The organism is Streptomyces sp. NPDC091272 (genome assembly GCF_044757485.1).
Classification (GTDB): domain Bacteria; phylum Actinomycetota; class Actinomycetes; order Streptomycetales; family Streptomycetaceae; genus Streptomyces.
The window spans coordinates 115343-172862 of record NZ_JBIVVC010000001.1 but is presented as its reverse complement, the minus strand read 5'-3'; the positions used below and the strand labels follow the sequence as shown (position 1 = coordinate 172862).

Genomic DNA, 57520 nt, shown 5'->3' with positions numbered 1-57520 from the left:
CCTGAGACTCAGGCAGACACAGAAGCCGACGGCGGCCGGTGGGACCGTCATCGCTCTGAACCTCTATGACTCGCGTGGGCTCACCACTTCCTCGCAGGGCGGCATCTGGGCCGACAAGACCGCCCCCTCGGGCACCCTCCTGGCCACGGAGGGCGGCACGCCGACCCAGACCGACACCAGCTACGACGGCGCCGGACGGGCGACCAAGACCGTCACCTCCCACTACGGGAAGGTCCGTTCCACCACCGAAACCCGCTACGCAGGCGACACGGTGACCACCACTGCTCCCGCAGGCGGTCAGGCCGGCGTGGTGGTCACCGACGCACTCGGAAGGACAACGGAACGGCGCGAGTACGCCAACCCCCAGCCGACCGGCACGGATTTCACCACCACCCGCTTCTCGTACACCCCGGCCGGACAGCAGTCCAGCATGACCGGCGTGGACGGGACCAAGTGGACCTACGAATACGATCTGTTCGGACGCAAGGTCAGTTCCACCGACCCTGACAAGGGGAAGAACAGCACTACGTACGACGAACTCGACCAAGCCGTCACCACCACCGATGTGCGTGGCAAGACCCTGAGTACGGAGTATGACCAGCTGGGCCGCAAGACCGGACTGTGGGACGGGCCCGCCAAGACGGATGCGGCCAAGCTCGCGGCCTGGAACTTCGACAAGGTGGCCAAGGGGCAGCAGGACAGCAGCATCCGGTACGTCGGCGGCCTCACGGGTAGGGCCTACACCCAGGAAGTCACCTCCTACAGCCCCACCTACAAGGTGATGGGCACCAAGTTGACCTTGCCTGCGACGGAACCTCTGGTCGCCGCCGGCCACGTCCCGGCCACACTGGCCTCGAACACGGTCTACAACGTGGACGAGACGGTCCGTCAGGCCACCTCCCCGGCAGTCGGTGGGCTCCCCTCGGAGACTGTGTCCTACCGGTACGACGACCTGGGACAACAGGTGGGGTCCACCGGAACAACCGGCTACTTGCAAAATGCCTCGTACAGTCCGCTGGGAGACACCACCCAGCTGCGGCTCGGCACCGACTCGGCGACTTCGGCCAAGCAGCTCGCCGTCACCTACAGTTACGAAGCAGGCACTCGTCGGCTGACGAACTCGCTGGTGAGCGACAACGTCCACAACTACCCGCTGCAGGATCTCGGCTTCACCCAGGACGAAGCGGGAAACCTCACTTCGATCTTCGACAAGAGCAACCTCGGCGGCACCGGCAAGACCGACAACCAGTGCTTCACCTACGACGGTCACCGCCGAACCGCGGAGGCTTGGACACCGAAGACGGCCGACTGCGCCGTCTCGGGCCGCACAGCCGCCAACCTCGGCGGTGCGGCGCCGTATTGGTCCAGCTACACCTACACCGGCTCCGGGCAACGCGAAACCGAGACGGTCCACACTGCCACCGGCAACGTCACGACGAAGTACACCTACGCCGCCACTGACGGGCAGCCACATCCGCTGGACAAGACGGAGTCTGGCACGAAGACCAACACATACGGCTACGACAAAGCCGGCAACACCACCAGTCGCCCCGGCACGCAGGCGCAGCAGACTCTCACCTGGGACGCAGAGGGCGAACTCGTCTCCGCCAGCGAACCCGCGGTCGGCACGAAGCCCGCGCTGGGCACCGGCTACCTGTACGACGCCTCGGGAGAGCTCCTCATCCGCCGCACCACCACAGGTGACGGAGACACCATTCTCTACCTCGGCATCTCCGAAGTCCGGCTCAGCACCAAGGGAGCGACGAAAACAGTCACGGGGAGTCGCTACTACTCTGCAGCCGGGCAGACGATCGCCGTACGCACCGCCACGAGTGGCGTCGCAGGAACCAAGCTGAACTTCCTCGCCGGTGACCATCACGGCACTTCCAGCCTCGCCGTCGACAGCGCCACCCTCGCCATCACGAGTAAGCGCTACACGGCGCTCTTCGGCGCCCCACGCGGCGAGGCGTCGAAGACCTGGCCGGACGACAAGGCCTTTCTCGGCAAGCCTGCCGACACGAATACCGGGCTTACCCATATCGGGGCACGGGAGTACGATCCGGCAATCGGCCAGTTCCTCAGTATCGACCCGCTCATTGAGCCGCTCAAACATCAGTCCCTCAACGGGTACAGCTACTCGGAAAACCACCCTGCAACGGCAGCCGACCCCACTGGCTTGCGTTCGTTCTCCTGCAGCGGAGACTGCGGTGGTCGAGGAGAAATGCTCAATTTCATGGACAGTCACGCAGCGCCCAATCTACTGAAGGGCCAAACGTGGGACTCCGTGTACCCCAACATGCCGAAGCCCAGGAAACAGCCCAGCATTGGGGGGAATTCCGGCCCCAAGACCAAGCCCCTTCCCCTTCGCCTTATGGGTCCGCCGGACCTCTATGGGTTCGCCGGCAACTACGGGGGGTCCATCCAGGATTATATTGCCTCTCTCCCCGGAGCTGCTCCTTCGCCGTACGGTCTCGTGGACGACGGTAAGAGAAATGAGTGGGAATCCTCGCGAGGCATGTTCTTCGGATGGTTCATCGGAGGAGGCTGGCCCATGGAGGAGGAAGAAAACTTCGGAGGCGGCGACGCCCTTACGAAGATCCTCGCCGATGACCAGACAATGAGCGAGGCGAGAGGCAAACTTCTCCGTGAGGCCCTGTCACAAGGGATGAACGCGCCGCACGCGAAGAAGCAGTACGACTTTTCGTACAAGGACAAAGGTCCGTACCCTGGCAAGTTTGCGAACTCCCTCCTGGGGGCAGCAATGGACATTTCTGGGACCCTGTCGAACGGTGCGATCGGGACCAGCAATTCCGCCGATGCCTTCCTGGGCACCTACCAGGCATCTGCGCGGATCGTGTCTGTGGACAAAAAAGCGAACACCGTGCGGATGAAATTTACCGCGCGGAACAAATCCGACTGGCGCTCTGCCACGCATTTGATCCCCCGAGACTGGAATCCATACTTCGCGGACACCTGGGGAGCTGCGACCGATCAGCACTTCGAGTGGGAGGAAGTCCGGCTGATGAACACAAGCTGCATGTGCGAATTCGGGCCGAAGAGGGGGTAGAATAACGGCGTTGGGCGCGAGTCACTCTCGTGCCCAACGCCGTCTTCTGCGAAAGGGTTCCAAGGTGTTCATCCGGAAAGCAACTCAATGGGTTTCCGTCATTTCTGTATGCTTTCTTTTTTCGGCGTGCGCCAGTTCTGAAGCCGGCCCCGCCCTGTCGGCCGAGGAAATTTCCGGCACATGGAGCGGGACCTCGGGGGAAACCCTGTCTCTTTCACAAAAGCATTCCTTCAGATCCTCAGGATGGAAGAAGTGGGGAGAGTCCAAGAATTCCTGCCCCGCGGGAGAATCCAGCGGCACTTGGGGTTTCTACGTGGACTCCGAGGACGGGAACTCCTCCTACGTCTCAGAAGACGCAGAGTCCGGCAAGATGATTGGCCTGTCGTTCCCGAGCGCGCCACAAGGAGAGTGCGGAATATGGCTTCAAGTGATTTCGAACGGGAAAAAGCTGTGCGTTTCGGATGACCCTGACTTTGAGTGCGCGTCGGGCACCGAGCTTGTCAAGAAAAGTTGACTTTCCTGCAAGGCCAGGGCTGTGGCAGTCCGTGAGTCAGTGCGCACGAGAACCTACCGGCACACGATCAGGGGCGTCCAAGTAACAGCCGGGCCGTGCCCGAGGGCGGGCGGCCGCTCCGGATCGTGCGGGAAACGGCCCGGTCTGATCGCCGAGCACTGCACTCACGCGGTGCGCTTCGCGGACATTGTCGGGGCCTGACGCCACCAGTACTGCCGCCATCCGCTACCGCTTCCCCGGGCAGGACGACCTCTTCGAAGCAACCGTCCAGTGGTGCATGGACGAGGAGACCGCGGCGCCGGGCCGCCCTGACGGCGGAGTCGGCCGACGCCGCCTGGGAGCTACGCCGGTCATCGAGATCCAGACCCCCTACAGCGAACAGCAGCGCCGTCAGTGTCGGGTGTGGCTCAATCTGAGCGACCACGTCCCTGCCGACCCAGAGCGTCATTCGTGCGTCAGAAACCGCTCGTGGCGCACCTCAAGCACACTCAACGAACCAGCAGGTCAGTCGTCCTTCTTCGCCGGCTCAGGGGTCGCGACGCACTCCACATGATGCGTCATCGAAACAACATCACAGCCCACGCACCCAGCGAATTGCCTGCTCAGAGATCCAACCAAGACCGAGGTAGCCCGGTTTCACGCCTGCGAGCGTCAAACGAGCGTCGCGGACGATACCTCAGGCCCACCGCGATCTCGGCAGGCCTCATCGCAACACACGCCTCTACCTCGCTGACAGCAGCACACGACCGTCATGTCAGCGAGCAACGTAGAGGAACCGCACATAGGATCCGAGCGACAATCCGCGCAGCCGGAGTCTGACGGTCTCGACCGCGTCGCTCAATGCCGTGAAGCGCGCTGTTCTGCTGGAGCGCGGTCGCGCGCCGACCGAACTCCTGAAGCTGCTGCCGGGCCCGCGCACCTGCAGGGGAACTCTCGAGGTTGGTTGAGTCGTTCCAACCCTGCCTCCCTCTGCTTCCGCGTCACGCGCAGAACATCTATCTCCGACTCAGACCCGTGCGCCGATCAACGAGCTAGCCCCTACGGCAGGCCTCGGCCGAACCACCACGAACGCGGGGCGCGCAGAAGCGCTGACGGCGCTTTCCCTCCGCGCATTCCTCCCCATATTCCAAGTGCCCTCTCCTGCTGCCGCCGCAACGACTTACCCCCTGTCGTAGGCCACGGCTAGGACTCAACGGGGCCGTGACGTGACGGAAGCGACGCGTAGAGCCACGATCGGGCCATGGCTGGTGACAGAAGACCAAGCGGCGGGGACAGCGCATGCGGCAAGGCTGGCGGACCTCGAACACCGTAGCCTGGAAGCCGTCCGGGAGGAGCTGCCGGACGCCGACCCCTGGCGGTCTGGCCGAACTTCACCTCCACCGCTCCACCGCTCCACTGCGCACACCGGCCACGTCCGTGAGGTCGACCTCCTCGTGTACATGCTCGAGCTCAAGGACTGGCACCGGTCCATAACCGGTGAGAACGGCACTTGGGTGCAGACCGGATGCCGATGCGGTCGAGGGCAGCCTTTATCTCGCGGGAGTCGATGGCCGTGGTGCGGCGTCGCTCGTCGCGCGGCGGTTGCTTCAGCATGGTGACCGGCTCATCGACGAACGCCCAGAGCAGACAGCCGAGGTGACGGGTAATCGATCGCGACACCGGCTCGGTCACGACCGGACCGACGAGCCCCCCCCCATTAATCCCCTCCCCCTTGATCAACACCCTCCCCTAGGATGAATACAACCATCTCATCAGCGGCCCGACGGGCTTCCTGATCCGCCTCGCGTGAGCGCGCGGCGGACGTCGGAGGACATGCCCCCACCCGCACGAGTCTTCTTCGTGCTGCCTGGGGGCATTCCCTTGCTGTTCCGTGAGTCCGCTTCGTCCGTGGCCGCCCGCATCCTGGAAGGGTCGCTGGCGCTGCATCTCAGCGAGAACTTCCGCCATCTGCACGGCCGAAGCGCCGGGCAGTCGGAAGAGCGATCCTGGGCACGCAGTCTTCCCGCTCTGGTCAACGCGCTCACGGAAGCCGGGCTCGGGGACGTCGAGGTGCTGATCGAGTACAGCCTGCCCCTCACCAGCAAGCGCGCGGACGCCGTACTCGCCGGCGTGCACCCAGTCACGGGCGAGCCGTCGTACGTGATCGTGGAGTTGAAGCAGTGGAGCGAGGCGTACCCGGTGGAGGACGAGCCGCTGCTGTGCCGGATCGACGCATACCGGGACGCCGTCCTCAACCCCATCGAGCAGGTTCGGGGTTACTGCGAGTACCTGATGGCGTTCAACGGCGCGCTGGAGCGCATGCCCGAGGCTCTCGCCGGGGTGGCTTTCCTGCACAACGCGACCGAGAACCGCATCGCGGGTCTGCGCGACGTCAAGGAGGATCAGCAGGGCCGCATGTACACCGGTGAGCAGCGCGGTGCGTTCCTGGACTTCCTGCGCTCGCGCCTCGCGGCCAAGCCCGGTGCCCATGCCGCGGATGCCCTGATCGCCGGGAGGATCCGCCCGTCGAAGCAGCTCATGGCCCTCGCGGCGGCCGAGATCCGTGACCGCGAGCAGTTCGTCCTGATCGCCGAGCAGCGGGTCGCCTACGAGCAGGTCATGTCCGCCGTCCGCAAGGCGAAGCGCTCCAACCACAAGCAGGTCGTCGTGGTTACCGGCGGCCCCGGCTCCGGCAAGAGCGTCGTCGCGCTGTCGCTGCTGGGTGAGCTGTACCGGCAGGGCGTGACAGCGCTGCACGCCACCGGTTCGGCATCGTTCACCAAGACCATGCGCAAGATTGCCGGGGCGCGGAAGCCCGTCGTGCAGAAGCTGTTCATGTACTTCAACAGCTTCACGGCAGCCGAGCCGAACGACATCGACGTACTTCTCTGCGACGAGGCCCACCGGCTGCGCAAGACGTCCGCGAACCGGTACACCAGGGCGGAGAACCGCACCGGCCGACCGCAGGTGGCCGAACTGATCGACGCCGCCCGGGTGCCGGTGTTCCTGCTCGACCAGCACCAGGTCGTACGGCCGGGTGAGATGGGCACGAAGGAGGAAATCCAGCGGGCCGCGACCGAGCAGGGTCTTGAGTGCACTGTCGTAGAGCTGGACGGGCAGTTCCGCTGCGGGGGAAGCGACGCGTACGAGAAGTGGGTCGTGGACCTGCTCGGGCTCGACGGCGGCACACCGCACGCGTGGGAGCCGGACGGCAAGCTGCAACTGCGGACCGCCGAGAACCCGCAGGAGATGGAGGACTTCCTCGTCGCGCGGCGGGCGGAAGGGTACGGCGCACGTATCTCGGCCGGGTACTGCTGGAAGTGGACCCGCGAGATCCCCTCAGGCGCCACGGAGTTGCCCACCGACGTCGTCATCGGACAGTGGGCGAAGCCCTGGAACGTGTACGGCGACCGGGCCGTCCTCGGTGCGCCGCCCTCACCTCTGTGGGCCAACGACCCCGCCGGATTCGGGCAGGTCGGCTGCGTCTACACGGCGCAGGGCTTCGAGTACGACTGGTCCGGCGTGATCATCGGCCCCGACCTGGTGTGGCGGACCGACCGTTGGGTCGTCGACCGGACGGCGTCCAAGGACCCGATCTTCACGAAGGCGACCACGGACGACGAGATCCACCGGCTGATCCGCAACACCTACAAGGTGCTGCTGACCCGCGGCATGGTCGGCACGGTCATCTACTCGACGGACCAGGAGACGCGCGACAAGCTGCGTTCGCTCGTACACCCGGAGTCCGGAGTGAAGGTGCCCGCGCTCGTGTAGTCACGCGTGTGCGAAAGTGGTCACCGATTGTCAGCGGTACATCACACGATCGGATCAGTCCGCACAGCCGCACGTCGGAGAGTGTTCATTCGTGGCACAGCAGCCACCCCTGCTCCGCGATGTCAACGGCATCAAGGAGCCCTTTCCAACGTGACGGTGCGGGCTGGCGGTTGGCGGTTGGCGGTTGGCGGTTGGCGGTTGGCGGTTGGCGGTTGGCGGTTGGCGGACCGAACGAACTGACGAAGCTCCTGGTAGACGGGTTCACGACCAAGATCACCCGTGCCGACCAGGAGCTACGTGTACTTGTCCACCCATCGGCAGTCGATCTGTCCAGCAGGCACCCTCTTGAGCTCGCTCAGCACCTGGCTGCTCGACATCGCAAGATCGGCATCCGATGGCGGCGCATCCCACCGGGCCGTCGGGCCCTGTTGGTCCTCGCCCACGTGTGCCGCGGCGACACCTACGCCCGACTCGCCGCCGGATCCGGCGTCGGAATCGCGACTGTCTACCGCTCCATCCGCGAGGCGACAGGGCTCCTGGCCATGTTCGCGCCGAGCCTGGCCGGGGCCCTGCGGATCGTGAGCCGACTGGCCTTCGTGATCCTCGACGGGACGCTCCTGCCGATCGACCGGAGTGCCGCCGACGCCCCGTACTACTCCGGCAACACAAACGACATGGCATGAACGTCCAGGTCCTGACCGACCCGTTCGGACGGCTGCTGTGGGCCTCGCTCGCTCCCCCGGGCTCTACGCACAACCTGACCGCCGCCCGCACGCACGGCACTATCGACGCACTCACCGATGCGGGGGCTCAAGTGCTGGGCGGGCAACGCCTACCAAGGGGCCGGCAGGCTCATCCGGGTCCCGTTCCGGGGCCGCCAGCTGAAGCCGTTGAAGCGCCGCCACAACAGCAGCCACACCAAGATCCACCGCCTCGGCGAACAGGTCGTGGCCACCCGCAAGGGAACGTCGCCACCGCGTGCAGCCTCGGCGCGAAACTTCGATCGGCGTGGCGCCGCCTTCCGGACGATGGCTGATCCACGCCCTGGCTGCGAGCACCAACGGCTGCTGCACTGGGAGACACGAGTCAGTGGTAGGTCGATTCGGGGGAGGCAGCAGGATGGGTACGTCCACGCGTTGGAAAGGGCCACGCTGGCCTGGGGTAACCACAAAGCTCTCCCGCTGGGATCCCGACCGATCTGACCCGGCGATCATCGCTGCGTCCGCGATCGGTGCTCTGCAGAACGCCTGCCGTGCGGATAAGGACGCGTTCGGGCTGCGGGAGGCAGCCACCGCCGCCGGGCTGCGTCTCGCCGACACTCTGCGAGTGCTTGCGGAGGACGGACCCGTGAGCCTGCACCGGCATCCGCCGGAAGCGCCGGTCGGCAAACTGGTTGAGGACCGAGGCGAGGTTTCCTACGAAGACGGAATCCCAGGCGCGAGTGAGGCCCCGGCGGACCCCTGGAGGGGCCCCGAGGGTGCTCAATGGCCCGATCCGGCCGATGCCTTCGTAGCGGAGTTCACCGACCGGGTCGCGGGCGACGGCACCACCGTGGTGGATGCGGCCCTGCGTCGCGCGGTCGTGGCCTCGGCCCGTCGGATCCTCGAACAGCCCGGGATGCGCGAGGCGCTGGGTGCCCCCTCCGGTTCCTCCTCGACTGCGCCGGGTGGCATCGGGCTGACGGGCGATCTGCTCTGCCTCCTTTACCGATGGTTCTTCGCCGACCTGGTCTCGGAATTCCTGCGGGCGGTGATCGCCGAACAGATCGACCTGATGGTTCCGGGCCTGTCATCTGTCGCGCCGGAGGCAGGGATATCGGACAAGGTCACCGACCTTGTCCTCTCTCTCGTCCCGGATCCCTGTGAGGAAGCCACCGAGACTGCGGAAGAAGGAATGCCGGCCGGCCTGGTGCCGAGCGACGAACTGCCGCCCGGAGGGACCGCCGGGGCCGCCAGCGGGCCTCCTGTCATTGCTCCACCCCTGCTCGAAGTGGCCCGGCTCCTCGTTCCCGGCACCGTAGGCAAGGTGCTCGGTTTGACCTCCGCCACCTCCAGCACCGAGGGGGCTGCCGCCGCTACCCCGATCGATGAGGATCCTTCGGTATGACGCCAGCACGGCCCCTGAACTCCTTCTGGTGGCTCGGCCACAGCTCCGAGCTGCCACCTGCCCCCATCTGGCTCCCGATCGGCACAGCCGGTTTCCAGGAGATCGAAGGAAGGATCAGCGGCCATCACTCCCTGCGCGGGTCGGCCCCTGCCTGGGCCGACGACCTGCTGCGACTGTCCCGAGCCGTCTTCCTGGCGGACAAGCTGGCATCCCGCGAGGCGACGGAGGACCGCTGGACTCGCCGGTTACGCCTCTCGGTGCCCGTCTCGGACCCGGATCGCTGGGCTGCGGCGGCGGACGTCCCGTTGCCGTCCCTGCTGCGCACCCTGACCGGTGACCTGTGGGAGATCTCTCTGCGCCCTCTGCGCTCCGCACCGCGGCAGGAGCCCTTCCCCGCGGACGCAGAGTGGTGCGCCCGAGAGGTCGCCCTCTTCTCCGGCGGTCTGGACTCCCTCAGCTGGGCCGCCCGGCGCGCGGCGGAAACCGGTGCCGACGACGGCGTCCTACTGCTTGTGTCGTTCTCGGAGAAGAAGGTCGAGCACGTACTGAGAAACGTGTCCGCAGGCGTCGAAGCTCTCGCCCGTCGGTCGGGGCGTGAACTGCGCCGACTCACCCTCGCCCAGACCAACAGCAGCGTCTACGGGAAGGTGGCCGAGCACTCCTCTCGCCCCCGAGGCCTGCTCTACGCGGCCACCGCCATCCGGGCGGCAGCCGCAAACCATGTGGACACGGTCCAGGTTCCGGAGAACGGCCAGCTCGCCCTCAACCCACCCCTGAGCGCCGCCCGTTCCGCCGCTCTCTCCACCAGGTCGGTGCACCCGCGCACCCTGTCCCTGCTCAACGAAGTCATCCGTACGGTCGGCGGCTCCGTCACCGTCGAGAATCCCCTCGCGCACCTCACCAAGGGCGAAGTGTGCCGCGCGGCTGTCCGCGCGGGGCTCCCCCTGACCGTCATGGCACAGAGCATGAGCTGCGGAGCTCCACCCCGTCAGCGCCGAGCGGTGCCGTACGTCAACTGCGGCGTTTGCTTCCCCTGTCTGGTCCGCCGCTCAGGGCTGCTGGCAGGCACCGGCACCGACCCCACCCCGTACGAAACAACCCCCCGACACCCTGGGCTCAGCTCCGAACGCTCCGAGCACTGGCACGCCCTTCGTAACTGGTTGGACCGCGACTACACCGTCTTCGACCTGATCGGCGACGTGCCGCTGCCGCCGGGCACCTCGGCAGGCACCTGGCTCCAGGTCATCGAAAGCGGCCGGGAGGAGCTGCGGGCGATGGTCCGGTGGGTGGAGTCCGAGGTGCCGGGGGCGGCATGAGCGGCACTTCCGCCCATACGGTCTTGCCGACCGTCCCCGCCTCCGGTTCGCTCACTCCCCATTCCTTCGCGAGTTCTTGTACGAGAACGAGCCCATACCCCGTCGTCGCCGTCCCCGGCGGTGGCGGGGCCATTCCCGGAACCGGCGGCCGGCGTTCCCCGCGCGGGTCGGTGACCCCGACGCGGACGGTGTACGGGTTGAGCCGCAGGCCGAGCCGGAAATCGCGGCCCGATACACGGCCGTGCGTCACGGCGTTCGCCGCGAGCTCTGCCACCACGAGCGCGACGGCGTCGGACACCTCACAGCCGAACGGCACGCCCCACATGTCGAGTTGCTGCACCGCGAGCCGCCTGGCGAGCCGGGCGCCGCGCGGGGTGGCGGAGAGCTGCTGCGTGAACTCTCGTTCGTGCGGAGGTACTTCACCCTTGCCGATTTCATCGTTCATGTGACAGAGCGTGTCCGTCCGGCTCTACCCTGAACAGGGCTGATACCGGTACACGCCGGTTTCTGTCCGGCTAGCCCGAGGCCGTGTACGGGGAGCAGGGCGTGACGGGCGAGTGCGGGGGGCGTTGGCGGGGACTGCGGCGGACCGGAGGTGGCGTCGGACATGACGGACGAGGTCGGAGCGGGGCGTTCGGGGAGCGGGACCGAGAGGCAGGACTGGGACGACGGCGATGAGGAGGCGTCGGCCCTCCTCAAGACCGTCGGCAGGCAGCTCAAGCTGTGGCGCGAGCAGGCGGGGATGACACAGGCGGAACTGGGCGCGGCGATCGGTTACAGCGAGGAACAGGTGTCCTCGGTGGAGCGGGGCAGGCGGGCGCCGAAGGCAGAGTTCCTGCGGGTGGCCGACGAGGCGTTGGGGGCGGGCGGGATGTTGGTGGCGTTCGCGGAGGACGTGGCGCGCGCCAAGTACCCGAAGAAGGTCCGGGATCTGGCCAAGTTGGAGGACGAGGCAGTCGAGATCGGTGCGTACAGCAGCCACAACATTCAGGGTCTGCTCCAGACCGAGGAGTACGCTCGGTCTCTGTTCCACATGCGTCGGCCGATGTTCGACAGCGAGCACATCGAGAACCAGGTCGCCGCACGGATGGCCCGCCAGGAAATCTTCCGTCGATGGCCGTCGCCGATCCTGAGCTTCGTCCAGGAGGAAGTGACCCTACGGCGTCCGCTCGGCGGCCGAACAGTGCACCGCAAACAACTCGAACGGATCCTGGAAGTCGGCCAGTTGCGCAACGTCGAGATCCAAGTGATGCCGACGAACTGCGAGGACCATGCCGGCATGGGTGGGCAACTGCGCCTCCTCTCCGCACGCAACGGAACTAAGGCTGGTCACCTGGAGGTTCAGCAGTTGAGCCGTGTGATCACAGACCCGAGGGACATCCAGATGCTGGAATCCCGGTATGGAATCATTCGGGCCCAGGCTCTGACTCCGCAGGAGTCGCTGGCATTCATTGAAAAGGTCCTGGGAGAGACATGACGATCAAGCCCTCCGCTGATGCGACCGCCCCGTTGACGTGGATCAAGAGCAGCTACAGCAGCAACGAGGGCCCGGATTGCGTCGAGGTCGCAGCCACCCCGGGCACCGTCCACGTCCGCGACTCCAAGGACCCGCAGGGTCCCCTGCTCGCCTTCGGTCACTCCGAGTGGTCGGCGTTCCTGTCGATCACCTCGGACCGCGCCTGACGCAAGAGCCGGGCAGTTCCGGCGCGCGCCGCCGGGACCGCCCTTCCCTCCAGTCCCTCCAGCCGCCTGACCTGGCCCTATGTGGCCCCTGTTACTTCCGGCCAGATAGTTGGCAGTGTCACCGTTTAAGATTTCGTCCGGGGGAATCAACCGGGTTTCTTGCGCCGTACGAGCAGGATTGCGCCCGGCATACACGCACACGAACCGAAACGGGGCAGGAGCCGCATGGAGGATGGCCGGCGGACGACGGTCACCGAGTCCGGGTACGAGCACGAGCGCCGCGGTCTTGAGGCGATCCGCAAGCGTCTGCCGGACGAGGAACCGTGGCGCGCCTGGTCGAACTTCACCTTCACAGCGAGCAGTGGGCACGTCCGTGAGGTCGACCTCATGGTCACCGCACCCGCCGGGGTCTTCCTGATCGAGCTGAAGGACTGGCACGGCTCGGTGAGCGGCGGAGGCAACAGCTGGATGCAGACGACGCCCGGCGGCACCCAGCGTCGACACGGCAACCCGCTGCACCTGACGAACCAGAAGGCCAAGGAACTGGCGAGCCTGATCGGCGACACCGTGGGCCGCGGTCATGGGCGGCCCCGGATCTGGGTGAGTGAGGCGGTCTGCTTCACCGACGACAAGCTCGGGGTAAATCTGGCAAGCGCCGACATGAACGGCGTATACACGATCAAGCAGCTGGTGGAGATGCTCTCCACCCCTCCGACAGATGCCCGCAGGCAAATCACCGCCACCGTCTCGCGCCAGGTCGATGCGGCCCTGAAGCAGCTCCGCATCGCACCCGTCCGCCGCCAGCACGAGGTATTCGTACCGCCTGGAGGCGAAGTCGTTCGACTCCGGCCCCACCTGGGCCGACTATCTGGGCCGTCGCACCAAGCTGCACGAACTGGCGCGGGTACGGGTCTTCCTCAGCGAGCGCGGCGCTTCGGACGCCGAGCGGGCCTCGGTGGAGAAGGCTGCCGCCCGTGAGGCCACCGTACTGAGCCGGTTCCGGCACCCGGGCGTGGTGCAGCTGAAGAGCTATCTGCCCTCGGGGCGCCCGGCGGGACCGACGATCCTCTCCGACTTCCACCCGGAAACCCTCCGTCTCGACGAATACCTGGTGCAGTACGGTCGGCTCCTGGACCTTCCGGGCCGTCTCGCGCTGGTGCGCCAGCTCGCCGAGACGGTCCGCTCGGCGCACTCCAACCGGCTCCATCACCGCACCCTGTCGGCGCACTCGGTGCACGTCGTCCCGCGCAATCGCGGTCCGCGCGGCGAACTGGGTGAGGAACAGCGCTGGTTGAGCCCTCACCTGCAAATCGCGGACTGGCAGATCGCCTCCGGCCACAGCGCCAGCCAGGGAAAGCCACTGACAATGGCCCCCTCCCAATTGTCCAGCCTGCACGTCGCGCAGCAGGCCGACCCGTATCTGGCGCCCGAACTGCGGATCCCCAAGGCGGATCCGGTCCGGCTCGATGTCTACGGTCTCGGCGTCCTCACGTATCTGCTGATCACCGGGCAGGCACCGGGTGCGAACCAGAATGACGTCCTGTCCCGCCTGGAAGCGGGCGAGACCCTGGCGCCAAGCGCTCTGGTGGACGGCCTCAACCCCGACATCGACGACCTCGTGGAGGCGTCCACCGCCTACGAGCCGAACCGCCGGCTGTCCACGGCGGACGACTTCCTGGAGATGCTCGAATACGTCGAGGAGGCATTCGCCGAGAAGGCCAGGGCACAGCGGCGGCGGGCGGTGATGGCTCGCCCCCTAACAACGACGGACCCCGGCAGGCCGCCACTGCGCCTCGGCTCACCGGCCAGGTCACGGAACAGGAACGCCCGCGCCGTAGAGCCGGTACCGAGTCGGCGCACGATCTCCCAGCGCCCGGCAAGTATCTCGGCCCCGGCGCAGCGGTTTGCCCGCCAGCAGCGCCTGGCACCTGGTCGACCGGCACCTGCTGGAGCAGTGGGCCCGGGGTCGCCGGCCTTTGTGGGAGCTGCTGCCCGCACCGCGCAAACCGTCCCGGCGCGGGCCGGCGACTCGGCTCTGAATCCCGGCCCTTGTCCCACCCGCCCCACGCATGAGAAGGCCGACGCCATGGAACACGGCGTCGGCCTTCGTGGGTGTAGGTCACTTTGGATGTCAGGCGCCGGCGCTATGGCCTGGACGTTCCCCTCCAGTCTCACGACGTGTCGGCAGGCGGCTGCCTCAGATCGATGTCGTTTCCTCAGATTGCCCAGCCGGCTGCGCCGGACCTAATGAGCCTGCATCGGCGGCCGTCCGTTCCATCCACTTACGCACCTTCACTGCTTGCTCGATGCGGTTGACGATGTTCTTCTTGGACGCCGTGTCCAAGGTCTCCGAAATCTTGTCGAAGGTGTCGGGAAGCATCGAGGAGACCCCAGATCTACTCGCCGGTGCTGACGGTCAGCAGCTGCTGGCACCTCCACTGCAGCGGCACCTCGGGACGGTGCGTGAGCAGCTGCACGAGTGTCGGGAACAGGTAGTGCGTCGCTTCTGCGGCGAGGTGCTCTCGTAGCCAGTCGGCCGGGAGCCGCGCTGGCTGAAGCCATGCATGGCGGCCTCCTGGGCCAGGTCCAGGAGCTGAGCGGTGTCGACGGCTCGGACGGCGCGGGGAAGGGTCGGGGTCATGTCGCGATGACGCCAAGAAGCCAGTGCGGCGCCGAGAGGTCAGCTGGGCCGAAATGCGATCTGCTGACGGGCAAGGCCCCAGACGTCCTCGAACTCCTCGAAGGTGAGTTGTTCGGGGTCGTGGCCTTCCCATTCCGAGACGGGCAGCTCGGCGGTGATCCCGAATCTGCTGTCGTAATCACCGAGGCGGCCTGCATCGCGGGCCCGCTGCCACTCGGCGAGGGAAGCAGCTGCGATTGGGATCAGCTCTGACCCTTCGAGTTCGACCTGCCGGATCACCCAGCCTTCGGCGTCGACCTCGAAGTAGAACCAGATGTCTTCCTCGTCCCAGTAGCAGCGCATCCATGTGGTCACCAGGCCATGATGCCGGGCCAGAGGCGCCGTCCTACTCCGCTCTGCCTCATGACTGGGCGATGAATCCTGCGGATCGGTCGAGCTGGAAAGGAGAACCGACCGGGTTGGATCCCAGCCTTGATCCCGTGCCTCTCGAATGCTGGCAACAACGTGAGCCGGATGAATGGGCTCCGCCTCGACGCCCACCCAGTTGCTGGGATGGGCCTGACCGCTGGTGACGATCAAGGTCGTGCCCGGCTGGCTGCCGCTGGCCGCTTCAACCGCATAGGTCAGCGGTGTCCAGCAGAGGACCTGCATGTAGGAGGGCTTCCTGCGGATCCGCCAGCGGTACTCGATCCCGTCAACAGTTATGCGCCGGGAACCCTTCTTGTTCAGCGCCATCTTCGCCTCCTCCGCTGTGGGACTCTGCTGTGTTGCCGCGGTCGCGAAAAGCAGGTTGCACGCGAACGTACCGAACGTTGTCGCCGACAAGCGTATTCGGGACTACGGATGGGTGATCAGCCCATAATTGGAGTCAGTGCCGAGCGACCCGGCGCATCGCACCCGCCCCGGGTGCACTCACCGCGATCGGAGAGCATCGTGAAGAACAGCCCGTTGTGGCGAGTGGTTGACAACGAGAGTGGTAGCCAGTCCATCGTCAGCACACCCTCCGAGGCGGTCGCGTTCGTCAACAGCCGGTTCGACACCGATGACGACGACGAGCCGTTCAGCATCACCGAGGTCGGTCCCCTCCTTCCGAAGCCGCTCGGGGTCATCACCGCATGGGCCGCCGAGAAGGACGGCGAGCGAACCGACGGGCGTACTGCCCCGATCACCATCAGGCCGGTTGTGACGGACAACGCCGGCGAGTGCGATGACGTAGTGCTCTGGCGCGACGTGTGCGTCTCCTGGGACCACGACATGTACACCGTCGAGGAGCCGGACAGCTCCGAGTACAGCGAGGCTTACAGCGCTGCCGAGTTGAGCGCGATCCTCGACGAGTACGCCGACGACTATGAGTACGCGCCTGAAGGGCCCGACAGCCACAGGTGGCCGAAACCGGAAGAGTTGATCCCCTACGGCGCCCAGGAGTGCGCCAAGCGGTTCGGGTACCTCGACGACGACGCCCTGCTGTGGCTCGCTGCCACCCGCATCACGCTCGCGGTGTGGCGCAACACACCCGTCGAGAACTGGCATGCCGGGAAGAGTCCGCTCCACGACGGCACAATGATGCGGATCAACACTGCAACCACCCGACTCGTGCGCTCGATGCTGTCGTTCGACCATGTCGACTGGATCGGTCTCGGTCTCGCGATCGTCAACCCGTCCCGGGTTCTCCCTACCGGGCAGTCTGTTCTCGAGCTCGGGCTGACCTGCCACAATCCTGACGACCCGGCGCACGAGGCTGATCCGCGCGAAGAACTCGCAGAGATGGCACAGGACGCGATCGCTTGGGGGCGGGCGTACTGCCTTCGCGAGAAGACGTTCGGCCTGCGAACCCTGATCGAATTCTTCTGCGCGTCCGACAACGGCTGGTTCGGAACACCGAGTTGGGGGCGCATCGTCGATCGGTTCACCGCGGCTGTCGACGACCGGGAGAATGCGCGCTGGAACGTGCACGGAGACAAGCCTTGGTTCGACGAATGGTTCACCAACCGCCCGGCCGCCATCGCGGACACCACGGAACTTCGTCGGCTGCTCCATGCCGGGCCCGACCTGCTGTCCGAGGAGGCCGCCGAATGGTGCGTGGATGGTGGCATCGGCTACGTCTGCGGGGACGACCACGCGAACGGCTGCTGGCGGTGCGGCATACCGCTGGCAACGGAGTCCCCCAACGAGTGAACGTGGGCACCAGCGTAGAAAAGCAGCAACCCACTGACCGCGCTCTCTCTTGCCTACTGCGACCTGCGAACCTCAGCATGGTGTCGGATCCGACTTCCATCCGACACCGACCGTGAGATTCCGACACGGAATTTGAGATTCCACAGTGGGGTCTGCGTGGCAACGCAGAGACTGTAACCCTGGTGTTCGTTGGGGAAGACCAGGGCACTCCCGGTGCTGGATACCAGCATGATCGCCGTGCCAATCGGGGGCCGCTAAAAGGCAACGAGTTCTCCAGGTGTGCGAAGCTGCGCGCTGAGGACCGCCGAGGGTCCGTGACAGGCCCGCCCGCCCCGCCCATTCCACGGGCGAGCGGCTCCGGCCGCCGACACCGTACCCAACGCTCGCCGAACTCACGGACTTTCGCCCGTAGATGTCATCTGAACGAAGTACTCCCACCAGCCCGCCTGAATTCCCGCAACAAGAACGGGCATTGTGAACGGGCAACACAGTCGCACAGTCACGGGAGGGCCGCGTGCACGGGGACCTGAACGAGCGGCAGCACGCCGTACTCTCCTGGCAGGCCAAGGATGCCCTCCGGGGTTTTGGCCGGACGTGCATACAAGGTGAGCGCTCAGGCCCTGCAAAGCCGAGGACTGATCAAAGTCACCAAACGCCGCGGACAGTGGAACGCCAAGCTCACCGACAAGGGACAGATCTATCTCACTGCCAGCGTTACCGGCCCCAGGGGACCGACGGTGAAATGCCCGGGGCCGCCGGCGCAGCAGTGCTGTCACCTCAAATCCGGACCGTGCCGAGGTCCCGCACCACGAACTACACCGACCAGCTCCTCGAAGAGCTGGCCGCCAACAACAACCACCTCGTCAAGGCGATCGAATCCGGACCGCACGCAGTGAACTGGGCATCGCGGATCAGCGCCGCACGTAAGTCCGGCAAGGTCCCGCGCACACAGGAACTCCGCGGCAAGCACACCTACCACGGCTACGAAATCAATCTCGTCGATATCCCCGCCTGGCGGCTCGCCGAACTCACCCCCATCACTGTGCGCGCCAGACTCACCAGACCCCACCCAGTGGTCGCGGCACGCCAAGAGCATCCCCAGCGCATGGGACTGACCGCGTCCGTCTACAACAGAGCTCTACGCCTCATCCAAGCCTTTGTCGCCGCCGTCGAATCGAAGGGCTACACGACTGCACTCGGCCCCACTCCACCGCCCCGCCATCGTCGACAGGCGGCACCACACTTCACCATTACCGCCATGACGAATCCATCGACGTCCTCGTCCTACAGGAACAGGACCACAACAAACACGTCCCTACCGACAAGGAACGCGCCGACGCCGAGAAGCACACTTGGATGCGCATTCCTCGCTTCGACTACACCCCTGCCGACAGATTGCGTTTCATCCTCCGGGACGGCACCCCGCACCGCGGCAGCGAATGGGCCGACCTCGACACCCGCCCTCCTTACGCCTAGCCCATGCCGCACACGCCCACGCCCATCGTGTGCAGCACCTCGGAAAACAGACAGGCGCATGGCACGAAGCCAAGCGCCTGGCCGAATTCGTCACAGCAGTACGCGACGCCGCCGCATCCCTGCCGCCCGGACAGGAAAAGACCGAGATCGGGGAGTGGCTCGCGTTCGCAGACGCCCACCTTCAGCAACTCACCAAAGCTGCCTTGGCGCCGAAGTTACCCACGCTTCCGCACCCCAGCCGCGCAGATCTTGAGCCGTACCTCGCCACGGTGAGGCCGTCCGCGAACCGAGCTCAACCTCGGCCCCGAAGTCAGCAGGACCAGAGACCCTCAGACCGCACCTGACGGACCGCCACCTGCACACCGGGACGCCTGATGCCCCATCAGTTCATGCGTCAAACGTGCGTCACATGCGTCGAACATGCGTCAAGATATCGCCCGTAACGGACACAATGCACATAACGCGCACTCGCAAACCCGCAGGTCAGTCGTCCTTCTTCTCCGGCTCCAGAATCGCCACACACTCCACATGATGCGTCATCGGAAACAGATCGAAGGCCCGCAGCGTCCGCACCTTGTAGCCGCCCTCCTTGAAGTACGCGATGTCGCGTGCGAGTGCGGCCGGGTCGCAGGCCACGTAGGCGATGCGGCGGGCGCCCAGGGTGGCGAGGTGCTTGACCGTCTGCTTGCCGGCGCCCGCGCGGGGCGGGTCCAGGACGATCAGGTCGGTCTCGGTGATGCCGGTGCGCGGGAGGACCTGGTCGACCTTGCCCTGTTCGATGCGGACGTTGGGCATCGATTCGAGGTTGTGGCGGGCGTCCTCGACGGCGCGCTTGCCGGACTCGATTCCCAGGACCGCGCCGCGTTCGCCCACGCGCTCCGCGACGGAGCCCGCGAAGAGGCCGACGCCGCAGTAGAGGTCGAGGGCGGTCTCGCCCTTGCGGGGCATCAGGCCCTGCATGACCGCGCGCATCAAGGTGTCGGCGGCCTGGGGGTGGACCTGCCAGAAGCCGCCCATGCCGACGCGGTACGTGCGGCCGTCGGCCCGCTCGCGGACGAAGGCGCGGCCGTGCACCTTGTGGACGCCGCCGTCCTTCTCGTGCACGCGCAGCACCGAGACCGGCTTGTCGAGTTCGACGAGCGGGAGGCGGCCGCCGGGGGCCGGGGTGAGGATGACCTGGCGGTCGTTCGAGCCGGTGGCGGCGATCGCCTCGACCGACGCCATCTGGGGCCATTCACGCTTCTCGATGCCGAGTTCGGAGACGCCCTGCGCCGCGATCATGCAGTGGTCGATCGGCTGGACCTCGTGCGAGCGGTGCTTGCGGAGGCCGACGACGCCCTCGGCGTCGACCGCGTACTGCACCCGGGTGCGCCACTGCGGGACCTGGCCGGCCGGGAGCTTGTCGCCCTCGGCGGGCATCACCGTGCCGTCCCAGCCCGCCTCCTCGGGGGTGAGGCCCGCCAGGCGCAGGAGCTGTTCGGCGATCACATCGCCCTTGAGCCGTCGCTGGGCGCCCGGCTTGGCGTGCTGCCAGTCGCAGCCGCCGCACTTGCCGGGGCCGGAGAACGGGCAGGGGGCCTCGACCCGGTCCTTGGAGGGTTCGAGGACCGTCACCGCGTCGGCGCGCAGGAAACGGGCGCCCTCTTCGCCGTCCGTGACCCGGGCGACGACCTTCTCGCCGGGGAGGGTGTGCCGGACGAAGAGGACCTGGCCCTCCGACGTACGGGCGATGCAGTGGCCGCCGTGCGCGACGGGCCCGACCTCGACCTCGTACTCCGTACCGACGAGGGAGGCCTTCGGGGCCGCAGGCGCGTCGGGGGACGCGGACGCGCCGGGGGTCGCGGACGGGTCGGGGGCCGCAGACGGCTCGGGGGATGCGGACGCGCCGGGGGTCGCGGGCCGGTCGGATGCCTCGGGTGCCTCGGCGCCCTTCGATGCCTGGGATTCGGACTGCATGGTGGGGTGACTCCAGGGGATCAAAGGGGGCGGAAGGCGTACGGCCGGACAACAGCCCACCAGTCTACGTGGGTGTCGCCCGGCCGCTCGACCAAGGCAAACCTCAGTCAGTCCGCGAAGATGCGCGCGGGCCCGCGCGGACCGGCGCTGAATCCCGGTCGGCGCTTCGCCAGCGCCTCGCCGGCGCCCCGTCAGTGCTTCGACGTCTCCTTGGGGCGCCGGTCCACGGGGCCCCTGCGGACCGCCCCCGGCGCGCTCCAGTTCTGCCGCCGCTTCGCGCGCTTCTTCGCCGCCTCGGAGGATTCCAGCTGGTACGGGACGGAGGTCACCATCACACCCGGCGTGAAGAGGAGCCGGCCCTTGAGGCGCAGGGCGGACTGGTTGTGCAGCAGGTGTTCGTACCAGTGGCCGACCACGTACTCCGGGATGTACACGGAGACCACGTCGCGCGGGCTCTCGCGGCGCAGTCCCTTCACGTACTCGATGATCGGGCGGGTGATCTCCCGGTACGGGGAGTCGAGGATTTTCAGGGGGACGTTGATGCCCCGGCGCTCCCACTCGTCGCGCAGTGCCTTCGTCTCCGCCGGGTCGACGCTGATGGAGAGGGCCTCCATCCGGTCCGAGCGCATCAGCTTGGCGTACGCGAGCGCGCGCAGCGTGGGCTTGTGCACCTTGGAGACCAGGACGATGGAGTGGACGCGCGAGGGGCGCAGGCTGTCGTCGGAGGGGCCTTCGGCCGCCGCGATCTCCTCGGCCACCCGGTCGTAGTGCTTACGGATGGCGGTCATCGTGCCGTAGAAGATCACCATGCCGAGCAGGGCGACCCACGCGCCGTGGGTGAACTTGGTGGCCAGGACGACCACCAGGACCAGCCCCGTGAAGAAGGCCCCGAACGCGTTGATCGCGCGCGAGCGGATCATGTGGCGGCGCGCGGCCTGGTCCTTGGTGGTCCTGAGGTTCCGGTTCCAGTGCCGGACCATGCCGATCTGGCTGAGGGTGAAGGAGACGAAGACCCCGACGATGTACAGCTGGATGAGCTTGGTGGAGTCGGCGCCGTAGAGGACGACCAGGAGCACGGCGGCGCCCGCGAGCAGCACGATGCCGTTGGAGAAGGCGAGCCGGTCGCCGCGGGTGTGCAGCTGGCGGGGCAGGTAGCGGTCCTGGGCGAGGATCGAGCCGAGCAGCGGGAACCCGTTGTACGCCGTGTTGGCCGCCAGGAAGAGGACCAGCGCGGTGGCGGCGGCGAGCAGCACGAAGAAGAAGGTGCCTTCGCCGAAGACCGCGGCGGCGACCTGCGAGATCACCGGGTTCTGCACGTACCCGTCCCCGACCGGCACGCCGTCGCGGATCAGGTCCACGGCCGGCTTCTCGGCCATCTTGACGCCGGTGTTCATGGCCAGCGCGATGATGCCGCAGAACATGATGACGGCCAGGGTGCCCATCAGCGTGAGGGTCGTCGCCGCGTTCTTCGACTTCGGCTTGCGGAAGGCGGGGACGCCGTTGGAGATGGCCTCCACGCCGGTGAGGGCGGCGCAGCCGGAGGAGAAGGCGCGCAGCAGGAGGAAGACGAGTGCGAAGCCGGCCAGGCCCGGATGTTCGGGCTTGATCTGCAGGTTCGCGGTGGGGGCGCTCATGTCGTCGCCGGTCAGCGCCCGGAAGGCGCCCCAGGCGAGCATGATGAAGACGCCGCAGACGAAGACGTACGTGGGGATCGCGAAGAGCTTTCCCGACTCCTTCATGCCGCGCAGGTTGAGCAGCGTCAGGAGGACGATGACGGCGACCGCGCACAGCACCTTGTGCTCGACGACGAACGGAACGGCCGAGCCCAGGTTCTCGATGCCCGAGGAGATCGACACGGCGACGGTCAGGACGTAGTCGACCAGCAGTGCGCTGGCGACGGTCAGTCCGGCCTTCGGGCCGAGGTTGGTGTTGGCGACCTCGTAGTCGCCGCCGCCGCTCGGGTACGCGTGCACGTTCTGCCGGTAGGAGGCGACCACCGTGAACATCAGGACGACGACAGCGACCGCGATCCACGGACTGAAGTGGTACGCCGAGACACCCGCGATGGAGAGCACGAGCAGGACTTCCCCGGGCGCGTACGCCACGGAGGAGAGCGGGTCGGAGGCGAAGACGGGAAGTGCGATGCGCTTGGGGAGGAGCGTTTCTCCCAGCTTGTCGCTGCGCAGGGCCCGGCCGATCAGGATCCGTTTGGGCACGTCGGTCAGTTTGGACACGTCGAGGATCGTAAGGGGTCGAACGGGCGTGGCCCGCACACCACCCCCGGTCGCCGGAATGTTCCGTCCGCGGCGGGCCCGGCGCGGCGCCGACCATGGAGGAAGGCGCTGACCGGGGGTCCCCGGGGTCACCGCGCGTGTGTAGCTTTGTCGGCGGTCTGCGACTCTAGTGAGTCCGACAAAAAGTCAACGAAAACTCTTGATGGACTCTTAACGGGCGGAAGGACGGACGTGCACGTCGTCATCATGGGCTGCGGGCGAGTGGGAGCCGCTCTCGCGCAGACTCTGGAGCAGCAGGGGCACACGGTCGCGGTGATCGACCAGGACCCCACGGCCTTCCGCCGTCTGGGTTCCGGGTTCGGTGGCCGCAGGGTCTCCGGGGTCGGGTTCGACCAGGACACCCTCCGCGAGGCGGGGATCGAGGACGCCGGTGCGTTCGCCGCCGTCAGCAGCGGCGACAACTCGAACATCATCGCGGCCCGGGTGGCCCGCGAGATGTTCGGCATCGAGAACGTCGCGGCACGCATCTACGACCCGCGCCGGGCGGAGGTCTACCAGCGTCTCGGCATCCCGACGGTCGCCACGGTCCGCTGGACCGCCGACCAGATGCTGCGCCGGCTGCTGCCTTCGGGCGCGGAGCCGCTGTGGCGGGACCCGAGCGGTGGTGTGCAGCTCGCGGAGGTGCACATCTCGCCGTCCTGGATCGGGCACAAGATCAGTAGGTTGCAGGAGGAGACGGGCGTGCGCGTCGCATTCCTCACCCGGCTGGGCGAAGCGATACTGCCGACCTCCCAGACGGTGCTGCAGGAGGGCGACCTCGTCCACGTGATGATGCACACGCACGAGATCGCGAAGGTCGAGGCGGCCTGTTCGCTGGGCCCCGAGGAAGGTCACTGATGAGGGTCGCGATTGCCGGAGCGGGCGCGGTGGGGCGTTCCATCGCCGGTGAGCTCCTGGAGAACGGGCACGAGGTGCTGCTCGTCGACAAGGCGCCCACCGCCATCTCGGTGGAGCGGGTGCCGATGGCGGAGTGGCTGCTGGCGGACGCGTGCGAGATCACCTCGCTGGACGAGGCGGCGTTGCAGCGCTGCAACGTCGTGATCGCGGCGACCGGTGACGACAAGGTCAACCTGGTGGTCTCGCTGCTCGCCAAGACCGAGTACGGGGTGCCGCGGGTGGTGGCCCGGGTGAACAACCCCAAGAACGAGTGGCTGTTCAACGAGTCCTGGGGCGTCGACGTCGCCGTTTCCACGCCGCGGCTGATGTCGGCGCTGGTCGAGGAGGCGGTGAGCGTCGGCGATCTCGTACGGCTGATGCGCTTCAGCCACGGCGACGCCAACCTGGTGGAGCTGACGCTGCCGCCCGAGTCGGCGCTGTCGGGCACGCAGATCAGCGAGGTGGAATGGCCGGTGGACACCTCGCTGGTGACGATCATCCGCGGTACGCGGGTCCTGACGCCGACTCCGGAGGAGACCCTGGAGCCGGGCGACGAGCTGCTGTTCGTGGCCGCGCAGGCACGCGAGGAGCAACTGGAGGACCTGCTCTCGGTCCGGCGCGAGGACTCGGCCGAGGACTGAGCGGCGGTTCCGGCAGGCACGCTGTGACGAGCGCTGCTACGGGGAGGGGCCCGCACCGTGCGAGACGGTGCGGGCCCTTCCCCGTACGGCAGGCGACCACGGATGCCGGGTGGGGCGGGCGACCTCAGGTGCCCGGTATGACGGGCGACCACAGGTGCCCGGTACGGCAAGCAACCTCAGGTGCCCGGGACGGCACGTGACCGCAGGTGCCGCGTGCCGCGGGCGTCAGGTGCGAATGCGCCGGATCAGAGCTCGCGGTGCTGTGTGGCAGCCGCCTTGCGCTCCTTCTCGGCCTTCTCCTCGGCCTCCATCTCCGCGAACACGTCGATGGGGGCGGGCGCCTTCGCCAGGAAGACCCAGGTCAGCCAGACGGCCAGCAGGAACGGCGGGATCTTCAGCGCGACGACCACCCAGCCGAACTTGGTGGTGTCGGCCCACCAGTACAGCGGGAAGAGGATCGCGCACTTGGTGAGCAGGATCAGGCCCCAGGCGTAACTCGCCTTGGTGTACGCCTTCTTGCGCCCGGGGTTACGGGTCCGCCAGGAGAGGTTCTCCTTGAAGACCGGGCCCAGGATCAGACCGATCAGCGGCACTCCCGCGACCGCGGTCACCAGGTAGGCGAGCGAGAGACCCAGCGTGTACAGCATGCCGGGCAGCATGAAGTCCTTGGCGTTGCCCGTCATCATCGCGAAGACCACACCGAAGGCGACGCCGAAGACGCCGCTGAAGGCGTGCTTCATGGAGTCCTTGCGGAGCAGCCGGGCCACGACCATCAGGAGCGAGACGCCGAGGGCCGCGATGGCCGAGATGTGCAGGTCCTTGTTGATCGTGAAGATGGTCACGAACAGCAGGCCGGGCAGCACCGTCTCGACCATGCCGCGCACGCCGCCGAACGCCTCGAAGAGCGCGGCCTCGGTGGCGGCCTTCGCGGCGGGGTCCTGCGGGGGCGCGTTCTGCGGGACGACGTACGGTCGCGCGGGGTCGGGCGCCCCGGGGACGCCGGACTCGGTCCCGGCCTCCGCGCCGCCGCGGTGTGCGGGGTCGTCGTCCTGGTGGGGGGCGGTGGTCGGCTTGTCGAATGACGTCACCGGCTACTCCTGTCCGAGCGGTCGGAGTTCGTATTTGGGGTTGAAGAGCACCCGGCGGCCGTGGCTCATGGAGATCCGGCCGGAGGCGATGAGCTTGCGGCCCGGTTCTATGCCGGCGATGGAGCGGCGGCCCAGCCAGACGACGTCCAGGGGGGCCGTGCCGTCGAACAGCTCTGCCTCCAGGGCCGGCACTCCCGCGCGCGGGCGCAGGGTGACCGTGCGCAACGTACCAGTCACCTTGACGATCTGTCGGTCGTCGCAGGCGGATATGGGGGTGCAGCCGGCGGAGTGGGTGTCCGCCTGGAGTTCCGTGCAGTGCAGGTCCTCCTGCGAGGTGGACAGGCGGTCGAGCATTCGGCGGAACCGCCCGGTCGGCTTCTCGGGACGAGGTACGGCACTCATACCGGAAGCGTACCGGGGTACGGACGTCCGGGGTCACCCGCCGTAGTCACGATCATCACTCGAAGCGGTGACGGACGCCGCCGTCCCGGCCTTGATCCCGGCCGTGAGCCCGGTCCCAGTCCTGGTCCGGCCGCGAGCCCGGCCGGGATCCGGGCCCCGGCCCCGCCGCGCCCCGGTCGCTCAGCGTTCGAACCGGTAGCCCATTCCCGGCTCGGTGATGAAGTGCCGCGGGTGGGCCGGGTCGGCCTCCAGTTTGCGGCGGAGCTGGGCCATGTAGACCCGGAGGTAGTTGGTCTCGGTGCCGTAGGAGGGGCCCCAGACCTCCTGGAGCAGCTGTTTCTGGCTGACCAGGCGGCCGGTGTTGCGTACGAGCACCTCCAGGAGGTGCCATTCGGTGGGGGTGAGGCGCACGTCGCGGCCCTCCCTGCGCACCTTCTTCGCGGCGAGGTCGACGTCGAAGCCGGCCGTCTCTATGAGTACGTCGCCCTCCTCGGCCGTGCCGACCGGCTCGGCCCTGCGGACGGCGGCGCGCAGCCGGGCGAGGAGTTCGTCCATGCCGAAGGGCTTGGTGACGTAGTCGTCGGCGCCGGCGTCGAGCGCCTCGACCTTCTCGTCGGACGTGTGCCGGGCGGAGAGCACCAGGATCGGTACCCGGGTCCAGCCGCGCAGCCCCTTGATGACGTCCACGCCGTCCATGTCGGGCAGGCCCAGGTCGAGGACCACCACGTCGGGGTGCCGGGCCGCGGCGAGCTGGAGGGCGGTGGCGCCGTCGGGGGCCGCGTCCACCTCGTACTTGCGCGCCTTCAGGTTGATCACGAGGGCACGCACGATCTGCGGTTCGTCGTCGACCACGAGCACCCGGGTCATGGGGGCCTTCCTCACTGCTGTCGTATGGGTCGGGGCGGTACGGGCCGGGGTCATGAGACGGCCTGGGCCTGGGAGAAGTCGGGGGCGACGACCGTCTGGCCGGGCGCCACCTTGAGGGTGAGGACCATCGTCATCCCGCCGCCGGGGGTGTCCTCGGCGCTGAGCGTGCCGCCCATCGCCTCGACGAAGCCCCTGGCCACCGCGAGGCCGAGGCCGACCCCGGCGCCGCGCGGGGCGTCCCCGTACCGCTGGAAGGGCTCGAAGATGCGTTCCTTGTTGTCGTCGGGGACGCCGGGGCCGCGGTCGGTGACGCGTACCTCCACCCGGTCGCCGAGCGCACTCGCGGCGACCGCGACGGGAACGCCCGGCGGGCTGTACTTGACGGCGTTCTCGACGAGGTTGGCGGCGGCCCGCTCCAGCAGCCCCCGGTCGACGGCGACCATCGGCAGGGTCTCCGGAATGTCCAGTTCCACGCTGTCGTCCGGCACGCCGACCAGTGCCATCGGGATGACCTCGTCGAGATCGGTCTCGCGGATGAGCGGGGTGACGGTGCCGGTCTGCAGGCGGGACATGTCCAGGAGGTTGCCCACCAGGTGGTCGAGGCGGTCGGCGCCCTCCTCGATACCGGCGAGCAGTTCCGCCTCGTCCGCCTCGGACCAGGAGACGTCGTCACTCCGCAATGAGGTGACCGCGGCCTTGATGGAGGCCAGAGGGGTACGGAGGTCATGGCTGACGGCGGCGAGCAGCGCGGTGCGTATCCGGTTGCCCTCGGCCAGCCGGCGCGCCTCCTCCGCCTCGCCGACCAGGCGCTGGCGGTCGAGCACGACGGCCGCCTGGGCGGCGAACGCGGCGAGCACCCTGCGGTCCTCGGCGGGCAGCACCCGGCCGGACAGGGCGAGTGCCATGTGGTCGCCGACGGGCATGTCCACGTCCGCGTCCTCCGGGCGCTCGGTCGGCCTGGGGCCGACGCTGCCGGCGCAGGTCCACGGGTCGACGTCGCTCCGGCGCTCCAGCAGGGCCACGGACTCCATGGCGAAGGTCTCCCTGACCCGTTCCAGGAGCGCGTCGAGCGTGGTCTCGCCGCGCAGCACGCTGCCCGCGAGGAAGGACAGGATCTCGGACTCGGCGCGCAGCCTGGCCGCCTGGTGGGTGCGGCGGGCCGCCAGGTCCACGACGGAGGCGACGGAGACGCCGACCGCGAAGAAGATCGCGATGGCGACGATGTTCTTGGGGTCGTCAACGGTGAGGGTGCGGGTGGGCGGGGTGAAGAAGTAGTTGAGGAGCAAGGAGCCCGCTGCCGCCGCGGCGAGGGCGGGCAGCAGGCCGCCGAGGAGGGCGGCGACGACGGTCAGGAAGAGGTAGAGCAGGACGTCGTTGGCGAGGCCGGGGGCATTGCTGATGCTGTTGAGCAGCAGGGTCATCAGGACCGGCCCCACGACACCGACCAGCCAGCCGGCCGTGATGCGGGAGGTGCCGAGCCTGGCCCCTCTGGCCACGGGAAGGCCGCGGCCCTTGGCGACCTCGTCGTGGGTGACGATGTGGACGTCCAGGTCGGGCCCTGAGTCACGGGCCACGGTCTGTCCGACACCGGGCCCGAAGACGTACTGCCAGGTCTTGCGCCGGCTGGAGCCGAGCACGATCTGGGTGGCGTTGACCCCGCGCGCGAACTCCAGCAGGGAGCTGGGCACGTCGTCACCGATGACGTGGTGGAAGGTGCCGCCGAGGTCCTCGACGAGGGTGCGCTGGACGGCCAGTTCCTTGGGCGAGGCCGCGGTGAGGCCGTCGCTGCGGGCGACGTACACGGCGAGGATCTCGCTGCCGGAGCCCTTGGCCGCCATCCGGGAGGCCCGGCGGATGAGGGTGCGTCCCTCGGGGCCGCCGGTGAGGCCGACGGCTATGCGCTCGCGCGCCTGCCAGGTGGAGCGGATGTTGTGCTCGCCCCGGTACTGCTGGAGGTACTCGTCGACCCGGTCGGCCACCCACAGGAGCGCCAGCTCGCGCAGGGCGGTGAGGTTGCCGGGGCGGAAGTAGTTCGAGAGCGAGGCGTCGATCTTGTCGTGCCGGTAGATGTTGCCGTGCGCCATGCGCCGGCGCAGCGCCTGTGGCGACATGTCGACCAGTTCGAGCTGGTCCGCGCGGCGGACCACCTCGTCGGGGACCGTCTCGCGCTGACGTACCCCGGTTATCGACTCGACGACGTCGCCGAGCGACTCCAGGTGCTGGATGTTGACCGTCGATATGACGTCGATGCCGGCCTGGAGCAGCGCCTCGACGTCCTGCCAGCGCTTGGCGTGCCGGGAGCCGGGGACGTTGGTGTGCGGGAGCTCGTCGACGAGGGCGACGGCCGGATCGCGCTCCAGGACCGCTTCGACGTCCATCTCGGTGAAGGTGGTACCGCGGTACTCGATCTCGCGCCGGGGCACCTCTTCGAGGCCGTGCAGCATCACCTCGGTACGCGGCCGGCCGTGGTGCTCGACGAAGGCCACCACGCAGTCGGTGCCGCGCTCCACCCGGCGGTGGGCCTCGGAGAGCATCGCGTAGGTCTTGCCGACGCCCGGTGCCGCACCGAGATAGATCCTGAGCTTTCCGCGTGCCCCTCGTCCCATGGCCCCATTGTCTTTCGAAAGCAGCTGGCTGCGCTGCTGTCGACCATAAGGCCAGCGAAGCGGACCTTTGGGACAGTGCGCAGGCGGGAGGGGCGCCTTGACGGGATTCTGATGCGGCGGAAGGGGCCGGGTGGCCCAGGGATCCAGGCCGCCGGCCCAAGGGTCCGGGCGGCCGAGGGACCCGGGCGGCTCACGGGTCCGGGTGACCGAAGGATCTGGGCGGCCCACGGGCCCGGGCGGCCGAAGGACCCGGGCGACCCACGGGCCCGGGCGGCCGAAGGACCCGGGCAGTCTGCCCAGGGGTCCGGGCGGCTCGACCCCGGAGCGCCCTCGTGCCACTCGTGCCGCTCGTGCCGCTCGTGCCGCTCGTGCCGGGCCACCCTCCCCTCCCCCGGAGCCCCTCCCGCGGAGCCGGAAAAGGCCGGTGGCCCGCACCCCGTGGGGGGATGCGGGCCACCGGCCCGAGCCTGCGTACTGCTCGGCGCACCTCGTCAGCGCACCTCGGTGATCTCCGGCCCGCGCTGCAGCTGCCCCATGCCGCCGGAGAAGCGGGACTCGGCCTGCTCCTCCTGCTGGACGCCCTCGGCGACCATCTGCGCGTCGTCCGGCAGCTTCAGGACGATCGGGTCGCGCGGCGCCATCGGCCCGTCGCCCCGTACCACCACGGTGTCCAGGAAGATCTGCTCCAGGACGCCCGCGGCCTCCGGCTGCACCGCGCCCTGTCCGGAGATCACTCCGCGCAGGAACCAGCGGGGCCCGTCGATGCCGACGAAGCGCACCAGCTGGACGCCGCTGTTGCCGTCCGGCAGCTGTACGGGGACCTGGGCGCGCAGCTCCCAGCCCAGCGGGCCCTCGACCTCGTCGATGACGCCACCCTGCTGGGTGATGCCGGAGGCGATCTCCTCGCGGACCTCGCCCCAGATGCCTTCCTTCTTCGGCGCGGCGAAGGCCTGCAACTGCACGGCGCTGTCCCGCAGCACCACCGTCGCGGCCACGATCGCGTCTCCCGCGACCTCCACCCGCAGCTCCATGCCTTCGACGCCGGGCACGAAGATGCCGCCCAGGTCCACCCGGCCCTCGCCGGGCTCGGAGACCTCGGAGATGTCCCAGGGGCCGTCCGGACGGGGCGCCGGCGGCAGGTTGGACCTGCGCGCCTCGCCGTCCGTGCCGGCTGTGTCCTCGGTGGACTCGACCCCGTCGGCGACCTGCTCGGTCACGCCCGCCTCGTCCTCGGCGGATTCGCTCTTCTTGCGACGTCCGAACACGTCACTGTCCTTCCCGGTCGATAACGACCGAAGCGTATGAGTTCCCACCCGATGAGTCGTCCGTGGCGCCGTCCACCGTGCCGCCCACCGGTCCGCCGGCAGCGGGCCCACCCACCGCGGCGTGGCCGCCGGTCGACCCGAAGCCCCCCGCGGCCCGTGCGGAGCCCGGAAGTTCCGCGACCTCGTGGAAGCGCACCTTCTCGACCTGCTGGACGACCAGTTGGGCGATCCGGTCGAAACGCTCGAACCGAACGCTCTCGCGCGGGTCCAGATTGACCACGATCACCTTGATCTCCCCACGGTACCCGGCATCCACCGTCCCCGGGGCATTCACGAGGGCCAGACCGCAGCGGGCCGCGAGGCCCGAACGCGGGTGCACGAACGCCGCGTACCCGTCGGGCAGCGCGATCGAGACACCGGTCGGCAGCACCGTCCGCTCGCCCGGTGCGAGTACGCACGCCTGCGTGGTGACGAGGTCGGCCCCGGCGTCACCGGGGTGCCCGTACGACGGCAGCGGTACGTCGGGGTCGACCCGGCGGATGAGTACGTCCACGGGGTTACGGCTCATGGGTTCACCTCGAAGGCGCGGGCGCGCCTGGCCTGGTCGGGGTCGGCCATGGCTGCCTGGATCTCCTCCGGACGGCCGTTGTCGATGAAGTGGTCGACCTTGACTTCGATGAAGAGGGCGTCCGCCCGGACCGCGACGGGCCCCTCAGGGCCGCCGATCCTGCCGGTCGCCGTGGAGTAGATCTTGCGCCCGTGCACGGCGGTGACCTCGGCGTCCAGGTGCAGCGCGGTGCCGACGGGCACGGGGCGTACGAAGTCGGTCTCCAGCCGTCCCGTCACCGCGATCACCCGCAGCAGCCACTGCAGCGAGCCCAGCGTCTCGTCCAGCGCGGTCGCCAGCACACCGCCGTGGGCGAGGCCGGGGGCGCCCTGGTGGGCGGGTTTGACGGTGAACTCGGCCGAGACCCGCACGCCGGGCCCCTCCCCTGCCCGCGCCTGGAGGTGCAGCCCGTGCGGCTGGGCGTCACCGCACCCGAAACAGTGCTCGTAGTGCGCGCCGAGGAGCTCTCCCGGGGCCGGGGCGTCGGGGTGCCGGACCGGGGCTATGGCGTCGGCCGGGGGCATCAGGGCCGCGGAGCCGGCCGGACGTCCGCCGGTCGCCTCCCGGGGGTTCTCAGTACTCACAGCCGCAGACCTTACTTCGGTTTGCCGCACGCGAGTCATCCGGACCGCCCCTGCGCCCGCCCGTCCGGCCGGGGGTTCGGAGATCGTCCGCCGGGAAGGCACCGCCCCGCGTAGGGGCGCGCGCCTCGCGCCGTGCCAAGCTAAGCGTCATGCAGTCCTACGAAGAACGCCTGACCGCGCCCCGCTCCTGGTGGTTCATCACCGTGCTGGTGGGCATCGCGTGCGGGCTGATGCTGCTGCCGCTCGGCCCTCTGCCGATGCTCGGCGGAGTGATCGGCGGGATCGTCCTCACGGGCGCGCTGGTCAGCAGTTACGGCTCGGTGCGGATCAGGGTGGTGGCCGGTTCGCTGGTCGCGGGCGACGCGAGGATCCCGGTCTCCGCCCTGGGTGCGGCCGAGGTGCTGGACGCCGAGGAGACGCGCGCCTGGCGCACCCACAAGGCCGATCTGCGCGCCTTCATGCTGTTGCGCAGCTACATCCCCACGGCGGTACGAATCCCGGTGACCGACCCGGCGGACCCCACCCCGTACGCCTACCTCTCCACCCGCCACCCCCAGGCCCTGGCGGACGTGCTGGCCTCGGCGCGAGCGGAAAGCACCCGGTAGGGGCCCTCCTCGCCGAACCCGCCCGCGGGGGCGCGTACTTCCGGCCGCTCGCAGAACCCGCCCGCGGAGGCGCGTACATCCGGCCGCGGCGGAGCTACCCCTCCAGCTCCTTGAGCTCCCGCGCGTGGTCCAGCGGCGGCAGCTTGAGCGCGTCCCACGGGACCTGCTTCTTGCGCAGGTCGCCGCGGATACGGTCGGCCAGCTTCCGCGTGTCCCGCCGGTTCATCACCGCGCCGACCGCGGCCCCGACCATGAACGGCATCAGGTTCGGCAGGTTGCGCACCATGCGCTTCATGATCTGCTGGCGCAGCTCGCGCTTCATCTGCCCGCCGAGCGCGGCGTTGAGCGTGGTGGGTTTGGTGACGTCGATGCCGCGTTCCTCGGCCCAGGAGCCGAGGTAGGCGAAGGTCCGCTGCTTGAGGTTGCCCGGCGGTCGCTGCCCGTAGACCTCGTGCAGTTCGGCGATGAGCTTGAGTTCGATCGCGGCGACGCCGGTGATCTCGGTGGCCAGCTCGGCAGGCATGGCCATCGGCACGGGCAGCATCGCGGCGGCCCCGATGCCGGCGCCCACGGTGGACGTGCCGTTGGAGGCGCCCGCCACGAGCTTGTCGGCGATCTCCTCGGGGCCGAGCCCGGGGAAGTGCTTGCGCAGGGTCGCGAGGTCCCGCACGGGTACCCGTGGGGCGCTCTCGACGATCCGGTCGGTGAGGTGGCCGAGAGCCGCTTTCGCGCCCTCTCCGCCCTTGCGTGCGCCCTGCTTCATGGCGGGCACACTCTGCTTGATGGCGGGTATGCCCTGCCTGAGGGCCGCCAGACGCCGGGCCCCGGTCACGGGCCCCTTCGTGTCGTCGAGCGGGACCGGCAGGCCCTGCTCGCCGTCATGTGCGCCGGCGGCGTCACTCAACTCGCCGTCCTCCCGCTGGGAGGTCTCCCCGTCGCGCGGGGTTTCCCGGTGGGAGGACTGCACGAGGGCGGTGGACTCGGCGGACGTCTTGTCGACGTCCGTCGGGCCGGTGCCGCCCGGTTGTGCCTCCGACGCCTTCTTGCGCCGGAAAGGCCGCTTCCTGAACGGTGTCGCGCCAGTCACGGCCGACCCCGTCCTAGTCGCAGTCGCGGCAGATCGGCTGGCCGTTCTTCTCACGGGCCAGCTGACTGCGGTGGTGGACCAGGAAGCAGCTCATGCAGGTGAACTCGTCGGCCTGCCGGGGCAGCACACGGACGGACAGTTCCTCGTTGGAAAGGTCCGCGCCGGGCAGCTCCAGGCCTTCAGCCTGCTCGAACTCGTCGACGTCGACGGTCGTGTTCGACTTGTCGTTCCGCCGCGCCTTGAGTTCTTCGATGCTGTCCTCGTTGAGGTCGTCATCGGTCTTACGTGGGGTGTCGTAATCCGTTGCCATGTCGCTCTCCCCCTCTGGGTGGTTGCGGTGTCTCCAGCGCAGTAACGCGTGAGAGGCCGGACTTGTGCCCGACCTGAGGCGGAGATTTTGCCTCACATCAAGGTCTGTTACTCAATCGACACCTGAGACGCACTCCTCGGAGTGACCGTCCTGGATGGCGATCGGGACCGTACACGGTCCGGATGCCGCACTCCCTGTGCGCCACCCCGTGTACTTCCCGTGATCGCACCCCCTGGAAACCCGGACTTTTCCCGGGTTTGCGGCGGGTTGGTGATCACGGAGAGTAGGTGGCAGGAAAGTGCGACCTGTGATCGATCACACACGGAACGCCCGGGTTTCCGTCCCGAAAATTCCGCTTAAAGCGAACACTTTGGCGGCTTCGCCAAGCGCGTCGGCCGGGTGTCACACCGGCAGCGTGACGCGCATGACCAGCCCGCCGCCCTCGCGGGGCTCCGCGATGATACGGCCTCCGTGGGCCCTCGCGACGCTGCGCGCGATGGACAGCCCCAGGCCTACGCCCTTGTCACTGCCCGTGCGCTCCGTGCGCAGCCTCCTGAACGGCTCGAAGAGGTTGTCGATCTCGTACGCGGGAACCACTGGACCCGTGTTCGACACCACCAGCACCGCGTGGCCGTCCTCGACCCCCGTGGTCACCTCGACCCATCCAGTGTCGGTCACGTTGTACCGCACCGCGTTCTGAACCAGGTTGAGCGCGATCCGCTCCAGCAGTACCCCGTTGCCCTGGACGACGGCCGGCTCCTGCTCCCCGCGCAGCTCCACCCCCTTGTCCTGGGCCTCGCCGCGGGTCTGGTCGAGGGCGCGGGTGGCGACCTCGGCCATGTCCACGGGCTTGCGCTCGACGATCTGGTTGTCGCTGCGGGCGAGCAGCAGCAGCCCCTCCACGAGCTGCTCGCTGCGCTCGTTGGTGGCCAGGAGCGTCTTGCCCAGTTGCTGGAGCTCGACCGGCGCCCCCGGGTCCGAGAGGTGGACCTCCAGCAGGGTCCGGTTGATGGCGAGCGGTGTGCGCAGCTCGTGCGAGGCGTTGGCGACGAAGCGCTGCTGGGCGGTGAAGGCCCGCTCCAGCCGGTCCAGCATGTCGTCGAAGGTGTCGGCGAGCTCCTTGAGCTCGTCGTCCGGGCCGTCCATCTCGATCCGCCGGGACAGATCGGTTCCGGCCACCCTGCGCACGGTCCTGGTGATCCGGCCGAGCGGCGACAGGACCCGCCCCGCCATCGCGTAACCGAAGGCGAAGGCGATGACGCTGAGGCCGACCAGGGCCAGCAGGGAGCGGTTGAGGAGATCGTTGAGCGCCTGCTGGCGGGTGTTGCCGAGGCAGGAGCGGAGCACCGCGTTCAGCTCGGCGTTGTCCCGGGCGTCGGCCAGGCCGGGGCAGGCCTCGCTGGAGAGGTGGACCTGCTGGCCCGACACCTGGAAGTCCAGCTGTCCGGTGGCGTCCCGCAGGGCCTGCGCGGTGAGCAGATAGATGATCGACAGCAGCAGGATGCCCGCGATCAGGAACATGCCGCCGTAGAGCAGCGTGAGCCGTATCCGGATCGTGGAGCGGATCCAGGGGAAGGGCTGCTCGGGCTGCCTGGGGTCCCAGGACGGCTTGGGCGGAGCGGCCGGTGGTACCGGTGCGGTCTTCACCGGCGCCTCAGATCCGGTAGCCGGAGCCGGGCACCGTGACGATGACCGGCGGCTCGCCGAGCTTGCGGCGCAGGGTCATCACGGTGACCCGTACGACGTTGGTGAAGGGGTCGGTGTTCTCGTCCCAGGCCTTCTCCAGGAGCTGCTCGGCGGAGACCACCGCGCCCTCGCTGCGCATCAGCACCTCCAGCACCGCGAACTCCTTCGGCGCGAGCTGGATCTCCCGGCCGTCGCGGAAGACCTCGCGCCGGTTGGGGTCGAGCTTGATGCCGGAGCGCTCCAGGACCGGCGGCAACGCGACCGTGGTGCGTCGTCCCAGGGCGCGTACCCGGGCGGTCAGTTCGGTGAAGGCGAAGGGCTTGGGCAGGTAGTCGTCCGCGCCGATCTCCAGGCCCTCCACCCGGTCGCTGACGTCCCCGGACGCGGTGAGCATCAGCACCCGGGTGGGCATCCCCAACTCGACGATCTTGCGGCAGACGTCGTCGCCGTGCACGAGCGGCAGGTCGCGGTCCAGGACCACCACGTCGTAGTCGTTCACCCCGATCCGCTCAAGGGCGGCGGCGCCGTCGTACACGACGTCGACGGCCATGGCCTCCCGGCGCAGTCCGGTGGCCACCGCATCGGCGAGCAGCTGCTCGTCCTCGACGACGAGTACGCGCACGTCGGGTCCTTCCTCTGGGTGCCCGCGAGGGTGTCCTCCGGGCAGGGGGGTGTGGACCCCCATCCTGCCCGTTTCAGCAGTAAACCGGCTGTAAGGCGGCCTGTACGGGCCCCGAGGCCGCACCGCGCCCGCGGTCCCGGGGGCGCGACTTCCATGATTCTTGGGGAAGTTGAGGTTTCCCCGGGGAGCGGCGCGGGGAGGACGACAGAACACCCGCGATCACGCCCCGTATGTGGCGCGCCACGACCCGCTCCGCCCCCCGGTGGAACGCACAGAGGGGAATGCGCCGGCCCCAGAGGGAGTGCCCGTGATCGCACCTACCCTCGGCACACCCCCGTGCCACCGACCGATGACGAGGGGGCGCACATGGACGCTTTCACCACCAGTCTCCTGAACCGCATAAAGGACACCGAGACGGACCTCTCCCGGGCCCGTGAGGCCGGCGACGACTTCCTCGTTGACGTCGAGCAGGAGGAGCTGAACGATCTGCACCGGATCGCCGCCGAGCACGGCGTGGCGATCGACATGGCCGCCTGAGACGGTCCCCCACTGTACGGAGGGCCCCGTTCCGAACTACCCGGAGCGGGGCCCTCCGCCTGTCCCGTACGCGTGCCCGAAGGACTGCCGGCTGGCCCTCCGCCTGTCCCGTACGCGTGCCCGAAGGACTGCCGGCTGGCCCTCCGCCCGTCCCGTACGCCGTTGGGCGGGTCAGTCGTGCCAGGCGCCCAGTCCGTCGAGGAGCTGCTGGAGCGGCTCGAAGACGCCCGGCGGGGCCGCGACCGCCAGGTCCCCCGAGGGGCGTTCGCCCGGCCTGCCGCCGGTCAGCGCGCCCGCCTCGCGGGCGATCAGGTCGCCCGCCGCCATGTCCCAGGGGTTGAGCCCGCGCTCGTAGTAGCCGTCGAGCCTGCCCGCCGCCACGTCGCACAGGTCGATCGCCGCGGAGCCGCCGCGCCGGATGTCGCGGAACCCCGGGATCAGCTGCCCCGCGATCTCGGCCTGCCGCTTCCGCCGCTCGGCGAGGTACCCGAACCCGGTGCCGATCAGCGCCTGGCCGAGCGGCGGCGCCGGACGGACGGCCAGCCGCCGGCCGGTGCCCGACGCGCTGTCGCAGTACGCCCCCGCACCGCGCACCGCGCGGTACGTCTCGCCCCGCAGCGGGGCCTCCACCACGCCGACCAGCGCCTCCCCCTCGTACTCGGCCGCGATGGAGACGGCCCAGGTGGGCAGCCCGTAGAGGTAGTTCACGGTTCCGTCGAGCGGGTCGATCACCCAGCGGACCCCGCTGCTGCCCTCGGTGGCGGAGCCCTCCTCGCCGAGCACGCCGTCGTCGGGCCGGTGCGCCGTCAGGAAGCCGGTGATCAGTTTCTCGGCGGCGATGTCCATCTCGGTGACGACGTCGACGGAGCTGGTCTTGGTGGCGGCCACCGCGAGGTCGTCGGGGCGGCCGTCGCGCAGCAGCTCACCGGCCCGGCGGGCGGCCTCCAGCGCGACGGCGAGCAGTTCGTTGCACAGGGCGTCGGTCACGGCTCTCCCAGAGGTACGGATCAGGTGGTACGGGGCGGGCGCACCCGCGGTGTGTCGGAATCGGGCATCGGGATCGGGCACAGGGACCGGCCGGTGACGCGGTCAGGCGCACGGACCGGTGACGCGGTCAGGCGTACGGACTGTCCGCGCCCGCGGCGGCCGGCTTGGGGGCCCGCGCGGGACAGCAGCCGACCGGGCACAGGTCGTGACTCGGACCGAGCGCGCCCAGGGCGCAGGGTCGCACCACGGCGCCGCGCTCGGTTGCCGCACGTTCCAGCAGCAGCTCGCGCACGGCCGCGGCGAACCGCGGGTCGGCGCCCACGGTGGCGGACCTGGCGACGGGCAGCCCCAGTTCGGCGGCCTTCGCGGTGGCCTCGGTGTCCAGGTCGTACAGGACCTCCATGTGGTCCGAGACGAAGCCGATGGGGACCATCACGACGGCCGGGGCGCCCGCGCCGTGCAGGGCCTCCAGGTGGTCGCAGATGTCGGGTTCCAGCCAGGGGATGTGCGGGGCGCCGGAGCGCGACTGGTAGACGAGCTGCCAGGGGCGGTCCGCGACACCGGTCGCCCCCCGCACCGCGTCGGCGATCAGCCGGGCGACGTCCAGGTGCTGGGCGACGTACGCCCCGCCGTCGCCGTGCGCCTCGACCGGGCCGGAGGTGTCGGCCGCCGTGGTCGGGATGGAGTGCGTGGTGAAGGCGAGGTGGGCGCCCGCGCGCACCTCATCGGGGAGCTCCGCCAGCGACCTCAGGACGCCCTCCACCATCGGGCGTACGAAGCCGGGGTGGTTGAAGTAGTGCCGCAGCTTGTCGACGCGCGGCGGTTCCAGCCCCTCCGCCCTGAGCAGGCCGATCGACTCGGCGAGGTTCTCGCGGTACTGGCGGCAGCCCGAGTACGAGGCGTACGCACTGGTCGCGAGGACGGCGACGCGGCGGTGTCCCGCGCGGGTGATCTCGCGCAGGGTGTCCGTCAGGTACGGGGCCCAGTTGCGGTTGCCCCAGTAGACCGGGAGGCCGGCCGCCCCGCCCAGGCCCTGCTCGGCGAAGTCCTTGCGGAGGGCGTCGAGCAGCGTGCGGTTCTGTTCGTTGATCGGGCTGATTCCGTCGAACAGGAAGTAGTGCCGGCCCACCTCCTTGAGGCGCTCCTCGGGGATGCCCCGGCCGCGGGTCACGTTCTGCAGGAACGGGACCACTTCGTCGGGGCCCTCCGGGCCGCCGAAGGAGAGCAGCAGCAGGGCGTCGTAGGGGGCCGGGTCGGGCGCTGCGGCGAGCGCCGGGTCGAGGACCGCTTCGGGCTGATCAGGCATACCTCGATCCTGCCACCCGCCTCCGACAGACCCGCACCCGACACAGATCACGCTGTCGCGGGGGCCCGTTCGAAACGTAGTCTGTAACGAAATCTGTACGACCCATGTACTTGTGTGACCGGCGCGCCCGCTCCCGCGCGCCTGATCGGAACCACAGTTGCCCAGTCCCTACCGTGCCATCTTCGCCGCCCCCGGCTCCAAGCAGTTCTCGGCGGCCGGCCTGCTCGGCCGGATGCCCCTGTCCATGATGGGCATCGGCATCGTCACCATGATCTCCCAGCTCACCGGCCGCTACGGGCTGGCGGGCGCGCTCTCCGCGACCCTCGCGATGGCCGCCGCCGTGTGCGGCCCGCAGATCTCCCGGCTGGTCGACCGGCACGGTCAGCGCAGGGTCCTGCGGCCCGCGACGCTCGTCGCCTCGGTCGCCGTCGCGGGACTGCTGATCTGCGCACAGCAGTCCGCCCCCGACTGGGCGCTGTTCGTGTTCGCCGCCGGTGCGGGCACGGTGCCCAGCGTCGGTTCGATGGTCCGGGCCCGGTGGGCGGAGATCTACCGGAACTCCCCGCGCGCGCTGCACACGGCGTACTCCTGGGAATCCATCGCGGACGAGATCTGCTTCATCTTCGGCCCGATCGCCTCGATCGGACTGTGCACCGCCTGGTTCCCGGAGGCGGGTCCGCTGGCCGCCGGTCTCCTGCTGGTGGCCGGTGTCTTCTGGTTGACCGCGCAGCGTGCCACGGAGCCCGCGGCGCACCCGCGTCCGCGCGGGAGGGCGGGCGGCGGATCCGCGCTGAGGTCGCCGGGCCTCCAGGTGCTGGTGGCCACCTTCGTCGCGACGGGCGCGATCTTCGGTTCGGTCGACGTGGTCACCGTGGCGTTCGCCGAGGAGCAGGGCCACAAGGCCGCGGCGAGCCTGGTGCTGGCCGCGTACGCGCTCGGATCGTGTCTGGCGGGCGCGGTGTTCGGGCTGCTGCACCTCAAGGGGGCGCCCACGAAGCGGTGGCTGCTGGGCGTGTGTGCGATGGCCGTGAGTATGATCCCCCTCCAACTGGCCGGGAATCTGCCGTTCCTGGCCGTGGCGCTCTTTGTCGCGGGCCTCTCCGTCGCACCGACGATGGTGACCACGATGGCCCTCGTCGAACAGCACGTACCCCGCACCGCCCTGACCGAGGGCATGACCTGGACCAGTACCGGTCTCGCCGTCGGCGTCTCGCTCGGCTCGTCCGCCGCAGGGTGGGCCGTCGACGGGACGGGGGCGGACGCGGCGTACGTGGTGCCCGTCGTGTCGGGAGCTCTCGCGGCCGCGGTGGCGTTCCTGGGGTACCGCCGGCTGGGCAGGCCGGCACCGAATCGGGGAGGGCTCGGCGTCGATGAGCGACACCACACGGACGGACAGCGCATGGCGTAACTGGGCGGGCAACGTCACCGCCCGCCCCGCGCGGGCGGTGACGCCCTCCTCGGTCGAGGAGCTGGCCGAGACGGTCCGCGCGGCGGCCGCGGACGGTCTGCGGGTCAAGGCGGTCGGCACCGGCCACTCCTTCACCGCCGTCGCCGCCACCGACGGGGTGCACGTGCGCCCCGACCTCCTCACCGGCATCCGGCACATCGACCGCGAGGCCGGCACGGTCACCGTGGAGGCGGGCACCCCGCTCAAGCGCCTCAACCTCGCGCTGGCCCGCGAGGGCCTGTCGCTGACGAACATGGGCGACATCATGGAGCAGACGGTGGCCGGGGCCACCAGCACCGGCACGCACGGCACCGGCCGCGACTCGGCCTCGCTCGCCGCCCAGATCACGGCACTTGAGCTGGTCACCGCCGACGGCCGGATCCTGAGCTGCTCCGCGAAGGAGAATCCGGACGTCTTCTCGGCCGCCCGGCTCGGCCTGGGCTCCCTCGGCGTCATCACCGCCGTCACCTTCGCGGTGGAGCCGGTCTTCTTCCTGACCGCCCGTGAGGAACCGATGGCCTTCGACCGGGTCACCGCGGAGTTCGACGCGCTCGTCGCCGAGAACGAGCACTTCGAGTTCTACTGGTTCCCGCACACAGGCAACTGCAACACCAAGCGCAACAACCGCAGCCTGGGCCCGGCCGCCCCGCCCGGCAGGGTGGCCGGCTGGATCGAGGACGAGTTCATGTCCAACGGGCTCTTCCAGCTGGTCTGCTCACTCGGCCGGGCCGTGCCGCGCACGGTTCCCGCGATCGCCAAGGTCTCCAGCCGCGCCCTGTCCGCCCGTACCTACACGGACATTCCGTACAAGGTCTACACGAGCCCGCGCCGGGTGCGCTTCGTGGAGATGGAGTACGCGGTGCCGCGCGAGGCGGCCGTGCAGGCACTGCGCGAGGTGAAGGCGATGGTCGAGCGTTCGCCGCTGAGAATAAGCTTCCCGGTCGAGGTGCGCACCGCCCCCGCCGACGACATCCCGCTGTCCACCGCGTCCGGCCGGGAGAGCGCGTACATAGCGGTCCACATGTATAAGGGCACTCCGTTCCGCGGGTACTTCACCGCCGTCGAGCGGATCATGACGGCGCACGGCGGGCGCCCGCACTGGGGCAAGATGCACACCCGCGACGCCGAATACCTGCGCGCCGCGTACCCCCGCTTCGACGAGTTCACGGCGGTACGCGACCGGCTCGACCCCGACCGGCTGTTCGGCAACGACTACCTGCGCCGGGTCCTGGGCGACTGACAGCCGTCCGCCGCCTGCGGGCGGCGCGTCACGGGGCCTGGGTGCCCGCGGGAGGCACCGGGGCCCGCAGCTCCCCGCCGGCACCTTCCTGGGCGCCGCCGGAACCGTCCGCGCCCTCGCCGGAGCCGCCGTCCTGCCCGCCCGGGTCGGTCTTCGGGGACTCCTTCGCGGGCGGTGTCGGCTCGGGCGAGCCGCCGCCGTCGTCCGAGCCGCCCGTGCCCGGGTCCGGCCGGGGGGTGGAGCTCGCGCCGGGATCCGGGGTCTGCCCGCCGCCCGTGCCGTCCGTGCCGTCCGTCCCCGTGCCGGGTTCGGTACTGCCGTTGCCGGCGTCCTGGCCCGGGGTCTCGCCGGTGCCGGGGGTGCTGCCGTCGGGGCCCGTGGTGGCGGGGGGCTGCTCGGCGGGCGGGGCCTTCTTCTCGCCGCCGCCGCGGACGAAGTTCTCCACGCTGGTGCCCTTCCTGCCGCTGAGGTCCTGGTCGGAGATCAGTTCGTAGGTGGTGATCCCGCCCATCGCGACCGCGAACACCACCGCGGCGGCGATGGCCGAGCGTTTCCACCCGCGCACGCGCGTGCCGTGCACGGTGCCCTCGGTGAACTCGCCGTCGCCCGGGACCTGCCCGTCGCCCAGCCCCGTCGGTACCTCGACCGAGCGCAGCACCCGCGTGGCGTCGTCGACGTACAGCTGCCTGCCCTTCGGCTTGGCGTGCACGGTGACCTCGCGCAGCTGCTCGCCGGTGCGCCGGAAGAAGTGCTGAAAAATCGTTCCGCCACTGGTCGCGACCACGCTGACGACACCTGCGCCGATGACCGTTCCGTACACACCCAGCTTGGACGCCAGCACGGCGGCGACCACGGCGGCCACTGCGCTGCCGGCGACCTGCGCGACGCTCAGGTCGATGCGGCGCTTCGCCGGTTCTCCGCCGGTATCCAGCTTCTTGTCCATCTCCAGCCCCTGTTTACCCATCTGCTCCACCTTGCTACAGGAGTGGACTTTTGGGCGAAGCGAAAAGTTCCGCTTCTGAACTTTCTGTGAATCAGGACACCCCTGGGCGTCGCACCGCGCTCACGGGGCAGGAGGGTCCCTACGGGGTTGACTCCGTCGGGGGAGCTTGGCAACTCCCTTGCGCGGGGAGAACTTCGATGGCGCGCCGGTCCACCCATGTGGCCCGAATGGAGTACTGTGGCGAGCCCTGGATCCGGTCTCCCCATGGGCGTCCGGACCCTACGGGAGGGGGCCGAACGGCACTCGCACCGGCGGCGCCAAGGCATCGACGGGTACCTGCTACACAGGGTGACGAACGGTCACTTTGCGTCGACAACAGGTCACCGTGCCATAACGGCGAACCAGGGCGCAACGCCCGACACGCCGGGCAACACGGCAAGGTAGTGGCAGGCTGCACCCGGGCAGGCCACACTCGACTAGCGGAAGCAGCGACGCACGTGACGTCGGCAGGCACCACCCGGGAGGTCCCCATGCCCGAACTGCGTGTCGTGGCCGTCAGCAACGACGGCACACGGCTGGTTTTGAAGGCTGCGGACAGCACGGAGTACACGCTTCCGATCGACGAGCGACTGCGTGCCGCCGTCCGCAACGACCGCGCCCGCCTCGGCCAGATCGAGATCGAGGTGGAGAGTCACCTCCGCCCTCGCGACATCCAGGCGCGGATACGGGCAGGAGCCTCCGCCGAAGAGGTCGCCCAGATGGCCGGGATCCCGGTCGACCGGGTGCGCCGCTTCGAGGGCCCCGTGCTCGCCGAGCGCGCCTTCATGGCGGAGCGCGCCCGCAAGACGCCGGTCCGCAGACCGGGGGAGAACGCGGGCCCCCAGCTGGGCGAGGCGGTGCAGGAGCGGCTGCTGCTGCGCGGCGCCGACAAGGAGACCGTGCTGTGGGACTCCTGGCGCCGTGACGACGGCACCTGGGAGGTGCTGCTCGTCTACCGCGTCGCGGGCGAACCGCACTCGGCGAGCTGGACGTACGACCCGCCGCGCAGGCTGGTCGCGGCCGTGGACGACGAGGCGCGTTCGCTGATCGGCGAGAGCGACGACATCCCCTCGGCCCCCGAGCCGAGCTTCCCGTTCGTGCCCCGGATCGCGCGCCTCCCGCGTGACCGGCCGTTGGACCGCGCCCTCGACCGCTCGCTGGAACGGCCGCTGGACCGTGCGTTGGACCGGCAGCTGGAGCGCCCCACGGCGCCGGCCGCGCTGGAGGCCGACGAGGGCGCGGGCGACCGCGACTCGCTGACCAGCCTCCTTGAGGCGGTGCCCAGCTTCCGGGGCGACATGGTCGTACCGGAACGACCTGCTCCGCCCGCTCCTCCCGAGCCTCCGTCCCCGATCGACCTGGACGACACCGAGGCCGTGGCGGAGGAGCCGCCCGCCGCGTCCGCGGGAGCCGCGTACGCGGACGTACTGATGCCGCGCGCCGTGGCCGGCCACCGGGACCGGCTGGTGGGCACGACGGACCGGCAGGCGGAGGCGGACGGGGTGCGTCCGGGCCGCCGGGCGGCGGTGCCCAGCTGGGACGAGATCGTCTTCGGCACACGGCGCAAGAAGCAGGAGTGACGCAGCAGCAGGAGTGGACGGCGCTACGCCGTCGTGACGAGGGGCCCGTACGCCGGACGTACGGGCCCCTGTCATCGTTACGGCTACTGCGGGTCGGGGCCGGTGGCCACCGGCCGGGACCCGTCGAAGGACCACTCGGACCAGGACCCCGCGTACAGCGCCGCCTCGATGCCCGCGATCTCCAGGGCCAGCACCTCGTGCGCGCCGGAGACTCCGGATCCGCAGTAGACGCCGACGGCCGCGGCCTGCGGGGCCCCCAGCGCCCGGAAGCGGTCCTTCAGTTCGGCCGGTCCCAGGAAGCGGCCGTCCGCGCCGGTGTTCTCGCCGGTGGGGGCCGAGACGGCGCCCGGGATGTGCCCGCCGACCCGGTCGACGGGCTCGACGTCGCCCCGGTAACGCTCCGCCGCGCGCGCGTCGAGCAGCAGCCCCCGGCGCGCCAGTTCCGCCGCCGCGTCCGCGTCCAGCAGCCCCAGAGCGCCGGGAACCGGCCGGAAATCGCCCTCCGCCGGGGTCACGACCTCCGTGGACAGCTCGCCTTCCCAGGCCGCGAGCCCGCCGTCCAGCACGCGTACGTCCTCGTGCCCGGTCCAGCGCAGGAGCCACCAGGCGCGGGCCGCGGCCCAGCCGAGCCCGCCGTCGTACACCACGACCGGCGCCGCCGCGCGGACGCCCGCCGCACGCATCACCGCGCCGAACTCCTCCGGGTCGGGCAGCGGGTGCCGGCCGCCGGGGCCGGGAGCGCCGGCGAGTTCGGCGTCGAGGTCCACGAAGACCGCACCCGGCAGGTGTCCCGCCTCGTACTCGGGGCGCAGGTGCGGTCCGCCGAGCTGCCAGCGGACGTCGAGGAGAACGGGTGGGCGGGGTCCTGCCGACTCGCCTGCGAGATCGGCTGCGGAGATGATGGCGTTCATAGGAGCCATCCTCGCGCAGCACCTGGCCCGGCCGGCCCGGTACTCGGGGCCGACCGTCTCGTAACGAGGTCGAAACGGGACGCGCGGCGCGGCCGGGGCGCGCCACGCGCCGGGTGGTGCAAGCATCTGCACGGGGCACGGAACCGTACCGCACAACGGCGTGCACGCCCCGTAACGGCCGGTGCGCCGCGCTGCGCCGGCCGTCATCCTGTACGGCCACCACGAATGGTCCGAGGAGACGAGACGATGACCGAGGCCGCCGCACGGCACACGCCCGGCACCCCGTGCTGGGTGAGTCTGATGGTGCACCGACTGGCCGGCACCCAGGAGTTCTACGGGGCCCTGTTCGGCTGGGAGTTCCGGCCCGGGCCCCAGCAGCTCGGACCGTACGTCCGGGCCCTGCTCGACGGGCACGAGGTGGCCGGCATCGGGCAGCTGCCGGCCGACCGGCACCTGCCCACCGCCTGGACGCCCTACCTGGCGACGGACGACGCCGGGGAGTCCGCGCAGGCGGTCTACAGCAGTGGCGGCACCGTCGCGGTGGGCCCGTTGGACGCGGGGGACGCGGGGCGGATGGCGATCGCGTCGGACCCCTCGGGCGCGGTGTTCGGGCTCTGGCAGGCGGCGGCCCACCTGGGCGCGAGTACCGCCGGGGCGCCGGGGACACCGGTGTGGAACGAGCTGGTCACGCGTGAGACGGCGAGCATCGTGAAGTTCTACCAGGCGGTGTTCGGGTACGAGGCGGAGGCGGTCGTCTCGGCTGACTTCGACTTCACGACACTGCTGGTCGACAAGAGGCCGGTGGCCTCGCTGCACGGCGTGGGACACGCGCTCCCCCGCGACCGGGGCGCGCACTGGATGACGTACTTCGAGGTCCTGGACACCGACGAGGCCGCCCAGCTGGTCCTGGACCTCGGCGGCCATGTCATCAGACCCCCGCACGACGGCGCGACGGGCCGCGCGGCGGTGGTCTCGGACCCGGAGGGGGCGGTGTTCACGATCGTACGGTCGCAGCGCTGATCTGCCGATCGTACGGACACGGCGCGGATCTGCCGATCGTACGGTCACGGCGCCGGTGCGAGGGTCGTCGGCCTCGGCGCCGGTAGTGGTCTCGTGGTCGGCATCGGCGAAGTCGTTCTCGATGGCCTCCGTGGTGGGGCCGACGTCGGCGCCGAAGAGGTTCTCGTGACGGATGCTCAGCGCGGGGTGTCCGACGTCCGGAACCACGGCCGCGTCAACCGGCGTTGGCGATGCCAGGACTGACCGCCGACCGTAGCCGCACCTGGAACAGGTCGCCGTACTTGTCGATGGCCCTGCTCAGAAAGGCCACCTGGTCGCCCCGCATCGCGGGCAGCGCGGTCAGCTTCTCCCGGAACCCCAGGCTCGGGACCGGCCGGGGCCCCTTTCCGCCTCCGGTGACCGTGGCGCGTCGCGGCCGGGGTGGGCGGGAGTTCGTACCTCGCACAGTCGTCGACAACGCATTCTCCTCGGTCGCACCACGGAGGATCCGCACGTCCGGCCGACCACGGTTCGATGAACCGTCCGTCCTGAATGCGTGATTGCTGCCCGGCTCGGCTGACACCTCGCCGACAGCGCCGGGAGCGCGTCGCCCCGCCCGCCGGTCCACGCCGTGGTGCGTTTTCGGCGCACCACAGAGCGTGACATGTTCACGTAATTTTCACAGCCTCCACGCGAGCTCCCATACAACCGTGCCCGGGGTCACACAAGTGCCTCACAGAAAGCCGCATTCGACAGGCGGCCTGGACCTACCGTCAGCCCCTGATCAACTTCAACAAGAAGTTGCAGACGGGAGTCACACGTTGTCCACGCACATACCCGGGGGACCCCTCCGGGCCAAGCACAGACGGGTGGCCGTCGCAGTCGCGACGGCGCTGCTACTGACGGCGGAAGTCACCGTTCTGAGCAGCAGTCAGGCCCTGGCCGCCGACACCGAGAAGCCGGCCGCCGCCACGGCCTCGCCGCGCGAGGCCGGCAAGGAAGCGATCTTCGCGTCCGACCTGGCCTGGGCCCAGAAGCACAGCAAGCGCGGCATCCCCTGGGCACTGGCCGAGGCGAAGTCGTCGGGCAGCAGGACGCTGGTCCCGGACGAGACCACACCGACGAACCTCACCTACGCCAACCCCGACGGGAGCCTGACCTCCGAGGTCACCGCCGGCCCCGAGCGGATGTGGCGGGACGGCAGGTGGGTTGAGGTCGACGCCACGTTGACCACCACCGCTGACGGAGGAGTACAGGCCAAGGCTCACCCCGAGGGGCTGACCCTCGCGGCCGGCGGCGGGGCCCCCGCCCGCTCACTGCGGGCCGCACAGGACGACGCGGGCCGCGACCTGGTCACCCTGGGCACCGGCGACGAACAGGTGACGCTCCAGTGGAAGGGCGGCCTGCCCAAGCCCACCCTGGACGGCACCACCGCCACCTACAAGGACGCGGTGCCCGGCGCGGATGTGATCGTGAAGGCCACCCGTACCGGCTTCGAGCAGTTCGTGACGCTGGGGTCGAAGCCGACGGAGGGCAACTACACCTACACGCTGCCGCTGAAGGCCAAGGGCCTCAAGGCCACCGCGCAGAAGGACGGTTCGGTGCTGTTCACCGACACCGAGACCGGGGTCAGGAAGGCCACCATGCCCGCCCCGGTGATGTGGGACGCGAGCGTCGGTGAGATCTCGGGCAAGCACGAGAACCGCACCCGCGCCGGCATGAAGGTCATCGACCACGGCAGCGGCAACATCGACCTCCAGGTCACCCCGGACGCCGCCTTCCTCGCCGACCCGAAGACGCAGTACCCGGTGACCGTCGACCCCTCGACGTCCGCGCTCGGCAACACCTTCGACACCTATGTGCAGCAGGGCGAGACCACCGACCTCGGCGGGGAGACCGAGCTCGACTTCGGCAACCCCGGTACCAAGAACGCCGACGGCACCCCGCGCACCGCCCGCACGCTGATGTCGTGGAACAGCGAGCCGTTCGCCGACGCGCTGGTCTCATCGGCCAGCGTGCAGCTGTACAACTTCCACTCCGGTGCCACCGACTGCAAGGCGCAGGGCTGGACGGTGTGGAACACCGCCGCCGGTTCCTCTGCTTCGCGCTGGACCAGCCAACCCGAGTGGATGCAGCAGTACGCCGCCAGCACTCAGACCGCCGGCTATCCCACCGGCTGCACCACCACCGCCGACGGGTGGATCAAGGCCGACGTCACCGACCTGGTGAAGGTGTGGGCCTCGGCGAAGCAGGCCCGCGGCCACATGGGCGTGCGCGCCGCCTCCGACGACACCAAGGGCTGGAAGCGGGTCAACTCCCGTAACGCCACGGCCAATCAGCCCAAGCTGACGGTCAACTACAACTACCGTCCCGGCGACGGCACCGCCCAGCAGGCCGGGCCGCCGTTCAGGTCTTACGCCGGGGTGTGGGCGGTCAACACCACCACGCCCACCCTGCGGGACAAGTTCACCGACGCCGACGGCGACAAGGTCAACGGCACCTTCCAGGTCTACGACGCCGCCACCAACAAGCCCATCACCACCACCGCGGGCGACGGCGCGATCGTCTCCGACTCCGTCGCCCCCGGCGAGTGGGCCTCGGTGAAGGTCCCCGCCGGGCAGCTCGTCAACGGCAAGACCTACAAGTTCCGCACCAACGCCTACGACAACAGCCACTACAACCTCAACTTCTCACCGTGGCGCGAGTTCGTCGTCGACACCACCGCGCCGAGCGAGCCGAAGAGCATCTCCTCGACGGTCTACCCGGAGAACTGGGGCGGCGGCGGCGCGGGCGTCGAAGGCCGTTTCGACGTCACCACCGGTGATGCGTCCCCGTACGAGGTGCAGTACCGCATCGACCCGTACGAGGACGACGCCGACGACTACGGCTGGTCCTCCGTACGTACCACCACCACGGCGACCAGGGCTGTGGCACCCGAAGCCTCCTACACCGCGATCCCGGCCGCCGACGGCAACCACCTGACGCAGACCCGAACCGTGGACCGGGCGGGCAACGTGGGTCCGATCAGGGACTACGGGTTCACCGCCGGGAACCGGGACTTCAACCGCGCCCAGAAAATCGACATCAAACTGCCCCAGCCGGACCTGAGCTCCGACGTCGCGGCCTACCTCAACGCCCCGCAGCGCATTGCCGACTGGAAGCAGGGCACCTCGTCCCGCACCACGGTCAAGGGCGGCGAGACAGTCACCCTCACGCCGAAGGACGAGCGGTCGCTGGACGGAACGCGTAAGGCTGCGAAGGAACTCGCCGATCAGAAGAAGATGCGGGCCCCGTCCTACCCCGACCCGGTCGTCACCGGCTCCTGGTGCCAGCCGTCGCTGTTCGGACAGGCCCAGAAGTCGCTGATCACCCGTAACGAAGCCTGCGTCTTCTACGACCTGAACTACTCGAAGACGTACTACCTCCAAGGCGTCGAGATCGCAGAACATCACGCCAAGTTCGAGGTCGCCTTCCAGGTCAAGACCGACCCGCACGACGGGACGATCAAGACCTGGATCCAGCTGAACCCGGTCTTCAACGACTTCCCCGGGGACGACAGGTCCGTACTGTTCGGCGACGGCAACCCCATCGCCCACATCGACTCGATGTGCTACAGCAGCGCGTGCGAGGGCGGCACCGACAGCAAGGACGTGCGGAACTTCGACTTCTACGGCGACCTCAGCTGGACGGGCGGCGGCAACAACACTCCGGCCGACTCCCACATGGCCACGGGTACCGCCACGCACAAGTGGGACGGTTCCACCATCGGCGCAGGACCCTCCGATGCCGGCCTCTCCCGGGAGCTGCCGGTCTGGTTCATCTACAACCCGGAGAGCGAGTACGTTCCGGTCGAGGGCAAGGACAAGGACATCGACGGCGGCGATTCCCGGTCCCCCGGCATCGATGTGCGCTGCGACAAGGTCGCTTCCTACGGCACGCCGGGGTGTGTGCTGACGCAGTACGTACCCGAGTACCGGATGGACGCCGCCCGTTACCCGGCTGCTGCGGCTCACCTGTGGATGGTGCAGAACAAGTCCGGGGTCAAGGGCCTTGGGACGCTCGGCAAGCCGCTGCACTACCGCCCCGACGCTGACAACGGCCGTGTGAACTCCACCTGGACGAAGAAGAAGATCCGCAGCCGCGTCTGCGGCTACTACAGCGGCAGCCGAACCGACGGCTATGTTCCGGCCAAGGGGTTCGTGCCTCATCCCAAGACGTACCTGCACCCGGAGTACCGCCCGCAGATCCCCCTGCCGACACCGGACAAGGTGAACTGCGACGAGGTGCCGTTCGCCTCGACCTACGAGACCGTGGGCCTGCCCGCTTCCGCGGGCGGCCTGAATCCGGCGGGCACGGCCGGTGGCGGCGAGTGCGTCCAGACCGTGGCGGCGAAGGCCGACGACGGCAGTGAACACCTCCTGGACGACACCCGCTACGACGCACCGACGTTCAGCGAGAAGTGCGGTCGCTCCTCGATGTCGGGGTTCGTCAACCAGGGCGCGATGAGCAAGTACGGCAACGAGTTCCTGGCACACATGCGGGTCACTGACGGCGACGCCTACGCCGTCGACCCGGGCAGCTCGTGGTTCACGGGCTGCGCCACCGGTGCGGCGAGCCTCGTCTGTGAGATGAAGAAGCCGTAACCACCCGTCCCTGCCGGGGTCCCGCCAGCCAGGCGGGGCCCCGGCAGGATCTGCCCGGGGCCTGCCGAGGTCCGTTCAGTGGACCGGGCGCCAGTGCTCCAGCGCATCGTCCAGCAGGGGCGCATCGGGGTCGTCCCAGATCAGGCAGCCCCACACCAGGCCCGGCACATCCGTGCCCATGGCATCGGCCGGCCCTTCCACCAGCGTGCGGTGAACGGCCTCAAGGTAGGCGGCGATCGACGGATGGCCGGGCTTGTCGCAGGCCAGGTTGTCCGGCATCGACCAGTAACCGACGCCGTCCGCGCCCGCGTAGTGCCCGTACTCAGGGCCCGTTTCGTCGCCCGTCAGCCACGGAACCACCGCAGAGCCCCACACATCGCCGCGGCCGCTCTCGGGCAGCCGCGGCCCGAGCGCAGCCGCGGGGCCGAGCAGGACCCCGCCCGGCAGGAACGCCCCCGAAGCTACCTCCCCCGCCTCCTCGTTGGCCTCGATGTACTGGTGCTCCACACCACCGCACAGCCGCCACAGCTCGGCCAGCTCCACAGGAAGACCGAAGTTCAGCGACTGCCTGAGCCGGGCGTCGGCGTCCTCGATGGCCTGCTCGGGAGCAGGCGGAAGCAGCGAGGCATACGAGACCGGGGCATTCGCCTTCAGCCAGTCAGCCAGACGGTTCCAGGCCACTTCTACGTTCTGTTGACTGCTCATGCCAGCAACCTATCGCGGGGCCGAGACACACATTCTGATCGCCCGAAGCAGGTCGCGTCGGCGCCCCCCTGACGTCAGCTGGAGGAAACCGGCAGCACGTCCGGTGACAGCGCACCGGCCTGCGCCGACGCGCTCGTCATCCGCCTGCGGTGATGGCGCCGGCACAGCACCTCGTACCCCACGGCCTCCGCCGGCCGGTCCACGTCCCCCACCACGACCTGCTCACCCTCGACCACCATCGCCCCGCCCACCGTGCGTGCGTTGTGTGTCGCCCGAGCCCCGCACCAGCACATCGCCTCGACCTGCAACGTCTCCAGCCGGTCCGCCAGTTCGATCAGCCGCTGCGAACCGGGGAACAGCCGGGTCCTGAAGTCCGTGGTGATGCCGAACGCGAACACGTCCAGATCCAGGTCGTCCACGATCCGCGCCAACTGGTCGATCTGCTCCGGCGCGAGGAACTGTGCCTCGTCCACGATCACGTAGTCGACCCTGCCGCCCCGCGACACCTGGTCCACCACGTACCCGTACAGATCCCGCCCGGGGCCCGCCTCGACGGCCTCAGTCACCAGGCCCAGACGGGACGACAGCTTGCCCTCACCGGCCCGGTCGTCCCGAGTGAAGATCACTCCTTGGAGGCCTCGCGCGGAGCGGTTGTGCCCGATCTGGAGCGCCAGAGTGCTCTTCCCGCAGTCCATAGTTCCGGAGAAGAACACCAGCTCGGACATCAGGAACGGAGCCTTTCGGGCGGGGCGGGGCGGGCGTGGAGGGATGGGGCGGGCATGTGGGGGGTGGGGTGCGGTCGCGGTGCTACGTGCGTACTTCGAGGAGCGGGACGAGCTGTTCCACGGGGGTCATCGAACCGTGCATGCCGGTCATCGAGGACTCCCCCGGCTCGTTGCGCGAGGCGGTGATCACCACGTCGTCGTGGGCAGCGGCGACCACGTCGCCGATCCGGCCGAGCACCCGTTCGTCGACGTGCGGGCCGAACCAGCCCGCACGGATCGCCTCGTCGCGGCTCGCCACCCAGAACTGTTCGCCCAGCACCTCGCGCCAGACCGCCAGCACGTCGGAGGCGGCGCCCGGCACCGCGTAGACGTGCCGGGCGCGGCCCTCGCCGCCCAGCAGGGCGACGCCCGCGCCCAGTTCCCAGTCCTCGTCGAAGTCGATGCGGGACTGCTCGTCGAAGGGGATGTCGATCATGCCGTGGTCGGCGGTGATGTACAGGGCGCTGCGCGGCGGAAGCTGCTCCGCGAGGCGCTGGGCGAGCCGGTCGACGTACATCAGCTGACCGCGCCAGGCGTCGGAGTCGACGCCGTAGCGGTGGCCGTTGCCGTCGACCTCGCTGTAGTACGTGTAGACCAGCGAGCGGTCGTCCGCCGCCAGGTGGCGGGCGGCGAGGTCCATCCGGTCCTCACCGGTGAGGCGGCCCTGGAAGGTGCCGCCGCTCAGCGCGATCTTGGTGAGCGGGGTGTGCTGGAAGTCGGGGGACGACACCTGCGCGGTGTGCACGCCCGCCGCGTCCGCCAGCTGGAAGACCGTCGGGTACGGCTGCCAGCTGTGCGGGTCGGCCCAGGGGCGCCAACGCAGCTGGTTCATCAGGGCGTTGGTGTCCGGGTTGCGGACCGTGTACCCGGTCAGCCCGTGTGTGCCGGGGGCCCGACCGGTGCCCACCGAGGCGAGCGAGGTCGCGGTGGTGGAGGGGAAACCGGCGGTCAGTGGCAGTCCGGTGCCGCCGCGCGAGGTGCCGAGGAGGGAGTGGAGGTACGGAGCCTCCTGCGGGTGCGCCTTGATCTGCTCCCAGCCGAGACCGTCGATCAGGAACACGCAGTTCCGGTCGGCCGGGGTCAACTCACCGATGGAGGCGGTCATTCCGGGCACTTGCATGCCCGCGGCCAAGGTGGGCAGCAGATCCGCGAGGGAACCGGAGCCGTACTGAGGGACCGGCGCGGTGTCGAGCGCGAGGGGGACGGGGTCCTGCCAGGCGGCGGGCAGCGCCATCAGCGGGTGGCGGAGCCGGTCGCGGCCGTGGCCTCGGACAGCGCCTGCGCGAAGACGAGGGTCTGCTTCACGGTGTCCGGGCCGTCGCCGGCCTCGCTGACCCGCAGGCTCAGGTCGTCGGCGGTGGAGCTGCCGGTGTAGCCGTGGTCGGCGTCGCAGTTGGGGTCGCCGCAGGCGGCGGGCTCCAGGTCGAGGCGGGCGACCGCGCCCCAGCCGATGGTGAGCACGACCTCGCGGGGCAGCGTGCCCGGCACGTACTTCTCGGGGTTGGCGACGACCCGGCTGACCACGACGGAGGAGATCCGGCCGATCTTGACGGACTCGGTGGACGTCGTGGCGTACGGCGTCGGGGAGCTCGTGTCGGCGTTCTGCTCGTCGGTGTGGCTGACGATGAACCGGGTGCCGGTGAGGACGAGGACCGTGACGTGCCGGCGGACCTCGTTGGAGTCGAAGGTGGTCTCCTGGTGCACCAGGTACGAAGAGACGGGCTCCGCGCCGACAGCGGCCTCCACCGCTTCGGCCACAAGAGCCGGGTAGTAGCCGCTGCGCTCGATCGCTGCCCGCAGCCCCTGGGTCGTCGTACCGGTCTTCGCCATGCCTTCCATCCTACGGGCCCCGGGAGGGCGGATGTCCCTTGCGTCGGGGGCGGGCCGTGGGGGTTCAGTAGCTCGGGAGACGGCGGGGGCCCAGGTCGTTCCGTACGGCGGGGGGTGCGAGGCGGACGGTGGCACCGAGCACGGAGAGTCCGTCCGGGGCGACGACCACGGGTTCCAGCGCGATCGCGACCACCTCCGGGTGGTCGTCGACCAGCCGGGAGACGCGTAGCAGCAGTTCTTCCAGGGCGGCGGTGTCGACGGGCGCGGAGCCCCGCCAGCCGAAGAGGAGCGGCGCGGTCCTGATCGTCCTGATCAGTTCGGCGGCGTCCCGGTCGGTGGCCGGGACGAGCCGGTGCGCGGTGTCCCCGAGCAGCTCGGACGCCGCCCCGGCCAGGCCGAACGAGAGCACCGCCCCGGCGGCCGGGTCGATGCTGGCCCGTACGACGGTGTCCACGCCGCGCGGCGCCATGGCCTGCACGACCGGCGAGAGCTCCGCCGGTTTGCCGAGGGCCTCGGTCAGCTCGGCGTACGCCCGCCGCAGGTCGTCCTCGTCGGCCAGGTCGAGGCGTACGCCGCCGAGGTCGGGGCGGTGGCGCAGGTGCGGCGCGGTGGTCTTGAGGGCCACGGGGTAGCCGAGACGCTCCGCGGACTCGACGGCGCGGTCGGGGGTGGGCGCGGGCAGGGCGTCCCGTACGTCGATCCCGTACCGGCCGAGCAGCTCCCGCGCGGCGTCGGGCCCGAGCGGCAGACCGCGCGGGTCGGCGTCCTCGGCGAGCAGCGCGTCGATCTGGGCGGCGGCCCCGGCCTCGTCGATGTCGTCGTACTCCGGCACCTTGCCTGGCTCGGCGGCCTCCCGCCGCCACCGCGCGTAACGAACGGCCTCGGCCAGCGCCCGCACGGCACGCTCGGCGGCCGGATACGCGGGAATGCGGCGAACGGCTGCCCCGGGTGCCGGGTGGGGGGCGGGGGTTCCGGGGTCGGGGGCGTCGGTCCCGGGGTGCGGGGGCGGGGCTTGCGGCTGGGGCTGCGGCTGCGGGGAGGCGGGGGTTTCGGAGGCCGGGGCCTGCGACTGCGGGGAGGTCGGGGCCTCGCGGTGCGGGGTCAGGGCCTGCGGCTGCGGGGACGCGGGTGTTCCGGCGTGCGGGGTCAGGGCCTGCGGGGACGCGGGTGTTCCGGTGTGCGGCGGGCGGGTTTCCGGTTGCCGGGGAGCACTCGCCCGCGAGGGGTCCTGCGGAGTGTTCCTGTGTGGGGCCGTGCTCGTCGCCGCGGCCAGGGCCTCCGCGAGCTCGCCCATCTCCACGTGGACCACCGCGACCGGCTTCGCCGGGGACGTCGCCGCGGCCTCGCGCAATGCCGTCGCCAGTACCTCGCCGTCGCCGGACTCCGTCGTTCCGCTCTCGCCGACCCAGGGGATCGCCGTCACGACGACCGCGTCGCACGACGGGTCCGCGAGCGCGGCGGACAGCGCCTGACGGAAGTCCGCCGGGGTGGCGCCCGTCGTGAGGTCGTGCGGCGGGAGCGGACGCAGCCCTTCCGCGATGCACGCGTCGTACGTGAGGAGGCCGAGCGACTCGGAGTTGCCGAGAATCGCGGTACGCGGACCGCCCGGCAGCGGCTGCCCGGTCAGCATCAGGCCGGCGTCGACGAGCTCCGTGACGGTGTCCACGCGCACGACTCCCGCCTGCCGGAACAGCGCGGAGACAGTGGCATCCGGAATTCGCGCCACCGGTACCGCGTGCCCCGGTGGCGTACTCCCGCTGTGGCGGGCGCCCTTGACCACCACGACCGGCTTCACGGCGGCGGTGCGGCGGGCCAGGCGGGTGAACTTGCGCGGGTTGCCGATGGATTCCAGGTAGAGCAGGACCGCGTCGGTGTCCGGGTCCTCGTAGCAGTACTGGAGGAAGTCGTTCCCCGAGACGTCGGCGCGGTTCCCGGCCGAGATGAACGCGGAGACCCCCGCGCCGCGCCGGTGCAGGCCGGACAGGAGCGCGATGCCGATGGCGCCCGACTGGGCGAACAGGCCGATCCGCCCACGTTCGGGGGACCGCGGCGCCAGAGATGCGTTGAGGCGTACGAGGTCGGAGGTGTTGATGATGCCGAACGCGTTGGGACCGATGATCCGCATCCCGTACGAGCGGGCCTGCCGTACCAACTCCCGCTGCCGCTCCCGTCCCTCGGCGCCGCTCTCGGCGTACCCGGCGGCCAGCACCACGAGTCCCTGGACGCCGCTCTCGCCGCAGTCCGCGACGACCTCCGGCACCTGCGCCGCGGGCACCACGACCACCGCGAGGTCCACGGGGGCGCCGATCTCCGCGACGCGGCGGTAGGCCGGGACGCCGTCCAACTCCTCGGTACCCGGGGGGAGCGCCGCGTTCACCGCGTAGGTACGGCCGGTGAACCCCGTGGCGACGAGGTTGCGCAGAACGCTGCGGCCCACGGACTGCGCGGAGCGCCCCGCACCGACGACCACGACGGAGCCCGGCGACAGCAGCCGCTGCACGGAACGTGCCTCGGCGCGGTGCTCACGCGCCCGCTGCACGGCGAGGGAGCGGTCGGTGGGCTCCAGGTCGAACTCCAGGTGGACGACGCCGTCCTCGAAGGAGCGCTGCTGCTGGTAGCCGGCGTCCGTGAAGACTTTGATCATCTTGGAGTTGGCGGGCAGCACCTCGGCGACGAAGCGGCGGATGCCACGCTCCCGGGCGACGGCCCCGATGTGTTCGAGGAGGGCCGAGGCGACCCCGCGCCCCTGGTGGGCGTCCTGCACGAGGAAGGCGACCTCGGCCAGGTCGGCGTCGGGTCCCGAGGCGGGCAGTCCTTGGGCGTTGATGCGGTCGAAGCGCACGGTGGCGATGAACTCGCCGCCGACGGTGACCGCGAGACCGACCCGGTCGACGTAGTCGTGGTGGGTGAAGCGGTGCACGTCCTTGGCGGACAGCCGGGGGTAGGGCGCGAAGAAGCGGTAGTACTTCGACTCGTCGGAGACCTGCTCGTAGAAGCTGACGAGACGGTCGGCGTCCTCGGTGGTGATGGGCCGGATCCGCGCGGTCCCGCCGTCGCGGAGCACGACGTCGGCCTCCCAGTGGCCGGGGTAGGCGTGGTCCTGGTCCCGCTTCACCTGATCCGCACCGTCCGCAGCCATGGCCATGGGGGCAGCCTACGACTCGCGGGCCCTCGGGGAGCGGGGCAGTCTGGTCCTGTCCGGCGGGACTTTTGCCGGGCAGAGCAGCCCGCACCACATGAGAGACTGGTCTAGACAACCGTTAGAACATGAAGGGCAACACCATGGTTGAGCGCCGCGTCACCGTCGGCTGGGCCGAGGGCCTGCACGCCCGCCCCGCCTCCATCTTCGTCCGCGCCGTCAC

Annotated in this window: 48 protein-coding genes and 1 pseudogene (2 of these 49 cut by a window edge); 21 read left to right on the top strand and 28 right to left on the bottom strand. The window is 69.6% G+C overall.

Going from position 1 to position 57520, the window contains the following annotated elements; all coding sequences use genetic code 11:
- Positions 1-3067, top strand: the 3' portion of a protein-coding gene (locus ACIQM4_RS00670) for an RHS repeat-associated core domain-containing protein (RefSeq protein WP_401584019.1). Its footprint begins 3455 nt before the window's first position; the window shows 3067 of its 6522 coding nt (coding positions 3456-6522); the start codon falls outside the window, past its left edge; the stop codon is at positions 3065-3067.
- 1963 nt (positions 3068-5030) lie between these two features.
- On the opposite strand, the gene ACIQM4_RS00665 is transcribed toward ACIQM4_RS00670, so the two are convergent.
- A complete protein-coding gene (locus ACIQM4_RS00665; RefSeq protein WP_401584016.1) occupies positions 5031-5252 on the bottom strand; it encodes a hypothetical protein in 222 nt (73 codons plus the stop codon).
- A 141-nt stretch (positions 5253-5393) separates the two neighbouring features.
- Here ACIQM4_RS00665 and ACIQM4_RS00660 point away from each other — a divergent pair, with 141 nt between their 5' ends.
- From ACIQM4_RS00660 to ACIQM4_RS00640, 5 genes are all read left to right on the top strand, one after another.
- Entirely contained in the window at positions 5394-7334 is a 1941-nt protein-coding gene (locus tag ACIQM4_RS00660) for a DNA/RNA helicase domain-containing protein (RefSeq protein WP_401584014.1), read from the top strand.
- 443 nt (positions 7335-7777) lie between these two features.
- Positions 7778-8017: a hypothetical protein gene (locus tag ACIQM4_RS00655; protein WP_401584011.1), complete on the top strand. Its 240-nt coding sequence runs from the start codon at positions 7778-7780 to the stop codon at positions 8015-8017.
- Positions 8014-8370, top strand: a complete 357-nt coding sequence (locus ACIQM4_RS00650) for a hypothetical protein (protein ID WP_401584009.1) — start codon at positions 8014-8016, stop codon at positions 8368-8370. Before ACIQM4_RS00655 ends, ACIQM4_RS00650 begins: the two co-directional genes overlap by 4 nt.
- A 311-nt stretch (positions 8371-8681) precedes the next feature.
- Complete coding sequence (locus ACIQM4_RS00645) at positions 8682-9440, top strand: hypothetical protein (RefSeq protein ID WP_401584006.1); 759 nt, start codon at positions 8682-8684, stop codon at positions 9438-9440.
- The gene (locus ACIQM4_RS00640) at positions 9437-10756 is read left to right on the top strand and encodes a 7-cyano-7-deazaguanine synthase (protein ID WP_401584003.1); all 1320 of its coding nucleotides are present in this window, start codon (positions 9437-9439) and stop codon (positions 10754-10756) included. The genes ACIQM4_RS00645 and ACIQM4_RS00640 overlap by 4 nt, the downstream gene beginning before the upstream one ends.
- On the opposite strand, the gene ACIQM4_RS00635 is transcribed toward ACIQM4_RS00640, so the two are convergent.
- Positions 10683-11201 carry an ATP-binding protein gene (locus ACIQM4_RS00635; RefSeq protein WP_401584000.1) on the bottom strand — a complete coding sequence of 173 codons (519 nt, stop codon included), beginning with the start codon at positions 11199-11201 and terminating at the stop codon, positions 10683-10685. The genes ACIQM4_RS00640 and ACIQM4_RS00635 overlap by 74 nt on opposite strands.
- A 162-nt stretch (positions 11202-11363) precedes the next feature.
- Here ACIQM4_RS00635 and ACIQM4_RS00630 point away from each other — a divergent pair, with 162 nt between their 5' ends.
- From ACIQM4_RS00630 to ACIQM4_RS00615, 4 genes are all read left to right on the top strand, one after another.
- Complete coding sequence (locus ACIQM4_RS00630; protein WP_401583997.1) at positions 11364-12233, top strand: helix-turn-helix domain-containing protein; 870 nt, start codon at positions 11364-11366, stop codon at positions 12231-12233.
- A complete protein-coding gene (locus ACIQM4_RS00625; RefSeq protein ID WP_401583994.1) occupies positions 12230-12439 on the top strand; it encodes a DUF397 domain-containing protein in 210 nt (69 codons plus the stop codon). The genes ACIQM4_RS00630 and ACIQM4_RS00625 overlap by 4 nt, the downstream gene beginning before the upstream one ends.
- A 225-nt stretch (positions 12440-12664) precedes the next feature.
- On the top strand, positions 12665-13417 hold the full coding sequence (locus ACIQM4_RS00620; RefSeq protein WP_401583991.1) for an NERD domain-containing protein: 753 nt from the start codon (positions 12665-12667) through the stop codon (positions 13415-13417).
- Positions 13395-14687: a protein kinase gene (locus ACIQM4_RS00615; protein ID WP_401583989.1), complete on the top strand. Its 1293-nt coding sequence runs from the start codon at positions 13395-13397 to the stop codon at positions 14685-14687. Before ACIQM4_RS00620 ends, ACIQM4_RS00615 begins: the two co-directional genes overlap by 23 nt.
- On the opposite strand, the pseudogene ACIQM4_RS00610 reads toward ACIQM4_RS00615, so the two are convergent.
- A pseudogene (locus tag ACIQM4_RS00610) lies at positions 14637-15080 on the bottom strand (hypothetical protein). The gene ACIQM4_RS00615 and the pseudogene ACIQM4_RS00610 overlap by 51 nt on opposite strands.
- A 39-nt stretch (positions 15081-15119) precedes the next feature.
- Positions 15120-15422 carry a hypothetical protein gene (locus tag ACIQM4_RS00605; protein ID WP_401585984.1) on the bottom strand — a complete coding sequence of 101 codons (303 nt, stop codon included), beginning with the start codon at positions 15420-15422 and terminating at the stop codon, positions 15120-15122.
- Positions 15423-16013: 591 nt separating this feature from the next.
- Between ACIQM4_RS00605 and ACIQM4_RS00600 the strand changes: the two genes are divergently transcribed.
- Positions 16014-17255 carry a hypothetical protein gene (locus ACIQM4_RS00600; protein WP_401583986.1) on the top strand — a complete coding sequence of 414 codons (1242 nt, stop codon included), beginning with the start codon at positions 16014-16016 and terminating at the stop codon, positions 17253-17255.
- A 1472-nt stretch (positions 17256-18727) separates the two neighbouring features.
- Here the strand turns inward: ACIQM4_RS00600 and ACIQM4_RS00595 are convergent.
- The 3 genes from ACIQM4_RS00595 to ACIQM4_RS00585 form a co-directional block, all read right to left on the bottom strand.
- The gene (locus ACIQM4_RS00595; RefSeq protein ID WP_401583983.1) at positions 18728-18919 is read right to left on the bottom strand and encodes a hypothetical protein; all 192 of its coding nucleotides are present in this window, start codon (positions 18917-18919) and stop codon (positions 18728-18730) included.
- A gap of 295 nt (positions 18920-19214) precedes the next feature.
- Entirely contained in the window at positions 19215-20687 is a 1473-nt protein-coding gene (locus ACIQM4_RS00590) for a class I SAM-dependent RNA methyltransferase (RefSeq protein WP_401583980.1), read from the bottom strand.
- 191 nt (positions 20688-20878) lie between these two features.
- Positions 20879-22921: an APC family permease gene (locus ACIQM4_RS00585; RefSeq protein WP_401583977.1), complete on the bottom strand. Its 2043-nt coding sequence runs from the start codon at positions 22919-22921 to the stop codon at positions 20879-20881.
- A 231-nt stretch (positions 22922-23152) separates the two neighbouring features.
- Here ACIQM4_RS00585 and ACIQM4_RS00580 point away from each other — a divergent pair, with 231 nt between their 5' ends.
- Positions 23153-23818, top strand: a complete 666-nt coding sequence (locus tag ACIQM4_RS00580; RefSeq protein WP_401583974.1) for a potassium channel family protein — start codon at positions 23153-23155, stop codon at positions 23816-23818.
- The gene (locus tag ACIQM4_RS00575) at positions 23818-24498 is read left to right on the top strand and encodes a potassium channel family protein (protein ID WP_401583972.1); all 681 of its coding nucleotides are present in this window, start codon (positions 23818-23820) and stop codon (positions 24496-24498) included. Before ACIQM4_RS00580 ends, ACIQM4_RS00575 begins: the two co-directional genes overlap by 1 nt.
- 245 nt (positions 24499-24743) lie before the next feature.
- On the opposite strand, the gene ACIQM4_RS00570 is transcribed toward ACIQM4_RS00575, so the two are convergent.
- The 7 genes from ACIQM4_RS00570 to ACIQM4_RS00540 form a co-directional block, all read right to left on the bottom strand.
- Positions 24744-25586, bottom strand: coding sequence for a DUF3159 domain-containing protein (locus ACIQM4_RS00570; RefSeq protein WP_401583969.1), 843 nt, complete (start codon positions 25584-25586; stop codon positions 24744-24746).
- Between the two features lie 3 nt (positions 25587-25589).
- A complete protein-coding gene (locus ACIQM4_RS00565) occupies positions 25590-25988 on the bottom strand; it encodes an OB-fold nucleic acid binding domain-containing protein (RefSeq protein WP_401583966.1) in 399 nt (132 codons plus the stop codon).
- A 180-nt stretch (positions 25989-26168) separates the two neighbouring features.
- Positions 26169-26855, bottom strand: coding sequence for a response regulator (locus tag ACIQM4_RS00560; RefSeq protein ID WP_401583964.1), 687 nt, complete (start codon positions 26853-26855; stop codon positions 26169-26171).
- A 50-nt stretch (positions 26856-26905) separates the two neighbouring features.
- Positions 26906-29461 carry an ATP-binding protein gene (locus tag ACIQM4_RS00555; RefSeq protein ID WP_401583961.1) on the bottom strand — a complete coding sequence of 852 codons (2556 nt, stop codon included), beginning with the start codon at positions 29459-29461 and terminating at the stop codon, positions 26906-26908.
- Positions 29462-29952: 491 nt separating this feature from the next.
- Positions 29953-30726 (bottom strand): DUF3710 domain-containing protein, encoded by a 774-nt coding sequence (locus ACIQM4_RS00550; protein ID WP_401583958.1) that lies wholly within the window; start codon positions 30724-30726, stop codon positions 29953-29955.
- Between the two features lies 1 nt (position 30727).
- Positions 30728-31294 carry a dUTP diphosphatase gene (dut, locus tag ACIQM4_RS00545; protein ID WP_401583955.1) on the bottom strand — a complete coding sequence of 189 codons (567 nt, stop codon included), beginning with the start codon at positions 31292-31294 and terminating at the stop codon, positions 30728-30730.
- Positions 31291-31857 (bottom strand): PaaI family thioesterase, encoded by a 567-nt coding sequence (locus ACIQM4_RS00540; protein ID WP_401585981.1) that lies wholly within the window; start codon positions 31855-31857, stop codon positions 31291-31293. Before ACIQM4_RS00540 ends, dut begins: the two co-directional genes overlap by 4 nt.
- Positions 31858-32066: 209 nt before the next feature.
- On the opposite strand from ACIQM4_RS00540, the gene ACIQM4_RS00535 reads away from it, so the two are divergent.
- The gene (locus ACIQM4_RS00535) at positions 32067-32522 is read left to right on the top strand and encodes a DUF3093 domain-containing protein (protein ID WP_401583952.1); all 456 of its coding nucleotides are present in this window, start codon (positions 32067-32069) and stop codon (positions 32520-32522) included.
- A gap of 94 nt (positions 32523-32616) precedes the next feature.
- On the opposite strand, the gene ACIQM4_RS00530 is transcribed toward ACIQM4_RS00535, so the two are convergent.
- The 4 genes from ACIQM4_RS00530 to ACIQM4_RS00515 all read right to left on the bottom strand — a co-directional run bounded on the left by ACIQM4_RS00530 (position 32617) and on the right by ACIQM4_RS00515 (position 36227).
- Positions 32617-33609 carry a hypothetical protein gene (locus tag ACIQM4_RS00530; protein ID WP_401583949.1) on the bottom strand — a complete coding sequence of 331 codons (993 nt, stop codon included), beginning with the start codon at positions 33607-33609 and terminating at the stop codon, positions 32617-32619.
- A 13-nt stretch (positions 33610-33622) separates the two neighbouring features.
- The gene (locus ACIQM4_RS00525) at positions 33623-33919 is read right to left on the bottom strand and encodes a DUF4193 domain-containing protein (RefSeq protein WP_185026814.1); all 297 of its coding nucleotides are present in this window, start codon (positions 33917-33919) and stop codon (positions 33623-33625) included.
- 402 nt (positions 33920-34321) lie between these two features.
- The gene (locus ACIQM4_RS00520) at positions 34322-35566 is read right to left on the bottom strand and encodes a sensor histidine kinase (protein ID WP_401583946.1); all 1245 of its coding nucleotides are present in this window, start codon (positions 35564-35566) and stop codon (positions 34322-34324) included.
- A 7-nt stretch (positions 35567-35573) separates the two neighbouring features.
- A complete protein-coding gene (locus ACIQM4_RS00515) occupies positions 35574-36227 on the bottom strand; it encodes a response regulator transcription factor (protein ID WP_185026810.1) in 654 nt (217 codons plus the stop codon).
- Between the two features lie 366 nt (positions 36228-36593).
- On the opposite strand from ACIQM4_RS00515, the gene ACIQM4_RS00510 reads away from it, so the two are divergent.
- Positions 36594-36764 carry a hypothetical protein gene (locus ACIQM4_RS00510; RefSeq protein WP_401583942.1) on the top strand — a complete coding sequence of 57 codons (171 nt, stop codon included), beginning with the start codon at positions 36594-36596 and terminating at the stop codon, positions 36762-36764.
- A gap of 171 nt (positions 36765-36935) precedes the next feature.
- Here ACIQM4_RS00510 and ACIQM4_RS00505 read toward each other — a convergent pair whose 3' ends face one another.
- Complete coding sequence (locus ACIQM4_RS00505) at positions 36936-37751, bottom strand: inositol monophosphatase family protein (protein ID WP_401583939.1); 816 nt, start codon at positions 37749-37751, stop codon at positions 36936-36938.
- A 127-nt stretch (positions 37752-37878) separates the two neighbouring features.
- Positions 37879-39057: a ferrochelatase gene (locus ACIQM4_RS00500; RefSeq protein ID WP_401583937.1), complete on the bottom strand. Its 1179-nt coding sequence runs from the start codon at positions 39055-39057 to the stop codon at positions 37879-37881.
- A gap of 157 nt (positions 39058-39214) precedes the next feature.
- On the opposite strand from ACIQM4_RS00500, the gene ACIQM4_RS00495 reads away from it, so the two are divergent.
- Positions 39215-40465, top strand: coding sequence for an MFS transporter (locus ACIQM4_RS00495; RefSeq protein ID WP_401583934.1), 1251 nt, complete (start codon positions 39215-39217; stop codon positions 40463-40465).
- Positions 40428-41744: a D-arabinono-1,4-lactone oxidase gene (locus tag ACIQM4_RS00490; RefSeq protein ID WP_401583931.1), complete on the top strand. Its 1317-nt coding sequence runs from the start codon at positions 40428-40430 to the stop codon at positions 41742-41744. Before ACIQM4_RS00495 ends, ACIQM4_RS00490 begins: the two co-directional genes overlap by 38 nt.
- 28 nt (positions 41745-41772) lie before the next feature.
- Here ACIQM4_RS00490 and ACIQM4_RS00485 read toward each other — a convergent pair whose 3' ends face one another.
- A complete protein-coding gene (locus tag ACIQM4_RS00485; RefSeq protein ID WP_401583929.1) occupies positions 41773-42708 on the bottom strand; it encodes a hypothetical protein in 936 nt (311 codons plus the stop codon).
- A gap of 509 nt (positions 42709-43217) precedes the next feature.
- Between ACIQM4_RS00485 and sepH the strand changes: the two genes are divergently transcribed.
- Complete coding sequence (sepH, locus tag ACIQM4_RS00480; RefSeq protein WP_401583926.1) at positions 43218-44306, top strand: septation protein SepH; 1089 nt, start codon at positions 43218-43220, stop codon at positions 44304-44306.
- A gap of 83 nt (positions 44307-44389) precedes the next feature.
- Here sepH and ACIQM4_RS00475 read toward each other — a convergent pair whose 3' ends face one another.
- On the bottom strand, positions 44390-45217 hold the full coding sequence (locus ACIQM4_RS00475; protein WP_401583923.1) for a sulfurtransferase: 828 nt from the start codon (positions 45215-45217) through the stop codon (positions 44390-44392).
- A gap of 246 nt (positions 45218-45463) precedes the next feature.
- On the opposite strand from ACIQM4_RS00475, the gene ACIQM4_RS00470 reads away from it, so the two are divergent.
- A complete protein-coding gene (locus tag ACIQM4_RS00470; RefSeq protein ID WP_401583920.1) occupies positions 45464-46237 on the top strand; it encodes a VOC family protein in 774 nt (257 codons plus the stop codon).
- Positions 46238-46451: 214 nt separating this feature from the next.
- On the opposite strand, the gene ACIQM4_RS00465 is transcribed toward ACIQM4_RS00470, so the two are convergent.
- The gene (locus ACIQM4_RS00465) at positions 46452-46694 is read right to left on the bottom strand and encodes a hypothetical protein (RefSeq protein WP_401583917.1); all 243 of its coding nucleotides are present in this window, start codon (positions 46692-46694) and stop codon (positions 46452-46454) included.
- A gap of 391 nt (positions 46695-47085) precedes the next feature.
- Here ACIQM4_RS00465 and ACIQM4_RS00460 point away from each other — a divergent pair, with 391 nt between their 5' ends.
- On the top strand, positions 47086-50859 hold the full coding sequence (locus ACIQM4_RS00460; protein ID WP_401583915.1) for a DNRLRE domain-containing protein: 3774 nt from the start codon (positions 47086-47088) through the stop codon (positions 50857-50859).
- 75 nt (positions 50860-50934) lie between these two features.
- Here ACIQM4_RS00460 and ACIQM4_RS00455 read toward each other — a convergent pair whose 3' ends face one another.
- The 5 genes from ACIQM4_RS00455 to ACIQM4_RS00435 form a co-directional block, all read right to left on the bottom strand.
- The gene (locus tag ACIQM4_RS00455) at positions 50935-51564 is read right to left on the bottom strand and encodes a hypothetical protein (RefSeq protein ID WP_401583912.1); all 630 of its coding nucleotides are present in this window, start codon (positions 51562-51564) and stop codon (positions 50935-50937) included.
- 74 nt (positions 51565-51638) lie between these two features.
- On the bottom strand, positions 51639-52289 hold the full coding sequence (locus ACIQM4_RS00450; RefSeq protein WP_401583909.1) for a thymidine kinase: 651 nt from the start codon (positions 52287-52289) through the stop codon (positions 51639-51641).
- An 82-nt stretch (positions 52290-52371) separates the two neighbouring features.
- Positions 52372-53562 carry an alkaline phosphatase family protein gene (locus ACIQM4_RS00445; RefSeq protein ID WP_401583908.1) on the bottom strand — a complete coding sequence of 397 codons (1191 nt, stop codon included), beginning with the start codon at positions 53560-53562 and terminating at the stop codon, positions 52372-52374.
- Positions 53562-54158, bottom strand: a complete 597-nt coding sequence (locus ACIQM4_RS00440; protein WP_401583905.1) for a DUF5998 family protein — start codon at positions 54156-54158, stop codon at positions 53562-53564. Before ACIQM4_RS00440 ends, ACIQM4_RS00445 begins: the two co-directional genes overlap by 1 nt.
- Positions 54159-54222: 64 nt before the next feature.
- A complete protein-coding gene (locus tag ACIQM4_RS00435) occupies positions 54223-57303 on the bottom strand; it encodes a GNAT family N-acetyltransferase (RefSeq protein WP_401583903.1) in 3081 nt (1026 codons plus the stop codon).
- A 137-nt stretch (positions 57304-57440) separates the two neighbouring features.
- Between ACIQM4_RS00435 and ACIQM4_RS00430 the strand changes: the two genes are divergently transcribed.
- Positions 57441-57520, top strand: partial view of an HPr family phosphocarrier protein gene (locus ACIQM4_RS00430; protein ID WP_189823340.1) — the 5' portion only. The gene runs 202 nt beyond the window's last position; only the first 80 of its 282 coding nucleotides appear in the window; the start codon lies at positions 57441-57443; the stop codon falls past the right edge of the window.

Excerpts from the sequence above, each read along its gene's own strand:
- ACIQM4_RS00660 (WP_401584014.1), top strand. The coding sequence starts at position 5,394 with ATGCCCCCACCCGCACGAGTCTTCTTCGTGCTGCCTGGGGGCATTCCC.
- ACIQM4_RS00650 (WP_401584009.1), top strand. The coding sequence starts at position 8,014 with ATGAACGTCCAGGTCCTGACCGACCCGTTCGGACGGCTGCTGTGGGCC.
- ACIQM4_RS00640 (WP_401584003.1), top strand. The coding sequence starts at position 9,437 with ATGACGCCAGCACGGCCCCTGAACTCCTTCTGGTGGCTCGGCCACAGC.
- ACIQM4_RS00635 (WP_401584000.1), bottom strand. The coding sequence starts at position 11,201 with ATGAACGATGAAATCGGCAAGGGTGAAGTACCTCCGCACGAACGAGAG.
- ACIQM4_RS00630 (WP_401583997.1), top strand. The coding sequence starts at position 11,364 with ATGACGGACGAGGTCGGAGCGGGGCGTTCGGGGAGCGGGACCGAGAGG.
- ACIQM4_RS00625 (WP_401583994.1), top strand. The coding sequence starts at position 12,230 with ATGACGATCAAGCCCTCCGCTGATGCGACCGCCCCGTTGACGTGGATC.
- ACIQM4_RS00620 (WP_401583991.1), top strand. The coding sequence starts at position 12,665 with ATGGAGGATGGCCGGCGGACGACGGTCACCGAGTCCGGGTACGAGCAC.
- ACIQM4_RS00605 (WP_401585984.1), bottom strand. The coding sequence starts at position 15,422 with ATGCGCTGCTACTGGGACGAGGAAGACATCTGGTTCTACTTCGAGGTC.
- ACIQM4_RS00590 (WP_401583980.1), bottom strand. The coding sequence starts at position 20,687 with ATGCAGTCCGAATCCCAGGCATCGAAGGGCGCCGAGGCACCCGAGGCA.
- ACIQM4_RS00575 (WP_401583972.1), top strand. The coding sequence starts at position 23,818 with ATGAGGGTCGCGATTGCCGGAGCGGGCGCGGTGGGGCGTTCCATCGCC.
- ACIQM4_RS00565 (WP_401583966.1), bottom strand. The coding sequence starts at position 25,988 with ATGAGTGCCGTACCTCGTCCCGAGAAGCCGACCGGGCGGTTCCGCCGA.
- ACIQM4_RS00560 (WP_401583964.1), bottom strand. The coding sequence starts at position 26,855 with ATGACCCGGGTGCTCGTGGTCGACGACGAACCGCAGATCGTGCGTGCC.
- ACIQM4_RS00555 (WP_401583961.1), bottom strand. The coding sequence starts at position 29,461 with ATGGGACGAGGGGCACGCGGAAAGCTCAGGATCTATCTCGGTGCGGCA.
- dut (WP_401583955.1), bottom strand. The coding sequence starts at position 31,294 with ATGAGCCGTAACCCCGTGGACGTACTCATCCGCCGGGTCGACCCCGAC.
- ACIQM4_RS00540 (WP_401585981.1), bottom strand. The coding sequence starts at position 31,857 with ATGCCCCCGGCCGACGCCATAGCCCCGGTCCGGCACCCCGACGCCCCG.
- ACIQM4_RS00535 (WP_401583952.1), top strand. The coding sequence starts at position 32,067 with ATGCAGTCCTACGAAGAACGCCTGACCGCGCCCCGCTCCTGGTGGTTC.
- ACIQM4_RS00525 (WP_185026814.1), bottom strand. The coding sequence starts at position 33,919 with ATGGCAACGGATTACGACACCCCACGTAAGACCGATGACGACCTCAAC.
- ACIQM4_RS00510 (WP_401583942.1), top strand. The coding sequence starts at position 36,594 with ATGGACGCTTTCACCACCAGTCTCCTGAACCGCATAAAGGACACCGAG.
- ACIQM4_RS00500 (WP_401583937.1), bottom strand. The coding sequence starts at position 39,057 with ATGCCTGATCAGCCCGAAGCGGTCCTCGACCCGGCGCTCGCCGCAGCG.
- ACIQM4_RS00490 (WP_401583931.1), top strand. The coding sequence starts at position 40,428 with ATGAGCGACACCACACGGACGGACAGCGCATGGCGTAACTGGGCGGGC.
- ACIQM4_RS00485 (WP_401583929.1), bottom strand. The coding sequence starts at position 42,708 with ATGGGTAAACAGGGGCTGGAGATGGACAAGAAGCTGGATACCGGCGGA.
- sepH (WP_401583926.1), top strand. The coding sequence starts at position 43,218 with ATGCCCGAACTGCGTGTCGTGGCCGTCAGCAACGACGGCACACGGCTG.
- ACIQM4_RS00475 (WP_401583923.1), bottom strand. The coding sequence starts at position 45,217 with ATGAACGCCATCATCTCCGCAGCCGATCTCGCAGGCGAGTCGGCAGGA.
- ACIQM4_RS00470 (WP_401583920.1), top strand. The coding sequence starts at position 45,464 with ATGACCGAGGCCGCCGCACGGCACACGCCCGGCACCCCGTGCTGGGTG.
- ACIQM4_RS00455 (WP_401583912.1), bottom strand. The coding sequence starts at position 51,564 with ATGAGCAGTCAACAGAACGTAGAAGTGGCCTGGAACCGTCTGGCTGAC.
- ACIQM4_RS00450 (WP_401583909.1), bottom strand. The coding sequence starts at position 52,289 with ATGTCCGAGCTGGTGTTCTTCTCCGGAACTATGGACTGCGGGAAGAGC.
- ACIQM4_RS00445 (WP_401583908.1), bottom strand. The coding sequence starts at position 53,562 with ATGGCGCTGCCCGCCGCCTGGCAGGACCCCGTCCCCCTCGCGCTCGAC.
- ACIQM4_RS00440 (WP_401583905.1), bottom strand. The coding sequence starts at position 54,158 with ATGGCGAAGACCGGTACGACGACCCAGGGGCTGCGGGCAGCGATCGAG.
- ACIQM4_RS00435 (WP_401583903.1), bottom strand. The coding sequence starts at position 57,303 with ATGGCCATGGCTGCGGACGGTGCGGATCAGGTGAAGCGGGACCAGGAC.